The sequence below is a fragment of the Heyndrickxia sp. NPDC080065 genome (genome assembly GCF_050281185.1).
Taxonomy (GTDB): Bacteria; Bacillota; Bacilli; order Bacillales; family Bacillaceae_C; genus Heyndrickxia.
The window spans coordinates 1-56,299 of the sequence record NZ_JBNNWS010000025.1 but is presented as its reverse complement, the minus strand read 5'-3'; the positions used below and the strand labels follow the sequence as shown (position 1 = coordinate 56,299).

The window sequence follows — 56,299 nt, the reverse complement described above, 5'->3', positions numbered from 1 at the left end:
GCCATCTTCTATTATAACGATTGGAGTTTTTTTCTTATACAACTCTACAAGTTTTGTTTGCACACAGGCAGAGCCTGTGGTTTAAAATGACTAATAAAACCCTCTCAAAATGATGATTTTTGAGAGGGTTCTTTAATTAGGCTCTTTTCTAATACTTTGTTGCTATTTGGTAACGAAAAAGATATTGACTGGACATTATCTAAAAAAATTTTTCATGGCCTCAATTTTTATTTTATGACTACAATCGTCACAGCAATACTTCCCGTTCCGATTTTTCTTGAATTTATTATATTTTTCAGTTCCTTCATAAACTCGAAAAACTTGTTTACAACATAAACAAATAACCTCATAAAATATCACGCACATCCCACTCCTTGGATGATAAGTTACTTACGAGTAGACCGATCAAAGATCGTGATAATTTCTTTAATGTAATCTTTTACGTTAAGTTCCGGATTTCTCATCAACTCAAGGCTGAATCCGTCGATGGCATGCCTGATTGTTAACGCCATCACCCTTGAGGATAGTGGAGAAAACTCCCGAAAAACTCCCTCTTGCATGCCCAAACCAAGAATATTTTCTATAGGAAGAAAAATAGATTCATCGTGGTCTGCGGCAAACCGAAGTTTTCCATCATCTGTTCTTACATTCGAAACAATTTCTATAACAGCAAATACATGCTTTCGATTTGTATCCACAAATTTCAGATTGGCTTCAATATATGTTTGAAGCATTCCTTTTGGGGATGTTTGTGCTTCAATTTGTGGACAAACAAAGGACTGACAAGCTATATAGTAATCGATTACAACTTGCTCGAGAAGTTCCTCTTTGTTTGAAAAGTGATAAGAAATAACCCCCTTACTTATTTTTGCACGTTTAGCGATTTGTCCTAAAGAGGATTGTGCAAAACCCACTTCAGCAATTGTCTCAATCGCACATTCCACAATTTGAGCTCTACGGGCTTTTTCAATAAATGACATCTCTTTTTGGTTGTTTGGATTATTTTTAGTGCTCATGATTATATTTTAGTACAATTGGTCAAAAAATAGAAACAAAAAAACTTGATTTTTAAATATTAGGCATAAAAATTTTATTTTTTAGCAACGACTATATTTATCTTGTCTTGAAGGCTTGTTCAGCTAAATGCTGCTTTAGTAAAAAATTCCCGGCATATTATAGAAAACTCCTGTGAATTGTTATTGAAGTAGATGGAAAAATATTAATAGAATGGAGGTGAATATGGTGAAGAATCTTATTACTTTAATTATTTCATCTAGTCTATTGTTCATTTTAACAATCCCAGCATTAGCTGAACAATTAGAATATCCAGCTAACCAAGGTAAGTCATTTACTAGTGAAGATAAGTTTTATAAGCAATTGAAAAAAGAATATAGAGAATTCGAAGATGCTACTTACAGTATTAGACGAAAAATATCTTATAAAGAAACACCTGATGCCCTTATGACTTTTGAAGAGAAAACAGGAAGATATTTTGGTCAACCAAAACAGAAACTTGCTCCAAATATACATCCAGAGCGACAAGTATATTTCTTAGCTTCTTTTATTCAGAGCAGAGATAAAGAGTATTTGAAATTTGAAATTATTGACGCAGAAACCAAACAATCACTTGCAAGGGGAAATTCTTCTCACAGTTATATTAATCCTTATAAATAACCCTTTTAAATAACGCTGCCAATAATAATATTCGTAGCGTTATTTAAACTAATTTTCCATCCCCATAATAACATCTTTAATTTTTATATATCCTTTAGTGTAAGTCAGTGAGTCCCTTATTTCCTCCCACATGTAGTGGTATTGTTTTAGGTCTTCCGTTTCACAGATGAAAGAATCCGTATAATCTTATCAGGCAGCGCTTCTGCATCAAAGAAACGTACCTTCACGTGCTGATCGTATTTTTTTATAATCTGATGTAATGAATCCGCGTGATTTCTCCTTTCCTCCCGAGGCAATGCAAGCCAGGAAGGATAAAACTCCAACAAAACAATAATTGTGTTCTGCATATCTTTATCACCTTTCCCTGTTTTAAAGCTATTTTAGCGAAGAACGAATAACAGTGCATTAACATAGGTTAATCATTTTCCGAATGGAGTAAACGGCTAAGGGAAACAGGGGAAATGCCTAAATAGGAAGCGATGTGGTACTGTGGAACTCGCTTTTCCAAACCTGGATATTTTACCAGAAATGCTTCATATCTTTCTTTTGCAGTAAGATAGAGCAATTTGCGCTCTCTTTCTTCCTTCTGAATATACAGCCTTTCTACACTCTTACGTACAAACCGTTCCCAAGGATGGCTTATATCCATAAGCTCAAGTAGTGTATCGTATGAAGTTTCAATAACCACGGAATCCTCTATAGCTTCGATTGAAAAGGTGGAAGGTACTCCCATTACCATAGCACCGTAAGAGGTAGCAAAGTCGTTTTCCAACGTAAAAGCCACATTATATTCCCTACCGTCGGTAAGCAAATATAACAGGCGAAATAACCTCTACCAGAAAACCCCGGAAAGAAGTAGATCAAGACGGAAACCACAACAAGATCTACCAGAAAACTGCGAAAAAAAGTAGATCAAGAGGGAAAACACAACATGATCTACCAGAAAACCGGAGAAAGAAGTAGATCAAGACGGAAATCGCAACATGATCTACCAGAAAACCCCGGAAAGAAGTAGATCAAGAGGGAAAACACAACATGATCTACCAGAAAAACGCGGTAAGATGTAGATCAAAAGGGAAAACACAACATGATCTACCAGAAAACCGCGGAAAGAAGTATATCTAGAGGGAAAACGCAACAAGATCTACCAGTAAAACGTGGAATGAAGTAGATCAAGGTGGGAAGCCCTTAAATTAGAGTCATTTAATAAAAATAACTACGTCAATGTCCCCTTAGAGTATTAGATAAACGAATTAATACCATTAAAATTGGAATAATAATTAATAAAGACTATAGGACTGAAATGTTATATGGATAAGTTTGAAAATCTACAAAAAGTAAATAAGCTTGAACGACAAGCGCATCAATTAGATTTTGAAGGTTGGCTCAACAACGAACTATTTACTTGGAATTGGTGGGTTCTTGCAACATTTTTTATTATTCCCTGGATCCTATACATTAAATTTGCCGTTCGCTCTAAGATGATCGAAACTGTACTGTTTGGAGCGTTAATAGTAATTACAACTGTCCTTTTAGATGAAATTGGAGTAGAGTTGGAATTCTGGAGATATCCAACGCAATTTTTGCCATATACACCAAGAGCGATCGCATTTGATATGTCAATGGTGCCAGTTGCTTATATGTTTTTGTACCAGTATTTTAATACTTGGAAGTCATTTAGTATAGCATTGCTTGTTATGGGTATTTTGTTTGCTTTTATCGGTGAACCTTTTTCCGTTTGGGCAGAGCTTGTGAAATATATGAAATGGAAATATATCTATTCATTTGTTTATTATATAATAGCTGGTCTTTCCATTAGATGGATAATAATAAAGTTAAAAAATATCACACAGAATGCAAAATGATGATGTTAATTTTCAAATATGACAAAAAGTGAGTTAATCCTTTTTGGATCAACACACCCCTCAATTCAAGATGGAAAATATTCCATAGGTTCTGTACAATGGATGTACCCATTTTTCTTGTAATAATTAATGCTATCATCACTTGGCCATACAATGATAAATTCATATTTATTTTCATTAGCCCACTCATTTATTGTGGTAAGGAGCTTACTCCCAATCCCCTTATTTCTATATTCTTTTATAGTGTAAACATTTGTCATATAAGCAAATGGATAGGTTATTCTGCCAGGGCGCGGCACTTTTTGTATTAATTCAATGTATATATGTGATACAATTTTTCCGTTTTCCTCTGCAACCCAAATGAACCATTGATCACTATTAAGTGCATTCTCTAAAAAAGATTGGCACTCTTTTTCAAAATCATGGATTGGAGTTTGTTCAATTTTTTTAGTTTCATCATGTTCAATTGTAAAATCCCATCTCATTCTTATTAATTGCTTAATGTCTTTTGCTTCAGCAAGTCTTATATTCAACTTTTTCCTCTCCTTAATTTTTTCTATAAACTCCCCGTTGAACATTAAGTTCAAAGTTTTATAACCTCTTTCAAAAGTGGTATTGCTTGTTCATACTCATTTTTATATTGTGCAAAACTTCCTTCTTCAACTATGTTGAAACCTACTTTTAAATAAAGCCCTATTGCTTTATAACTCCATGTCTGCGTATGTAAAAATATAGCCTTGTCTCCTTCAAGCTGTAATAATCTATTTATGCACTCTGAAACCAATGCCTTTCCAAGACCTAAACATTGATACTCTTTTTTCACTGCGAACAAATGTATTGCAGCGTCTCGTTTAGCACCCGTTATATCCCACCAACATGTTATTGTACCAACTTCATTTCCCTCTCGATCTTGAACGAAAAGTAATCTCTTTTTTAATTCATCCAAAAAAGGAATATATGTTTTTTGAAAATAACTAAGTGCATCCTCTGTATTTGAAAACTCACCAACAGATGCTTCAATTTCTGCCCACTTTTGTTCTTTACCCTCAGTAAACCAAACAAAAGAAAATCCTTCTGGCAATAAAAAATCAGGGGGTGGGTTACCAGCAGGTCTCTTCATAATCACATTAAAATAAGGAATGGATTTATCCAGCAAAAAAGCTTCACCTCTCAAAGCAATGCTATTTATTCTATAATTCGAGGTTATATCTACTCAATCCTTTTTCTTTAATCAATTAATCTTATCTATTCCCGCTTATTTCTGAAACACCCCCATTCCTAAAATAACTCATTTATATTTCTCTTTATTAAGTTCTTCTTTTAGATGAAAACACTTCTCTAAATCGATATCATATACATTTGCTAATCCTATAACATAATACAGAACATCATAAAGTTCCTCTTCGATTGTTCCTTTAATCGTACCTTGTTGTTCCAATCTTTTGTCTTTTCTTATGACTTCAGCAAGTTCTCCAACTTCTTCAATTAACTTTTGAAAATAAGCATTTTTCAGTTCAGGCTTATAGTCCTTGTTCTTAATATATTTTTGTAACTCTTTGACAGTAATGTTCTTTTCCATTCTTTCACCATCTTCTAAATCTAGTTTTAAAAAACTTCTCTATTAATTCACAAATATCCTTTTAAAACTCCACGTTACAATAAGGATAATGGACAGTTGACACAAAATGTGCACTATGAAATGTAATAACTTTGAAATAAAAAAATCCCTCCATATGAAGAGATTAATTGTTTTTATCTTTTTCAAGCAACTCAATAATTTTATCAAGTTTTTTTTCAATATCTTTGGATTGCTGAGGTGCTTTTTTATTTGAAATGGTTTTAATAACTACTACAATTGCCCATATTACAGCAATTAAGAAAATAAACATTAACAATTGAAAAATGAAATCACCATAGTTGACCATTTATAGTAAACTCCCTTTTTTGAATAATTATAACAGATATTAACCGATATATATGTTTTTTTCTTATTACAGCGAAGACGATGAAGTAAGAGTTTTTGTATGTATTGGGCTTGAAAAGTTAATTCACAGTTCGTAGAAATTGTTCAGTACTATTCAACAATAAATCACTGGATCTTTATGATGGTCCTCTTCTATTTAATTGGTCCGCTCTTCTAATAAAATGGGCCCTATCCGCTAATCATTGGTCCCAATATCAAATTCCATAAATATACAGGAATAGTTCTTATAAATATTTAAAAAAATATATGAGAATATATTAATCGGAGTGAGTCTTCCATGAAGCATTTAAAACCTATGGTTATTAAATTTATCGCTACATTCATTATGCTTTTTGTTATTCTAAATTTATTTTTTGGAATGTCTTTTGCAAAAGTAGTATTTATTTCACTTTCTCTAACCATTATTTCCTATTCATTTGGAGATGTAGAAATTCTACCAAGAACAAATAATACAATTGCTTCACTTGCAGATTTTGGCCTTTCCCTCGTAACAATATGGTTTTTATCTGCTGCGGTAACCTATTTTAATCGCTCACCTTTATTTATTAGTTCACTCATTTCTGCAGCAGCAATTACCATCTTTGAGTATTTTTTTCACAAGTATATGTTGTCCTTTTTCCAAAAACAGACTGACCGAGTACTGCCGAGACCAAGGCCTCTTCCAGCTAATTTTCAAACAGAAACATCTGAAGAAATTAGGCCTAAAATCGAAAAAAATCATGAAAACAAATAGGTTTAGGAAACTATTTCCTAAACCTGATTTTTTGGTGATTTAATTTTTAACTACCCATTTAATTGAAAGGTACCTATCTTCTGTCGGAATATTAAGTAATCTAGTCATTTTCGGAATAGATCAATTTTATGACTACTTTTCCTTTTTTATCAACGAAACCTACTTTTCCATTCTTCTTCACATAAACAAGTCCTTCTTTGAAATCCCCTACTTGATCATACTTAGGAGAGATGACTATTTGCCCCTTATCATTAATAAATCCATATTTACCTTTATAGTAAATAGAGGCTAAATAATCGTTAGTCTTATAAAAGAAGCCGATATCTTCATATTTTGGTTTGACTAATACTGATCCCGATGAAGTGGCTATTCCATATTTAGAACCTTGCATGATTCTAATTAGACCTTTATGATCAAAAGGATCGATTCGGTCATATTTAGGTTGAAGGATGACTTTTCCTTTGCTGTTTATGGCACCTTCTTTGTTATTTTCTTTAAAAATAACAAAATCACCCGTAAACTCACCATCGCCATAGGTTGCAAATCTTAAAAAGTCATAGGTTGGCTTTACAATAACCTCGCCTTTATCATTAACAAAACCATATTTATTATTTTGCTTAATAATTGCTAAACCGTATTTGTTAAAATAACTTATGGAATCATAATTAAAATCAAGAATCACTTTGCCTTTATTGTTAATGAGACCGCACTTCCCATCTTTCATAACCACTGCCGCATTGTGCCAAAATTCATAAGATCCGCTGTCATCATTTTCGGGAGCTTCCTCATACTGTGGTTTAACAATCATTTTTCCATTTGTATCGATATACCCTATCTTCTCATCTACTACAACTGGAGCAATACCATTTCTAAATACATTGACGGAATCATAGATTGGCTTAGCGATAACGTTTCCCTCCGCACTAATGAACCCATATTTATCTTTTATTTTTGTTTGGGCAAAACCATTAAAAAACGATGATATCTGATCATATTTAGGGTTGGCTATGATCTTCCCATTTTTGTCAATAACCCCGGATTTTCCATCTTTTTTTATTTTAAATAGCCCATTTCCAAAATAGCCTATGGAATCATACACTGGTGTTACGATAACTTTCCCTTGCTTATTGATTAAACCGATCTTTTTATTTTTGGAAAAAGTAAACACTCCGTTATAGTTTGCGGTGATTTTATCATTTGTTGGCTTCCTTACAATCTTTCCATTTTTGTCGATGATTCCATACTTTCCATTGCATTTATATACTGCTACACCATTTTGAAACCTTTCAATACTTTCATACTTAGGCTTAACTATCGTTTTCCCTTTTGCATTGATAAATCCATATTTTTTATTCTTTTCAACTACTATCTGATTTTCAAAAAAGATTGAATCATATTGTATTGGGACAATGACTTTTCCCTTTTTATTAATGAACCCGTATTTACTTTTCTTTTTTACGAGTAATAAATCGGTTTTTCCATATTGATCAATCTCATCATATAGTGGTTTAATGGCTACATTTCCTTTTTTATCGAGCATTCCGTATTTACCATTTTGCTTAAATAAAACTAGACCATTGTTAAATTCATAACTTACAATTTTCTTAGTACTCGTGGCAAATGTGGTAGATTGGGATGTGCCTATTATCAAACCAAATAGAATAACACCAATAAACAAAAATTTTAATATATTTTTCATACGTTCCTTCCCCTCCTATTTACCGAAATAATAGCATTTTATTTTTGCTAAAATCAACAAATATTTTCCGAATTTACAGATAATTTTTTTCTATTTTTTTCTAAACAGTGCTTACAAATTATGAATGAATCTGTAGTTTATTCAGGTATATGTTGTTGGTTTTGTTTCGGTTCATCTTACTTCGTAAAAACCCTAGTATTATTTTATGAAATATAAGATAAAGGTTATGAGGTACATCATTAGCATTTTTATTGCAATATCTAAAATAATCATCTCAGAAAAAGCATTCCTGCTTTTCACAGAAACGCCTCCTTTATAACCACAAATTTATTGCCGCGCATCTAAAAGTAATTTTATCTCTTTTATTTGTTCGATGTGTCGTTGCTCATGCAAATATATTTGTTCAATCCATTGATCAAGTGGTAATTCACCTAAAGCAGGGTGCTTTACGGATTTTTCCGCCAATACGGATTTATCTTCTATGGTGCTAAGAAAAGTCATCAGTTTTTTTCTTGATTCGTTTAACAAATCAATTATTTGCTGAACCTCAAATGGTTTTACATCTGGTTCAACGATTTTGGGAGCTTTAATCTTTTTCGTCCTATCCAATAATATAAGGTCAACTTTTTTACGTTCATTTTGAGTACTTTCAATCTCTTTTAATCCCCATGCAATAGCCTTTATAGATGACTCCTCCACTAAAACTAAGTGATGACAAACTTGTGCTATAGTCCACGAATTTATATCAAGCTTACTATTAAACTGATCATCACTTAATAAAGCAATCTCCTTTATTAGGTCATTTCTCGTTTTATACAGATTGTCATTAATTAAATTATTCATGAGATTTCTCCCTTCACCAGAAAGTGCATACTTGGATTCCTATTTAGTATATAGACTCTTCGATGAAAGTATTCTCCAGAGCTTTTATTACAAATTTAAGTTTAGTAGCCTATTGATTTTCTTCACTTAAAATTAATCCGATCTTAAGCCTTCCTTTGTTGATTGCTTAATTACTTAAATTATAATCAATGGGATTAGGATGTAAATAGGTTTGTTGAACTAGACTGCTCTTTATTCCTGCTAATTGTAGAAACGCCCCCAATAGTTCAAGAAGAGGGAACTACAATTCAGCTTATGTTTGTTAGATTTTTTAATAAGAATAAAGATTGATCTTTGCTCCACCTAATTTACTTCTAGCCACTTAGATATTATTTCTCTAAGTTTTTCTTCTTTGGATTTGACGTCATTTTTATCAGTAAATTTCATTATAGCTCTGTCAGCTGATTTCCATTCTAATATGCCACTAGTATCAACAATCAGAGGATTATTGTTCTTTCTGTCTTTTATCTTAGCACCACAATGAAATACGAGTCGAAAAAATCCTTTACCATAAAGATTAAATGTAATTCGGTCTTCACCTTCATAACAGTAACTAGGTGCATTCCATTTAATATGTTCCGTAATTTTATCATTAGTACTTAAAATGATATTTCGAACCTCTTCAATTTCTTCTTTAAGTGGATGTTCGAGGTTGTTCATAAATTCTTCCATCTGTTCAGGAACAGACAACTGCTTACTTTTATCTGATTTTTTATTTGTTGTCATTAAATAGTCACCCCTTAAAAAATTTTCAATGTTCACATCCCCACTTCCTATATATTACCAAATGATAGAGTTTTATTAAACAATCCAAAAAGAAAAAAACTGAAAATCATTATTGATTTCAGCTCTAAACTCCGTTCAATAAGTATATTTTTACAAAAGCAAGAATCATAACAAAGTAGCATCTTAAGCAAAATCATATTTACAAATATTTTTTGAATCCTTTACTTACTGAACCATCATATCCTTCCTTTTCGAAGAACTGATGGGCTCTTTGACGTTTTGAGTTACTTAATAACATGATTCTATGGCAATCTATTGATTTACAATATTCCTCAACATATCGTATAAGTTTTTGTCCTATTCCCTTACTTCGGTGGTTTTCTTGAACTATGATGTTTTCGACTATTCCATAAGGTCTTATTCCATGCAAAGCCTGTAGACATATATTAAGTGTTAGTGTCCCTAATATTTCACCTTCTTCATCATATACAAGCAAAAAATTGTTAGGGTCCTTTCTAATGATCTCAATTTGCTCTTCCTGAACGTTCATTTTCTTACTATTTGGTACTAACATTTTATAAAGTTTATATATTTGAACTGTATCCGTTCCTACAGCTTCACGAATCATTTAAAATAGAACTCCATTCTAATGTTTATTAGGTTGATTTTCATAGCAATTATTTTTTAATAAGATATTCTACAAAGCCCTATGCTTATCCTTTTTTTAAAACTAAACTCCCCAGTTAGTAGAAAAAGAGACTGCCTTAATCGGCAGCCATTTAATAAATAATCTTAGTTCCAAACCTCTTCTAACGTATTTCTGAAAAGCAAATCAAGATTAGGTGTAAAATCCGGTATATCGATATTTAGTGATTCTGTATATTTTCTAAGTCGAGAAATTTCCTCGTTTAAAAAATAGTTTATGACCTCAATTTTTGGTTCAAAATCAAGTTCTTCCCCATTTATTTTTCTTATTAATAAGGTTTGAATTTGTTTCTTTAATTCTCCATCTGGTAATATATTCTCTAATAATTTCGGAAATTCTAATGGTGGAAACTCATTATATTTTTCTATCCATCTAGCAGCTAATACTGGTCTAAGTACATAAAAATATTTTTTTATTCTTACTTCATCCCCCTGTAAGTACTCTCGAAAATTATTACTTGCCATATTTAAATAGTGATGTAAGCAGGAGTTTGGAGCAAAGATATCTTCGCTAAGCCTTTTCATCTGCTCAATGGTCGAAAATGCTTGATAATAAACGATACCAGATCGTAACCATTCCATTAATGGGGGATTAGATTTTCTAAATAGCCTTAATGTCTTAGTAAGTTCCCATCCTGATATATCTAACAAATCGTTTATAGGCAATTCAATAACATCCCGTTTCTTCCCAATTCCCATTTGGTCAATTGTTAGATAATCTTCCTTTTTATGAACATATATAAAGCGAACATCATAATCACTATCTTTTGAAGGAAATTCCCAAGCCCTACTTCCTGATTCAACTGCATAAAGAATCATTACATTAAAATCTTCTTCTATTTTTAATAAGGAATTTAAAATGGTTTCTTTCAAAGCTATTACCTCTCTTACTCTATATTGATTAAAATAATTTGTACAAAATGATTTCTATATACTGAATCAAAAAATGAATCAATTATTGATATATTTTATATTTATTTACTTAAAGAAAACTGTTTTCTTAAATCCACTCTTTTCCATGTTCTCGAATGAATTTAATTTCGTTTTGATAATGTTCAAGTTGTCCTTGATTCATCATCTTTTGAAAGGCAATGTCACCTTCACTGGCTTTTCTTATCATATATTTACATAATCCTTCTAATCTCAACAATACCATCTCTAAAAAATCTTCTATCAATCCCTCAATACCGTAAGATTCAAAAAACAATTTAACTCTTTGTTTTATTCGGTCGGCATCCTTTAATGAATCATAATAAACTGCCTCACCTGTTTCAGTATGATAAAGTCTACTTAAAGGAACACAAGTGTATAGAGTATAAGCTATATCCCAAAGTCTTGGACCAGGGGCAGCAACATCAAAATCAATAATACCTACTGGTTTTTCGTGATTAAAAATGATGTTGTATATGGCAAAATCATTGTGACATATAACCTCCATTTTGTTTGGAGCATTATCCATTGGTTTCCACTCATCTGATAATGGAAAGTCACATACAGCATCATGATAATGTCGAAGCATTTTTGCTATATCTTTTAAGACCTCATTTGACCACATATATTCTTTCAAAGGATAATTACCAGCTTCTCCTTCAATAAATGATAATATCTCCCTTCCTTTTTCATCAATACCTAAGAACTTTGGTGCATAACTAAAACCTTTGTTTTCTAAATGATTTAATAGCTTATGAATTTTGGTACTGTCTGGCTTTAATTCTCGTCGCACAGTATCTCCGGAACGATAAACGCTTGAGACATTCCCTCCAGTTAGCATTTCTTCATTTTCGTACTGACTTGTCATTAAAATTCCCCCGATATAGGGACGCTATGATTGTGCCAATAGAGATGTATTTTTACCCATAAATAAAAGCAGATATACAAAGGTATCTGCTTGGTAATGGGTATTTAATTGTCCACACCATGAATCCCTTGAATGATTCCAGATAGACAAATAAACGCATCCTTAACAATCAAGAATCGCCATTGTCTCCCTATCCAATTAACTAATCATTTCAAAATATTCAACATGTGTAATATAGATTCCCCTTTTTTACATCTCTAATTTTAAATTTTACCAAATATTGCTGATTAAACAAAGAGGATTTTTGTATTTGCTGAACTGTTCTATCTATTACAACGATTCAAAAGAATATATCATTCCCTCTGAGATCAATACCACTAAAAATATCTTGTTCAATTAAACCAACATTACATATCTCCCCTGAATCCCTATTAACAAAATAGCAGTTACCAAGGAAAATGTTCGCATCCATTGGGTTTTCAAGCTAGTGAAAGCTACTTTTTACCTAGAGAGAAAATAGCTTTCACTAATTTCAATGAAGATAAAGAATGACCAAATTGCGCTTTTGCTACTTTAATATTCTCCTTTAATCACAAAGTACGAGCCCCGAATTGTTCCAGCTAGTTTAGACTTCTGCCTAGCAAACTTAAACTTCCCTTCTAACTCCTTCGGTACCTCCATACCCTCAGAAAGCTTAAAACCAACGGCCCGCTTCTTTGGGTCATCAACTGTATACATAACGTTCACCGAAAGACCATCCTCATAAAAGACGTAGGCAATTTTGATATTTTCCACTTGAAAACGCGACGTTTCTAAAGGTTTAGCCGCAAACTCAATATGACGTTCTTCTTTCAAAATTCGGTTCACATAATCAAGGGTCTCGCTGGACTCGCTAGCTGGTACAACCGTAAATTCATGCTTGTATTTATTCATAAAGTAACGGGCTTCATTAGCACGCAAACCAGCAAGCGTTTCTGCTACAGGTGAAGACTCTAAACCAACTGTAGACACATTTTTAAAATCAACGATATATGACATTTCATTCCCTCCTAAAAGTTTTGTGAGCATTACTTCTTAGAACCTACTTCCAGCAAAACTCGCATTCGGAAGCATTCACTGATCTTTTTATTTCCTAACAACAGGAATCCACATTTCACCAAAAACTAAACCGTTTCGCTGCCCCATTTCAACCGTTGTATTCGGCCCACCAACATAGGCAAAATCCTTTGCTTCCGGCAAGACTTGACCAAAGGCAACACCAGCAAGCTTATTATTCAACTCATCAGCCGTCTTCCCTTCCCCTTTAACAACTAAGTATTCACCCTTAGGAAATTGGATAACTCTAGATGCTTCTGGTAATGATTCCTCTGTCATAACGCCAGCATAGTGCATCATCTTATTATTCACCGCTTCGTTCACGGCAAAAATGTAGTCATTTATGGCTATAGCTTTTAAAGTGTCAAGCATTCCATCTTGTTTTACAGCTTCCCAAAAGTCTGCCTTTTCCTTGTTTATGCCTGCATAATCTGTGTAATCGCTCTTAAGCTCCGTTCCAATACCTAAAACGGTAAAGCTGTCTTTTTCTTCTAGGGTATAATTTGTCATATTCAAAACCTTCCTCTTTTTTAAATTTATCAAATGACTTTTCTTCTTCACTTGATGGTTATATAATAACCTTAAATCATGTCAAATAATGATACTGTTTAGGAGTCCCAATGAAAAAAGTTGAACGGATTAATATCATTATGCGGTATATCAACAACCGCTCCCACTTTACCATTTCTGAAATCATGCGAGAATTTAACATCTCTCGTTCGACAGCTATTAGAGATATCAGAGAAATTGAAGCCATAGGGATGCCACTTGTCGCTGAAGTTGGAAGGGATGGGGGTTATTTTGTCATGCACAACTCTGTCCTGCCCGAAGTTCGCTTTACCGATAATGAGGTCAAAGCTCTTTTTATTGCCTTTATGGCCACAAGAAATCAACAACTTCCCTATCTAAAGAGTCGTCATTCTTTAGCTGAAAAATTACTAGGACTCATCTCAGAAAACCAGCAAGATGACCTTGTTCTTTTAAATCAAATCTTGCTTTTTGAAGGAACCAACCCGTATAATCCTGACCTACTTGATCTGTCAGATCTCCCTCATCCCATGTTAGAAAAACTCATCCAAATCCTTCTTTTGGATCGCTATTTATTGATTACCATCAAAGAAGAGGGGGTAATAAAGTCTTATCCAATTTATCTCTTGCATCTATATCAAGAAAAAAGCGTTTGGCTTATTGAAGGCTTTGACTTAAAGGAAGAAAAGAAGCAAATTTTTCCTGTCGATCATCTCACCGATGTCGAACCCTACCCGACGAAAAAAAGATTAAGTAAGAAAAAGATTTTAGAAAAAATAAGTAAGCAGGAAGAAGTAATCAACCTTGTCCTTGAACTTGGTCCAAAAGCGATTGCCCAGTTCAAAAAATACCATCCTTTAAAAGTTTCAATTTCCTATACGAATCCTTACCAAACCACAGCCATTCTAAAGACTTTTATCAATATTAATAAGCCCGAAGAATTGACAGAAATGACCAATTGGCTACTTTTCCTAGGTGGGGATATCAAGGTCAGGGAGGTACCAGAAGAAGTATTAGAAGGTTTACAAGAGAGATTACGCTTATACTTCCCATAAGCATAAGCTTTTCCTGTTAAAACAAAAAACCGGCTAACTTTAAAGTCCCTCAAAAACGACGAAAACTCAGAAATAATTGGTTTAAATTAACATTCTGTATATACTCTCTTTTTTACTTTTTCCAGATGGTGTAAGTTTAATCTGTTTATTGATATAAACCCCCAAAACACACCTTAGATAAGGGGAATTATACGAATTCTAAATGAGCTAGACTGCCTGTTATATTAATAAATTCTACAAAAAAAGGCGTTAATCCTTCGATTAACGCACCCCGCTTGTTGAAAAAGGAAAAGGAAACTTTAAATAAATTTTTGCACCATTACATAAAAACTTGTATCAGTCTAGTAAATTTTGTAGCTTCTCAAATGTCTTCTTCGTTTTCGCCAAATGCACAGTAACCAACAAATCAGGCGAGTCACTCACCTGAAAAGAAATATGATCGAGAATCAATTCTCCAACTTGAGGATGGTGGAGAATCTTTTTCCCTTCAGGAGCACTCATAACCTCATACCGCGGCCACCATTCTCTAAATTTCTCACTCTTCTTTGATAGTTTTTCAATCATCTCATTCCACCACGGATCATCTATATATTTACCGTAAGAAGCTCGAAATTGAGCCAACCTCCTTTGTGCATGCTCCTCCCACCGATCCAAGAGTTTCATCATATAAGATGATGTAAAAATACGCCAGACAGAGTTACGTTCTAATTCTGACATTTTATTATAATCTCCAAAAACTTTGCATGCAGCTTCGTTCCAAGCAACAAAGTCCCATCTTGAATTTGTCACATAAGCAGGACTTGGATTCTGATAGTCAAGAAAATATTGCAGCGATGGACTTATTTGATATTTGTTTTCTATATTTTCAAGTGGAATGGCTTGTTCAGCTAACAAAAACATATGCCTTTTTTCACTAGAACTTAATTGCAAAACTCTAGCAATATCCTCTAATACCTGAGTTGATACATGAATGTTCCGACCTTGTTCTAACCAAGTGTACCAATCCACGCTTATACCAGCTAATTGTGCCACTTCTTCACGCCGCAACCCTGCTGTACGCCTTCTCGCCCCCGAGGGTAATCCTACCATTTCAGGATTGATCCTTGCTCGCCTTGTTTTTAGAAATTCTCCTAGTTGTTTGTTGCGTGTCATATCCATATATTTCCTAGCATCCTCCGTTTTAGCTTCATGAACTAGTTTATTACATTTCGTTGTTAAGGTAGGAGAGTTAATCCTATGATAGATTATTCTCTAGCTGCTATTTCGTTTCTATTATACATTATAAAAGTCCTTCTCCGTTGAGCTTACCGCATCAGGTAATGAATGATGTTGCTGACTTCTATCACCCAAATTTTAAGATAAAACAGAGGAGGTAAATTCATGAAAAGAATGTTGTGGGCATTTTTTATTATGGCGATTGGGGCTACGTTCCCTTCACCACTTTTCCCTTTATTTCAGGAACAATTTCTCTTAAGTAATCTGGAAATCACCTTGTTGTTTGCCATTTATGCTGTATTTCTATTGCCAACGTTATTAGTGGCGGGACAAATAGGGATTATATACGGATTAAAAAAATTAACCATGATTGGTATTGTTGCCTCTATTATCTCAGCAATCTTGTTTATTACAAGCAATCATTCTTGGCAGCTTTATCTCTCTAGAATATTAGAAGGTATTGGGTTTGGTATTTTTATGGGTACGGCAACAACTTTATTGCTAAAGCAATGTTCTAAAGAAATGACGACTAAAGCGTTAACTTTATCTAGCATGGGTATCATGGTTGGATTTGGTGTTGGACCCACCATAAGTGGATTGATTATTCAATATTTTCATTTCCAGCAGCTTCGGTTCCCGTTTGTAATTCTTACAGTGTTGTTAATAAGCGCAGCTATTTCCTTATGGTCCATTCCCGACAAACATTTACTAGAAAATAAAAAAGAAGCCATACAAATAAAAATAAGTGTCCCTATAAATATTCGTTTTGTTTTCTGGTCGTTTATCGCACTAACAGGATTTATTGTTTTTTCCCTTAACGGAATCGTTTTATCGCTAATTCCCTCATATGTTAAAAGCGTTCTTCACACTTCCAACCTTTCCGTTTCAGGGTTGTTAATTTTACTGCTTCTCGGCGGGGGCGGAATAGCGCAACGAATATCATGGCCCAAGCTACCAGTCATCCGGGTACGAATTGGTATTGTCCTTCTTTTGATTGGGGCGTGGTTTATGATTTTTGCAGGGGAAACGACAAATATTGTATTACTTTGGATGGGAATCCTTATTCAAGCTATCGGTGGCGGGTGGGCATTTCAAGCAAGCCTACAACTAGCTGGGATTACGCCAAAACCTGAAGATCGCTCTAGAGTCATTTCAACTTATTATTCTGCATCTTACTCAGGATTTATATTCCCGATTGTTGGGGTCGGCTTGCTGAATTTGTTTTTCGACTTATATTATTCGCTGATGATTTTAAATATGGTTGCCACAGTTATTGTAATTATGCTTTTCGGTCTTTCATTTAAAAACAGCATATTGAAACTAGACTATTTAAATATGAAGGAAAAAGGAAGGAGAATATCATGAATAAATTAAAATTCAATCGTCATCGGAGATTGCGTAACTCAGTCGGTTTGCGGTCTTTATACTAATGAACTGACTTTTTTATATTTGTTTGTTTAACTAAAGTACCCTTTCGTATTTTTAGGTTAGCCAGATATTTAAACTGTACCCTTTAGAGTAGACATTAAAAAGGTCTGCCCTTTAGGGTACTTTTATGTATAATGAACAAAATGCGAGAACCGGAGAGAAAAATTAAATATCAAAAAAAAACACTTTACTGTGAAAGAACTCATTTCTACTTGATGGAGTTACTGCTAATTTAATGATTATGCACTGTTGGTTTGAAAGACCACCTCAAGCGATTGACCGTAAATATCTGGTTAAAGAGTTTTTATCTTTCCAACCGCACCACTGGAATTGCCAAAGTGAACTAATCTTCCATAAGGAGCAAGACAGTTTAAACTTTTTTCGGTGACCGAACCAGAAACAGAATCTAATATAATATCTACACCCTTTCCTTCTATTCTCTCTATTAATGGTACAATATGTAATTTACAGAAAATAGTTTAAATTTATATGAAAAGTTATAAGAAATTCTTATTCTTTACTGTCTTCTTCAGTTTATTTTGAAACATGGAAAGAGAGTTGTATGGTCTTTACACCTGTGTTCCGTATCTATCAGTGACACTTTTTTTATATGCTTGACTTAGAGTTAACTCTAAGTTGTAAACTAACTTTAATCAAAAGAGAGGGATGATGTTTTTGTATTCCATTAGTAAAGCTGCGGCGATGTCTGGTATTAGTCCGTATACATTAAGGTATTACGAAAAAATTGGGTTACTTCCACCACCAAAAAGACAAAACGGAGGAAGGCGTTTTTATACGGAAACTGATATTCAGTTCTTGACATTCCTGAAAAGTTTAAAAGAAACAGGTATGTCTTTAGAGGATGTTAATGAGTTTGTTAAAGACGGTTGTATTTTGGAAAAAATTAATTCGGGTGTGAAACCATCACAACTTAATCCGTCAATAAATAAACGTATTGAGATTTTAACCAAACACTTAGAGAAAATGGAAATTAAGAAGAAGGAACTAGAAAAAGTGATGTCAGCAGCAAAGGAAAAGCTAGAGTACTATGATTCAATTCTGAAAGAGGAAGTGGAAAACAAATGAAACATTTGCAGATATACCTGATGTTACTCGGCTTTTCCATTTTTACAGGAGCTACCTTTAATCTTGCGAAATATACAGTTGGATATTTTTCTCCATCCTCTGCCGCAGCATGGCGTTTTGGCTTAGCTGCGGTGGCGATGCTAATTATTTTGATTTTTACTGAAGGTATAAAGAAAAGCCAATTGCAGAATAACACTGGCTCATATGTTGTACTTGGGATTGTAGGGATCTTTGGATTTAATGCTTTGTTTTTTGTGGGTTTAAAATATACAGCTCCTGTTAACGGGGCATTAATCATGGGGCTAAATCCTTTATTAACTACAATTTTCGCTCGAATTATATTAGGGAATAACATTACAAAAAATCAAGTAATCGGAATATTATTTTCTTTTGTCGGTGTATTATTAGTGATAACACAAGGTTCTATTGAAACCATTAGAACTCTATCCATTTCAGGTGGCGATTTAATTATCTTTGCAGGTAACGTTTGTTGGGCACTTTATGGTGTACTTGGACGTCGACTTGTAAAAGACGGAACGCCTCTATCAACAACTACTTATACAATGATTGTCGGTGCTGTTTGTTTAACAGTGTTTTCCTTATTTACGTCAAACCCTGTTTTCTTAACGAACATTCCCATTGGAGTTTGGGGTGCAATTGCTTTTATGGCTTTCTTTACAAGTGTGTTGGGTTACCTTTGGTGGAATCAAGGGATGAAGGAGATTGGGGCAAATAAAACATCTTTATTTTTTAATCTTGTTCCCGTTGTTACAATGATTATTTCATTTGCCATCGGAACACCGATAAGGATATTTCAATTTATTGGGGCTGTGTTAGTTATATTAGGCGTTTTAACTGCTTCAGGTTTAATAAGTATTCCTAAGCACAATATAGATCAACAATCAGCAGTATAATAGTATTAAAAACAAACAATTATTCTTTGAAATAGCCGCATTTTTCAATGAAAAAGAGCGCTTTATACTTATCCCCTAAACTACTTCGTTAGTAAAAAAGGGATTTTTTCTTATTGAACTATCAGCACCCCTCTAGATACACAGAATATGATATTAGTGAATCGTTATTAACTGGAAGTTATCAAGAACTCTATGAATAAATGTAATTTATATATGTCCACAAATATTCTGTGAAATGGGTGATTCATCATAAAATCACTCCTATAAAATGATGAAAAAATTTTTGGAGGAGAGAATCAGATGAAGGGAGATCCCTCAATCGAACATTCTAGTATGGAAATTGGAATCTATTCATTAGCGGATTTACGCCCCAATCTACAAACTGGGATCACTATTAGTTCAAAGCAGCGCTTACAAGAAATTATTGAAGCTGCAAAGCTTGCTGATGAAGCAGACTTGGATATTTTTGGTGTTGGAGAGCATCATCGATTAGATTATACAATATCAGCCCCACCTATTGTTTTATCTGCTATTTCACAGGTGACAAAACGAATTAGATTAACCAGTGCTACAACAGTACTAAACACTGTTGATCCTGTCCGTCTATTTGAAGAATTTGCAACACTTGATCTTTTATCAAATGGCCGTGCAGAAATCATTGCAGGGAGAGGAGCATTTTTAGAGTCTTTTCCTTTATTTGGATACGATTTAGCTCACTATGATGAATTGTTTGAAGAGAATATTGAGTTGTTTATGAAGCTCAATGGTCAAGAAAGAATTTCTTGGAGGGGACGCTTTCGTCCTGAATTATTGGATGCCGAAATATCACCAAGACCTATTCAAAAAAATATTCCCCTATGGATTGGAGTAGGAGGAAGTTCAGAAAGTGCCGCACGAGCAGGTAGATTAGGCACTGGTTTAGTACTTGTGATACTTGATGGAAATGCTAACCAATTTAAGCCATTTATTGATAGATATAGGCAATCAGCTATTCAAGCTGGTCACTCACCAGAAGACTTAAAGGTTGGAGTAACAGGGCATGTCTATATATCTGAAACAACTCAGCAAGCAAGGGAAGAGTTTGTTCCTTATCATTTAAGTTATTGGGGGTATAATCCTTTCGATAAAATATGTAAAGACGATATAGCTAAAAAAGCTTTATTTGTAGGAAGTTCGCAGCAAATAATCGAAAACATTTTGCAGCAATATGAGCTATTTGGTCATCAGCGTTTTATTGCTCAAATGGACATAGGTGGAATGCCATTTAAAAAAGTGGCGGATAACATTGAGCGATTAGCAACCGATGTAGCACCCATAGTTCGAAGAGAAACAAAAAATAGTAAAAATTGATAAAAATATTAGATTCAATTATGATGGCTTACAAAGTGGAGCATACTTAAATGCTCTTCTTTCTTTGATTTTGGCTGTTTTCGCATAGATTGTTGCTTTTCGTATATTGCTCCAATCCTTAAATAAATAGGCTTCGTGCTCTTTTCATCATCCCATACTCATTATGAAAGTAGTAAATAACCCTAAAAATCCTACTAGATATTTACTGCGTAAAATCTCTGCCGATTTTTACTTTGTTGCAGAAAGCAACAATGTTTCAGAAAAGAGCCTTGATTTTTAATGTTTTTTTGGAAGGAGAAAAAAATGTAAGCAAATAACTTTTACCTCAATAGGGTGAACTTCGTCATTTACTTTATAATTACCAAGAACTTCAACCACTTACTACACCCCAATCCAAATTAAAAAATATCTCTATTAATCAGATACTTTAATAAATTCGATACATGAATTAATGATACCTTCTTCAGCTAACCTGCCATATGGATTTACTTATTATAAAATATCAGCCAAATATGCCTGTATGGATGTTGGTAAGAGTTGAAAGAATAATCCTTCATATTTAATATCAAGTAGACCAGCAATGAAAAAAATAATGATGATTAAAAACAATATAGTTTTCTTATTTTTATTAACTATCCGCTTCAAAATGTCTCCTCCAGTGTTGTTCAAACTTGACCCTTTAGTTGAAAAAGATTTTTAGGTCAGATTTTCGAAAGTTGTAAATAACTACCTAAAATGACTCTCTGTTTTTCATCACTTCTGCCATTTGATGAGAATTTAAATCTTCTTCCTCACTTAGCTTATCAATAATGTTGTGGTAGTCCTCTTCATTTCGATTTTGACTTAATTTATATGCCGCTTGAACCTCTTGTATTTTAATCTTAAACCCAACAATACCTTTTATTTGTTTTTTAGTTTGTGGAGAGAGATTTTCCCATAAAGCTGCATTCTTACGATGACGTTCGTATTTTTGTAATAATAATATAAGGTCTTCTTCCAACTCTTGTTCACTCATAATACTAGCTGTTCCATATACATGGACAGATTGGTAATTCCATGTTGGTACATTTTCTTGTTTATACCAAGATGATGAAATGTAAGCATGTGGACCTTGATACATAACAAGGACATTTTCATTCTCAACCTCGAATGTTTTCCATTGAGGGTTCGCATAAGCCATATGACCAGTAATATAGTAATCATCACCTTTTTTATTTAACCCCAAAGGCAAATGTGTGGCAATTGGTTTCCCTTGTTCTGTTGTGACAATCGTGCCAAAAGAGTTTTTTTGAACAAAATCCCATATTTCATCAACATTTGTGACCTTAAAATATTTTGGAATATACACAATAACCCACCTTTCTAATAAAGTGATATGAGTGTTTTGGTCATTATAAAGTCCGTTTGTTCTTCATCACCCATATAAAAAGAGTGGGCTCCAGTTTGAACAAACCCCATTTTCTTATAAAACGCGATAGCATTTTCATTTTTTTCCCATACGCCTAGCCAGATTATCTTTTTATTACATTCTATTGCAATTTCCATCGCTTTATTTAGCAGATATTTACCAAGGCCATGTTTTTGAAATTTGCTCTTTATATAAATCCTCTCGATTTCAAGTGATTCATCACCCATTTCTTCAGATTGAGCATCATTGGTATTGACCTTTAAATATCCAGCTACTTCATTATTTAAATAAACAAAAAAGAATTGCGAAGAATTATTGGATAATTCTTTTTCTAATTGTTTTAAGTTATATGCCCTTTCCAAATAGGCATTCATATTTTCCGGTGAATTCTGATGCTTAAATGTCTCATTAAATGTTTCATAACTAATTTCTTGAAGTTTGCGTGAATCTTCAAGGGTACACTTTTTTATATTTATCGTCATTTAAATATGTCGCTCCTTTATATAATCAATAATTTCTCTTGTTTCCCTTTTTTACAAATTCCCAGTCAATTTCTATATTTTTTCTAACTCTTTGAAGAAGATGAAAAATGGTTTCAACATCTCTTTCGGAAAATCCCTCTAATGCAACGCTATTGGAATAATCATTTTCTTTTTTTATAAAAGGATAAACATTTTTCCCTTTCTCTGTTGGAAAGAGTTTTTTTATTTTTTTGTTATGTTTATCTTCTTTCTTTTCAATAAAGCCATTAATTTCAAGTTTTTTTATAGCACGAGCGGCTGTTGTTCGATCTACTTTTATCATCTCAGCTAACTTTTCTTGAATGATTCCTGGGTTTTCACATATTCGCACAAGGTACAAATACTGCCCTTTTGTAAGGTCATATTCTTTAAATTCTATATTACTTATAGAATCTAATGCCCTAGCTATCATTCCAATTTCACGTAGGATTTCCTTCATAATTAACTCCTTAGCACATATTTTTGCTGTAAATGCAATAAAAATGAGTTAGATTAAATTTAACCTAGTATTGTTGTATTTGCAACAAAAAAATAATGATAAAGAGGTCGAATAAAGCTTGTTAAACTAACGCCCACGTTGAAAATCACATTAAAATTTTTTGTATAATCCCCACTAAAGTTGATGGTAAATAAACGAAATAGCAATTGCAATAAATGGGAAAACCAAACTTAATTTAATGCTATTCCAGAAAATTTTATGGAGCTTATTATTCTTGTCTGTGTAATCCGCATATGCTTCTTTAACCATTTTATAAGCTTCTGCTTCATTTTCATGATAGCTTTTCTTTTCGCTTTCATTTATAAGCTCTTCAAGTTTAGGGAATAGCACTTTGTTTAGCCTTCGAGAATCCAAAAATTCCCAAGCCCCTAGATAAAGCACAAATCCCATATTCCATGCTAAGAACAAACTGATTAAAGCACTAATAAAATCTGAAATCAGTTCTCTTCCGAAATTGTTAACCGCACCAATAATTGTCATGATGGCGAAAGCAGTTGCAATTAAAACTATAACCACAGTAATCGGCTTCATTCGATAAGTTTTTTTTATTTCCTCCAAAATTTCCATTTTACTCTTCGTAGTTTCTGAGATATGTTGTTTCATCAAAATCATTCCCTGTATATTTATATACATAATAATTCTCTGCTTGTTATTAAATATCCTTTTACAACTAAGTAGCCCGTTGAAGAAGAAAAATGCATTACTCCCTTATTTAGCTACCCAGTCTACTTTAATTACACTTTTTAACAATCTATTCTCAGTTTAGTAATTTCTTAAGCAGATGGATAATACAGAATTAGTGTTCTTTGCTATAATAAATCACAAATAATTGTACTTAGATTGGACTAGAGGTGAATCAAAATGTATTGGACTCCATTATTTGAAAATGATGTACCAGTAGTACTCTTCTGCTCTTAATGGCGTGAAGGTGACTACATCTCTCCGTTAGGGGCATTCTCGACCTAAACTTAAGACGGAGGGTACAAAAAAATGAAAAACACCTTATTAGGTTCTTTATATTTAATTTTAGCTTCAAGTATTTGGGGCGGTATGTATGTTGTTGTTAAAGTTGTAGTTTCGGTTATACCACCACTAGAACTGGTGTGGTTGCGATATTTAGTGGCTATTGTCGCACTTCTCATAATTGGCTTCATAACAAGGCAAAAATGGCGAATCGAAAGACGTTATTTCTTAATAATCATAGCCATTGGGATCATTGGTAATGCCATTTCAATTGTTGCTCAGGAAACTGGTACTATGCTATCCACAGCACAAATGGGCGCCATTATAACTTCAACAACACCAGCATTTATGGTTATTTTTGGTTGCTTAATCCTTAAGGAACGGTTGACAATAAAAAAGGGAATCTCCGTTTGTTTAGCAACCATTGGAGTACTTCTCATTGTTGGAATTGGTGATGTGAATACGTCCAGTACACTTGGAGGGATCGCACTACTTATTGCAGCTTTAACATGGGCACTTATGTCTGTACTTGTAAAACGTTTGCCAAGTCATTATTCACAAATTGTGGTAACCACCTATTCCATCTTGGTAGCCCTAATCGTGTTAACTCCTTTTGTTTTGCCAAGGTTTCACGAAATTAATATCTCCCAACTGACTCACCCGACCATTTGGGGAGGACTCTTGTATTTGGGTATTGTCTCAACAGCAGGTGGATTTCTACTTTGGAATCGTGGATTACAAATGCTTAACGCTTCGAGTGGAGGAATATTTTTCTTCTTTCAACCCGTGGTTGGAACATTACTTGGATGGCTTATTCTAGGGGAGAACATAGGTGTAACGTTTTTGTTAGGATCAATCCTAATTCTTGCAGGTGTTTTATTAATAATCATCGAGAAAAAATAGTATTTAACAGCCCCTTCAACCGTATCTGAAGGGGTTGTTCCTGTATAGATCATCCATTATGCATAAAAAAATCGCCTTTCTTTAACGTACCCGTATTTAAACATTTCATATCAAATACTAGATTGGAAATGCTATATATTGAGGTAAAAACAATGGTGATAAAATTTCTAGCCTTAATATCTTATTTCAACCGAATATTGGTAAAGAAACATCTTCTCAACCATCCCGACCAGAAATTAAAAATATTAGCACTAAATTTCCTAGAGTTGGAAATTGGATAAACATACCTATAGAAACAAGAGAAATAACATTTCATGTGGAAGCAGTAAATACAGAAACCGCCTACTACAAAGGGAATCTTTGGTATACATACCTAGCTCTCTTCACTATTTATCAATATCAAACAGCTCTTTGGTATACATATTTAGCCTTTTTCTCCATTTATCTATATCAAAACAGCTCTTTGATATACATATTTGGCTTTCTTCTCTATTTATCTATATCAAAACAGCTCTTTGGTATACATATTCAGCTTGCTTCCCCTATTATCTACTATAAACGGGCTTTATTTATGTGAACAGTTATCCACAAGTCTAGAAATTTTATAGTTTCCAAACAAAAAAAAGATGTTGCAGCAGCACCACCTTATATAACTCTTACCCTCTTTAGTTTAAATACATTATTTTACATTCTTTCAGAACTTATATATTTTTAAGTTTCTTTGTATTCATAAATAAGTAAATACGAATTAACGAATTCTTGCCTTGCGGAAGCCATCAAATACACTGATTGCTGCAGATATCATATAGATGAAAATTCCACAACCAACTATCCAGGTTTTAAATTGATTAGCGGTAATAGTAAATAGATCCGTCATAAACGCAATGAAATCTTTGTTTAGTAGATTTGGATTTACTATTATTAAAATGAATGTAATCGTTCCAATTAGCTGGAGGACAGTATTGCATATGGCCATCTTTTTAGTCCATTGACCCTTTATTAATTTATAAAGGGATAATGCTATTTCTAAACCGATTACAATAACAACGATTGGCCAATACTGAAGCAAAACATCTTGATTAAAAGTTGGAGCCACAAATTCGATTCCGTTTCGACCTTCTTTATATACACCAAGAAGATAATTCGCATAAAAATAAAGCGTTGCCCAGATCGCTGTCCACATTAAATTTCCAAATACTTCGAACTTTGAAATCGCTTTTTTCTTAGGGATATATGAGATATTTTTCAAATCATCAGGCGTCCATTTTTTAAGGCTTGCTGTTAATGGCTGCTTATCTTTTCCTTTATCTGTTCTTTCTAAAATAGCAAATACAAGTGTTAGCCAAAAAAATACTTGGATACCAACTTCAAAGAATACTTGAATACCATCTGAAATAATTCTCGATATTCCTTCACCAATATGACTCAAAACGAAATTTAAATCTAATTGTTCTTCACTAAATCCAATGACATATTTGGCAATCATCGTGATTAACGATATGACAGCTGCAATCGGCAAAATCATTTTTAACAGCGTCACATATACATCAAAATATCGTGGACCAATTAAGTACATGGGCCGTTCTCGATAACCACTAGCCAATGTAACTGGGTTCCCTAATTTTTCAAGAACCGCCTTTACATCTTCTTCACTGTAATTCTCAGGCAGCATATCCTCTATAGTTGACCGTAACTCAAGGGCAATATCTCCACGATTTTTCTCAGGCAGCCTTCGAGAAACTTCCTGAATATAAATCTCAATTATATTCATCATCTTCCTCCCCCTTTAATAAGTTATAAAGCTCTTTCGAATTCTTAATCCATTCCTCTTTTAACTGTAAATATATTTCTAAGCCATACTCACTTAAAACATAGTACTTACGGGGTCTACTCTCAGATGTATCCCAACTACTCGACACCAACTCCTGTTTCTCTAATCGACGCAGCAATGGATATAAAGTACTTTGATCAATGGCAATACCTGATCCCTCCAATAACTGAACAAGTGAATATCCATACTGTGGGGATCGCAATTGACTTAAAACCGCTAATGTTAACGTTCCTCTTCTAAGCTCGGTCGTTAATGAACTCAATAAATTACTCATTCACCCACCTCATTTTTTATTACTATATGTCATACAGTATTTGTTTTATACTATGTATCATACACTATTGTTGTGACGAAAATAATTGAAAATGATATAAAATTTAAAATTGATAAAAAATTATTAATAATGCACATAAAAAGTGAACTTTACCTACAATTGTTGAAGCTCACGATCGATTTTTGATTTTTCCCCAAACAAAAACACCCCGAAATTGACCGACTTTGGCCGAATTCGGGGTGTTGAATGGTTTCGGAATTTCCCTGAATTGGATGTTATGTTAACTAAAAAGATTATTTCTTTTTGAATAGCAAGGCTATTATTAATGATGTGTGTATTAAAGAGATTACAAGAAAAATAATAATATAAGTTGAATCTAAAGTTGCTTTAAAACTTATTCCCCAAATTAAAAGAATTGACACAATAAATATATATTGCATTAATAATAACTTGCTTCATTAAAAACCCTCCTATAATAACTAAAGTCTACATTAATACTCCCAAAATTGCCCTTTTAATAAGAGATGTGTATACTTTTGCACCCGTGGGGTTAGGATGGGTTCCATCATTATAAAAATACTCATTATGTCCGGCACTCTCACTATACCAATCAATAAGTGTTACATTAGAGTGATTCGATGCTGTTGTTCGTAGTAAGTCATTCACATTACCTTCCCATGGATCCGGGAAACGGGTGTTAATTAAAAAGACCTTTCTATTCTTTCCAATTGATGAAAGAACAGCCTCCATTTGTTTCTTTGAAAAAGCACCGTTTGTACCAAGCTCAACTATTACAATTTCTCCTAATTTCCCTTGGGCTTTTAAGTTCTCAATCACATCTTCTGAACCATACAATTGACGACCGATTTTTCCATCAATCACAATATGCGGGAAGTGCTCTTGTATATACGGAGCCACATCTACAAGAATTGAATCCCCGATAGCTGTAATACTTGGAATGGCAGTGACAGGCTTTGAGTGATCTTTTGTTTTATCTCTTTGACTCTTTGACTTAGTAACATGATCGTTTTCAATTATTTTATCAAATTTCTTACTTATTTTTGTTTTTTCCTGTTTTTGGGCATATTCTTTTTGTTTCACTTCTTTTGTATGTGTAATCATATACTCAATCTCATTTGTTGTTTTTGAACTAGAAGAGGGATAGAAAAGACCTACTCCAGCCACACATAATAGCAGAATTCCGAATGCTAATCCCCATCTCTGGAACAAAGTTTTATTTCCAAACCAAAAGTCTTTTAAATGTCTAATTTTTAATGCACCGTGGCGGACAGGATTTTCTACAAAATACCAAGAAAGTGCCGAAAGTACAATGATTAAGGCAATCTGAAAAATGAGTAAAGTTGGATTTACTTCTCCAGTATGAATTCTCGGACTAGATAAGATAATTACAGGAAATTGCCATAGGTACATACCATAAGATCGAACACCTATCCAGATCAATGGTCGAAAACTAAGTGCTTTACCTATAAAGCTGACAGGATGAACAATCCCTACAATCAAGCATGCAGTTACAATGGACAATAGAGCCATTCCCCCACGATAAATAAATCCGTTAAATTCATCTATTTGTACAATCGAACAGATCAATACTATAAAACTAGCAGTCCCAATGAGATTGATTCTTCTACGGATTTTCTTCGAAATATTGGGAATCATTTTTCTACTAGGAAATAACATTGCAAGGCTTGCCCCTATTAATAAAGAGAATGCTCTTGTATCTGTGCCATAATATACTCTGCTTGGATCTGTACCAGGTTGATAGAATATCGCCATAGCTATAGCAGACAATAATGCGATTAAAATGGTTATGATTGCAAGTGTTCTACGTTTATGGATAAATCGAAGACCTACGATCAATAATAACGGAAAAATAATGTAAAATTGCTCCTCAACAGCGAGCGACCAAAGATGATTTAATGGTGATGGAGGTGCAAATCGTTCAAAATAGGAAACCTCATGAAAAATAAACCACCAATTACTCACATAGAATAACGATGCAAAAACATTATTACGTAAATTTACTAAGAATGACCGATCAAATAGCGTAATCCATGCAACAACAAAAATGAGCATGACAAAAAAAGCAGGGAGTAATCTTCTAGCTCTTCGCAACCAGAAATCTTTCATATTTATTTTTCCATGCTTATCCCATTCCGCAATAAGAATGTCTGTGATTAGGTAACCTGATAATACAAAGAAGATGGTAACACCTAAAAACCCCCCAGGTGCCCATTGGCTATTTAGATGATAAATAATCACGGCAATGACAGCCAACCCTCTTAAACCATCTATCCCTGCTATATAACGACTATTACTTTTGGTTGGCTTCGGCATGTTGTTTACCTCTGTTGTTAAAGAAATATTCTAAATGCATTAGTGAACTTAAACATATGTTTATGCTTTCTTTCATTCTTCTAAACTCCCATTCTCATTTTTTTAATTTTTGCGATTTATGATCGTAGTAACAAAAGCTATACTAACTTTTCTCTCACCTCCGTTACATTTGTAATTAAAATGTAATAATCTGATAATTTATCATAACATAATTGTAACATTAGTAATAATTTTGTTGCAAGATTGAATAAATATGGAAATAGTAAAAATGATTCTTGTCCAGTCCTTATAGATCATACTACTGCTTGGAGCAGGTGCCCCCTCTTATGAATCCGTTTCCGGGAAAAGCAGCTATCCCATTCAATTACTTTCCGCTCACAATCTTATAGTATGAATGAAATGTAAATAAGTCAGGGGATATTTATTTTAAAAAACTTTAAAATAATAACCCCATTCATTTTTAGAACGGGGTTAAAATAAAATTGTTTAATTTTCGACGTAAAATACTTCAATGCACTAAAAAATATATCCATAAAATCTTTAAATCTAAGAGTTATTACATAATAGTGCAATTTAATGAAAAATCCCAACTCAATAAGATTGTAATTTTTCTTTACTTCGCAAACCCAATATACTTCTTCTGTTCATCAATATTCAATTCAGGGAAATGTTTCTCAACCAGAACCAGTACCTCTTCAATTAATACTTCAAATTCCTTTACACTGTTTTCTGGGTCTCCTATTAGAATATTAGCCATTCGATCATGGAGATTAATAGGTTTAATTCTCATTTGTTCAATATTAAATTGCAACCACTTAAATGCAGGGTGATGCACATACATTTGATTAATGCCGAACAAAGCTCCAAGCAGCTGCTTTTGTACCCCACAGATGACATCATAAAGCATCAGCCAATCTTTTCGTTTTAAAAGAGCTTTTCGGTTATTCCAACGGTTACCAAACCAAAGATTTTCGGAGATCATATGTTTAGAAAGTTCTAAAGGATATTCTCTAACTCTATTTTTCAACTCTATTATTTTTTCTTTTCCATATAAACCTACTCCATCATAAATGGAGGATACAATACATTGTTTATCATAGTCCGTTTCGTATTTGTCCACCACATCGGAGATAAAACGTTCTACTGTTGAGGATAAAAAGTTACTTATTTCCAATTTAATCCCATCTTCTGTTAGATAGGATTCAGACCACTCTTCCTCTTCATAAGGATGATACGCCAAAATGGTTCCACCCACCTTTTTAATAGGGGCCATTCGATCTTCATCTTCTGGCGGTGTTGACCACAAAATATGCAATTCAATATCTGAATTTTCATCCTGCAAGTTTCTTGAAACCGATCCTGCCAGAATAATCGCTTCAATTTTCGGGTTTTGCTTATAAACTTCTGCTATCTCTTTTGATTTCTGTATTAAATTCATTTGGGACCTCCAATAAAATTATTAAGCCTAAATAAAACAAGAGCTGCAACCCGCAACTCTTGTCTTTCCGACTCAATTCTTAATAGGAGAATGTAATGCTTCCCATTCTTCTCTTAAGACACCCATACGAATTGAATCATAATAATTACCTTCATAGAAGCGTACTTTACGAATACGTGCCTCCATTTGCATGCCTAATTTTTCCCCGACACGAATCATACGTTCATTTCCCGACCAAGTGGTTAAACCGACCCTTACCAGGGGTAGTGTGTTAAAAATATGATTAATCCAAAGCTCCAGAGCACGAGTTCCAATTCCTCTGCCCCAATTATGACCTTCATGGATAACAATACCTATTTCCAACCATCTTTTTTGTTCATCTTCATAATAATAGGAGACTATACCACATACGACTTCATTAACTGTAATGACCCAAAAATTCTCCTTACCAACCCATGTTTCCGCACTTTCCATGAATTGGTCAAAAGGCATAGATTTATGAGGAAAGTAAGGTGCATCCCATTTTTTCCACTCTGGTGCATCATCTTTATAGATTAACTCCCATAGTCTTAATAAATCTCCCTCATGAACCGGACGAATAACTAATTCCTTATCTTTATACATTTAAATCCTCTTTTCAAATTTAATTTTTATAAGATTCATAGATTGAAAAGAAGATTAGAACGATCTCTACTTTTCAATCACCTGGCTGAATAGTACGTTTTTCATTTTTATCACACCTTTCCTATTTATGGACTTATTGTAACATTATTCTTGATTATTTTTCATTATTTTTTCTATTCTGATTCGTATAAGTTCAAAAACTTTATTCAGATGCTTATAAAAATCTTTATTGGTTACATTTTACAAATGGAGGAGTAAAGGGTATAATCAACAATCATATTAACAATGTTAATATGATTGTTGATTATATTTATTGTGTGAGGTGCTTATTTTGAAAGGAAGAGATGTTGTTTTAGGGTTACTCATGGAAAAAGAATTATCTGGATATGATATAAAAATTGTTTTTGAAGAAGTATTCACTCATTTTTTTGATGGAAGTTTTGGGATGATTTATCCAACTTTAAAACAGTTAGAAAAAGAAGGGAAAATAAAAAAAGAGGTTGTAATGCAAGAAGGGAAGCCAAATAAAAAAATGTATTTCATAACAGAGGAAGGAAGAGAAGAATTTTATCAATATATGAAGACAGATGTAGAGAAGGATGTTCTACGTTCTGACTTTTTAATGCGTATGTATTTTGGGGATTATAGTGATACCAATACGTTAAAAAAGTGGATTGAAGAAGAAATTGAGAGAAAAGAAGCGTATATTACAGATCTCCGTTTGAAATATGAAAAGTGGAAGGATGGCATCACTTTTGCGGAAGAAATATCATTAGATCTCGGGATCGCGTCTTATACTGCGCAAGTTGAAACATTAAAAAATAAATTAGCACAACTTATAATGCGAGAAAAAAAAGATGAAAAGTAATGTTGCTTGTTAGAAAGGGGGATAGTTATGGAACAATCGAAAGGAATCAAAATTGTTTTCTTAATGTGTTTAGGTATTTTCCTGTGTATGATTGATACGACAATTATGAATATTGCTTTGCCAGCAATACAGGCTGATGTGAACACATCATTGGAGAAAATGTCTTGGATATTGAATGTATATACGATGTCTATTGCAGTATTAGCGATACCACTAGGGAGAATCGCTGATATCTTTGGTAAGGCAAAATTATATATTATGGGATTAATAATATTTGGAGTTGGTTCTGCGTTATGTGCGTTTGCACATACGGGAGATTTTCTTATTTTTTCTCGTTTCATACAAAGTGCAGGAGCAGCCATTTTATTTCCAACCAGTATGGTAATTGGGGTATCCGCAGTTCCAATGGCAAAAAGGCATATTGCGCTCGGTATTTTAGGGGTGACACAAGGGCTATCGGCAGCCATAGGACCTGTAATAGGAGGTGTTATTACACAAAATTTAGGATGGAGATGGGTTTTCTTTGTGAATATACCCTTTTGTATCATTGGTATTATACTATGTTTCATTATGTTAGAAATAAGAAATGAAGAACGAGTAACAGCTAAAATTGACTGGACTGGATTAGTACTTTCCAGTATCGCCATTTTCTTTTCCACACTTGTTCTAGTTAAAGGGAATACCTGGGGATGGCAGAGTAACTTTGCATGGATTTGCTATATCATTAGTGTTGTTTCTTTCATTCTATTTATTTTAGTGGAAAGAAAAGTTAAATCTCCGATGATAAATTTACAGCTATTTAAAGATCGAACTTTTGTTGGAGCTTCTATTGTAGTTATACTAAGTAATTTGTTTTTAATTGGTGTAACTGTCTTACTTCCGACCTTTCTTACAAAGATACAACACCGAACAGAAATCGAAGCAGCTTTTTTAGTGACCCCTATTTCTGCGATGATATTTTTAGTTTCTCCATTTGCTTCACTAGTTATGAAGAAGCTTGGCAAGGTTCCGGTTATATTAGTAGGATTTATGGTTATGAGTTTTGCATATTATTGTTTACAAATGATAGGCGTTCATTCAACTAGTAAAGAAATTATCGTTCCGTGCATGATTTTGGGTGTTGGCTATGGTTTAGTTATTGGGCCAATTACTATATTAACAGCCTCCTCGTTTGAAGGAGAATTGTTAACCGCCTCCCAAAGTGTTGTGTCTATGTTAAGACAGATAGGTATTGTATTAGCAGTGGCTATTTTTGTCTCAGGCTTAACTCATAATTTAGCTGAAAATAAAGAAAATGTATATCTCTATGCGGAAAAAAAAGTGCATGAGCTTCATGTTGATAAAGCGGAGCAAGTTCAAATATTAAAAGGAATAAAGAAAAGAATACAAAATAAAGACTTAGAATCAAATATAGAAAAGAATCAAGGAACTGATCAAATTGGCTTAAGTCAGAAACAAAAAGAAAGCATGATTCGAGAGAAAGTAAATAATGCCCTAAATGAAGTTCCATTAGAATATAGAGAAATGAAACGGTTAGAAATTACGAAGCAAGTAACGGAAGCGGTTGAAGAAAAGATTGAGAACATAAAGAGAGAAGTTGGTGCATTCTCAGATGATATCACTCATTACGCTGAAAAAGAGATGGCAGTAAGTTTTACCGATTTATATAAAGCGAGTGTACCAATTATTTTGCTCTGTAGTTTAGTCGCTTTTATTTTTCGTAATAGACAACTTAAAGTCGATAAGAGTAACAAACTAAATGTATAGAAATATTAACTTCAAAATTTAGTAAAGAAGTTAAGTTATGAACGATTTATAAAGTAGTTTAAATGATTTTATCAAAACTAAATCGTAAAAAATCATAAAAAATAAGGGATGATATATATTATACACGACTAATATGCATCATCCTTTTTACTTGCTTCACAATCGCGCCCGATGTGGAAAAAACTTTTGAAAATAAGCAAAAAACACCTTCCTCTTAATTATCTTGCACATTTACCTTCAGTGGCTCTAAATCTATATATTTCAGGTACCCTCTATGTTGAGGATAGATCACTAAATATTTAGTATCTCCTATTCCGGTTTCAAATATAGCCGAGTCAGAACCCAATGATCGTAGTGCTTCCGATAAGTCATTTCCTTTATCATCGATAATTTTAAAGTTTAAAAAATCCATTGGAATACTTGTTTTATAATCTAATCGTATATTCGATTTACCAATTATCATTGATTTCATCGTAAAGGAATAGTTTTCGTCTTGAGATGTACTATTTTCGAATGTTAGTGTTTTTAACGGAAGCTGCTTAACCGGTATTTCAAAATGCCAATTACCTTTTACTCCCCCCATATTCTCGAAAGTAATCGGAAGGGTAAAATCTTTTGGAAGTTGTTCATAGATAAATTGCATCTCCATTGCACCTTTGTAATAATCTCCAACCTTTTGCAGATGCGAATCTCGCCCGCCACCGCTCCACTTCATTCCGTCCATTTTATATAGATAGTAGTCAAACTCCGAAATTCCTTTTTCCCACAGCGAAAAACCTTGGTCTAAAACCAACCTACATTTTTCTTCAAACTTGGCCAAGGGTTCTCCTTCAGCTTTAAATGTAATTCCAATATAAATTCCATCATAATAAACACTCGTTAGCGTAATAGTAATACCTTTGTCCGAAGCTGTTTGACTTATTTTTGTTACTAAATTTTTCGCTTCTAGCTCTTTTCCCATTTTCATATCAAAGGACTTATAAATTGATCCTATTACTGGAACACTCGCCAAAACTTTTGTCATTGGAGAAAATACAAATCCTGAAACCAATAGTAGAGAAGCTGCTATGGAAGTAATGGAGACTGCTAACTTTGTTTTCTTTTTATTCTTTTTCTTCCGTCTTCCTTTTTCGATACCTTTATCGATTGCTGTAAATAATTCATCCACAGGTACTTCAATATTTTCCGTTTTTACATTAAACCATTCTTTGTTCATAATAGCTCTCTCCCCCCAATATCTTTTTCAATTCAATTTTGGCACGCCTCAGGTAGGATTTTACTGTTCCTTCAGGTTTATCCATCATTGTTGCGATCATATGTATAGGTAAGCCGTGATAATAGAATAAAATGATGGCTGTTCTATCATTTTCATTTAAACTATTTAGTGCATCAGCAAGGTCGATGTTCTGATGAATTTCGATGACTTTGTGGTCCTGCAAATTGGCTAAAGATTCATAATCAATCGTGGTTAACTTCTTATTTCTTTCCAGTATCCGATAAGCGGTTCGAATCAATATTCTAATAATCCAGGTACTAAAATATTCCGGGTTTTTCAATTTGCCAATAGATTCATATGCTTTACAAACTGTATCTTGGACAACGTCCAAAGCGTCTTCTTTATTCCCTACATATAAAAATGCAGTTCTATACAGTTTACTGCTCTCTTGTTTTAGTAATAATTCAAATGCTTGCTCATCACCTTTTATGGCTTTTTTAACAACATTGATATTTTCCATATTATTGATAACTCCTTTCATAATATTAGAGCAGTATTATTCAGAAAAAGTTTAAACGAAATACGAAAGTAAAATCTAGATCTCTAATACAAAAAAGAACTCCGACCTTTTCAAGAATCTGGACGATTGTTGAACAACAAGAGACTTTTTATTCCACTAAATTAGATTTCCTTGTCAAACTAGAACTTTTTATAAGCCTCTACGTATGTAATTTTCTTTTGCTCAAAAAAAATTATTTTGTGATTACGGTTAATAACTTAAAATTATTTTGATTTTATACCATAATCCAAAAATATCCATAAAAATTTTGTTGATAAGGGAATAAAAATCATGTAATCTTTTATTTGCTGTGACAAAAAAATATAATATTTTTCTTCTTATCAAGAGAGATGGAGGGACTGGCCCGATGAGATCTCGGCAGCGGAACTTAGTGATTAAGTTGCTGTGCCAAATCCAGCAAGCAAAGGCTTGATAGATAAGATGAGTGTTTTATAGATATAAGGCCTCTTCTTGTTGTTTCAAGATGAGGCCTTTTTTTCGGGGCAAAATATGGATAAAAGACGTGTCCTATTTTATTTTTTGGAGGTAGAACAATGAATAAAGGGAATCCATGGGCGCTGATCCCATTTGTTGTTTTTTTGATTTTATTTATTGGTTCAGGAGTTATTACAGGTGATTTTTATGCCTTTCCTGTCATTGTAGCCATTGCCATTTCGGGCGCTGTGGCTCTAGCGATGAATCGAAAAGAACCGTTTGCGCGAAAGGTTGATATTTTTTGCCGAGGCGCAGGAAATTTAAATGTCATGCTGATGGTTGTTATTTTTCTCTTAGCTGGGGCCTTTTCAGAGGCAGCAAAAGGCATGGGGGCAGTGGACTCCACTGTTAACTTTGCTTTATCGGTTGTTCCGGAAAACCTGCTTGTCGTAGGCTTGTTCATCATTGCCGGCTTTATCTCCCTGTCAATGGGTACATCGATGGGAACGATTGTTGCACTGGCGCCAATTGGAGTTGGGATAAGCGAGCATACCGATTTTCCCATGGCTTTAGTAATGGCGGCGATTATTGGCGGTTCGATGTTTGGCGATAATTTATCCTTTATTTCAGATACAACTATTACTTCCGTACGTTCACAAGGTGCACAAATGAAGGATAAATTTAAGGTGAATTTTTGGATTGCGTTGCCAGCAGCTATTATAACGGGCATTATTTTAGGGGTTATCACAATGGGTGACACGGCACAAGTAGAGCATTTGAGCTATAGTTGGGTAAAAATTATTCCCTATGTTTTGGTTATTATTTTTGCGTTAGCTGGAATGAATGTTTTCCTTGTTCTGGCATTAGGGATTGTTCTCGCCGGGGCTGTTGGCTTAGCGGATGGCAGCTATCATTTAATGAGCCTTTTGCAAAAGATTGGCGAAGGAATGGCAGGCATGTATGAAATCGCCTTTCTTGCGATATTAATAGCTGGAATGGTGGAGGTTATTAAATTTAATGGCGGAGTTGACTTTCTGCTTCACCTTGCGACACGAAGGATTAAATCGAAAAAGGGTGCTGAATTTGGTATTGCCGGTCTTGTGGGCCTAACTGATTTATCGACGGCCAATAATACGATTGCTATTTTAATTGCCGGCCCGCTTGCAAAAAATATTGCTGATCAGTATGGGATTGAGCCGCGAAAGTCCGCAAGTATATTAGATATTTTCTCCTGTGCGATCCAAGGCCTTCTGCCATACGGGGCCCAATTCCTGGCAGCCGCAAGCGTAGCCGGAATATCGCCAGTGAGCATCCTGCAATACTCTTTCTATCCAATCCTCATAGGAATATGCGGAATCATCGCTATCCTCATCGGATACCCGACAAAAAATAAAGCCTGAACTTCACTACTTTAAAAGTGTAATCACCTGTTATTCTCTATAGGGAAAGCAGTTGTATTTTTTATAGCTCGTAAAGACAAATTTGTTTGAATCCTGGATATTCCTAACTTGGTTAATTTTCTCACAAACTGACTCAATACAGTCTTTTTATTAAAGGCTGTTTTCGTAAAGGTTGTTGCTTTTTTAGTGATATTTTATTAACAATCTAAGTTGATTGTAGCGGAGGACACTTGACTCCTGCGGGAAAAAGAGGGAAGTGGGAGACCCCACAGGCGGTAACGCCGAGGAGGCTCCCATCCCTCCCCGCGGAAAGCAAGTGTCTGGAGCGGAAATCAACGGACTAAGTTTATAGTCTAAAAACAACAATTTATACGAAAAGAGCCTTATTAAAAAAGCCGTTTTCCCATTAAGAAAACGGCTTCTCCATGTTATAAATTCAATCATTTTTCTTTATCAGACTTGTGTTATCTTAAATTAAATGACCCATGCTATAGTTAGCCCTCTAAACTCTGGTTCTGCGTTTTCTCTTTTACTGAATTTAATTTTAATGCAGAACCTAGTATGATTACCATGCCCACTACTCCAATCCAAACAAGGATAGAAATAGGTGTATTCCAGGACAATCCTTTACCGAAGAAGAACAATTCTCGTAGACCTGCTACCATAAATCGCATTGGCAACCAAGAATAAACCCAATCTTGGTAAAATGTAGACATCATTTCAGGAGCCATTGAAAGTAATGGTGCACCAAAGAAAAGTAATATGACAAAGACAGGTATTCCCTTAATTCCTACCAAAGAAAATACAGCTGATATCATTAGGAAAAAGCTAAATGAAGTAATCGAAAGGAACAAGGCTGTATCTGTAAATTTCGGAATATTTAATCCTACCAACCCATCTGCTATCCAAGTTAATCCAAATCCAACTACTAGAGCAACAATCGCACCCATTAATATTTGAATCATCTTTGCTGCAAGGTTCTCTTTTCGGCTAGTAATCGATAATTTGCTAAAAGCGATATAGATAATAGCGGAACTTGCCATAATTGCCATCCATAGTGGCTGGAATAAGGAAACAGGAGCATTACCGTTTGCACTATTCGTTCCAGTTTCATTAACATTTGTTACTTTTTTTGCAATAGGTTCTACTAATTTAGAAGCCTGTTTTGCTGTTAAAGTTACTCCTTGCTTTTCAAATCCATCAAGTAGTTGGGTACGGACATTGTTGTTCATATTGTCAACAACACCATTCAATATCTGACCTGCCATCGTAGAAGCCATCGTATTCATGCCTTGATTTATAAATATTTGAACTTCAGGCGAAGATGGTGTGGGCGTACGGAGCGATGCTTGCTTAGCACTAAAATCTTTTGGAATGACCAATGCTGCATAATACTTTTGGTTATCTAATCCCTTTCGTACTTCCTCTTTGCTTTTTACTGCCACCCATTTCACAGCAGGATCTTCATCCTTTGTTGTATTCAAATTTTTTTGTATCATGTCCACAATCGTGTTCCCCATATTCATTTTTGGCTGATTAGGAATTTTCACTCCTTCATCTTCATTCACAATGGCAACGGGCAAATTTTTAGGTTGGGGTTGAACTGATGGAAAAAGTGTTAGTGAAAAAATAAATATGATTGCTAATGCAATGATGGGTGATAACATTACCAGTTTGTTCTTAAAAATATTCATTTCCTTCCCTCCATGTTTTTAGATATAATAATCAACAACGTGTTGTTTTATTACACTTCAAATTATAATTTTTGATAAAACACTTATCAATGATCAGAAATAATGGATGTGTCGTATATCCGACACTTCTTCTGAATGTGTTGAAAAAAATTTAGGAGGATTACGGCTTGCGAGATATAAATACGGATTTACGAGTCATTCGTACAAAAGAATCCATCCGAGATGCATTGGTAGAATTGATGGAGGAAAAAGGTTTTGAGGCAATTACGGTTAAGGACATCACAACTAGGGCAAAAATCAATCGTGGAACTTTTTATACCCATTATCAAGATAAATATGATTTAATGGCCAAATGTCAGGAAGAAATTATGAATGGAATGGCTGACATTGTAAAAAACAAATTTCCGGATCTGATTACCGATCTAGACACAAATCCTATGACTACAGCACCCTTTACCATTGCAGTTTCAATTTTTGAATATCTAGATCGAAATAGAGGGTTTATGAAAGCTGTATTGGGTCCAAAAGGAGATTTATCGTTCCAAACAAAATTGAAAAAATTTATGTGGAACACACTTTTTGAAAATAACAAAAATCCAATTGCCAAGCAGACAAATTTGTTAGTTCCAGGTGAATACTTAGTATCCTATATTGCTTCGGCACATATAGGTGTTATTCAACAATGGCTGAATGGTGATAGGCAGGAAGCTCCCCAAGAGATGGCTCGTATTTTATCCATGATAACAATAAATGGTCCTTTCTTTGCGGCGGGCCTGAAAAAGTAAATAGAAGGAAAAAGGGACAGTACCTAGCAAAGTTGTACTGTCCCTTTTTTATTCATATGCTTATTAAACCTGCTTCATTAATGGAAGAAGCAAAAGTTGAAATCTATATTGATCTTCAGCTCTAGCCCCTCTGAAAACAGCGTTACGTTAACTCTACTTCAGCGACTCCACTAGCTCGTTCAAACGGTCCCAAGTTTCGGTGATTCCCTGCAGCATTCCCATGTCCATGACGGTCTTAAGGGCCTCTTCGGAAACATATTCAGCGCGGTTTATCAGCTTTGTCTTTCCACCCAAATCGATGAATTCCAATGTCATCTCGGTCGACGGCATGGAGTCATTCAAATTGCCTTCGGCATCCGAAAAGTAATCGGTGTAGGCGATCTTCTCCGGCTCGATAATCTCCTTATAAACCCCTTTCCCCCAGGCTTCCATACCATAAAATTTACCTAGATTCTGATCGACACACTTCATACAGTAGTGCCAAACGCCTCCCGGACGGAAATCGACGGTACAGACCGGAATCTCCCAGCCCCTCGGCCCCCACCAGCGTTTCAGATGCTCCGGATCTTTAAACATCCTGAATATGAGATCGCGTGGGGCATCGAAAACGCGCTCCAGTACCAATATCCGATCATTCTCTACTCTCGATACCATTGCATTGTTTGACATCTTAATTCCTCCTTGTAAATGAAATGATTTTATAATTTTTCCTTGTTCTGCAATTCCTTCAAATAATCATCTAGATTGTCGAATCTTTCTTGCATTACGTGCTGGAAGGACTGTATCCAAGAATCCAGCGCTTGGAAAGGCTCGGGTCGGAGCTTGTAGATGCGGCGGTTAGCTTCGGCCTGCACTTCCACAATCCCGTTTTCGCTTAGCACTTTTAGATGCTTCGAAGTTTGGGGCTGCTTCAATCCCAGTTGGTCGGCGATTTCCCCAACGGTCAGGGGACCGTCACGCAAGAGTTCGACGATATTCATACGATTTGGTTCAGACAAAGCGCTAAGCGTCGTCATGTTCACGTACGAAATCTTCCCTGACATGTTGCTCACCTCGTCAAGTGATGGTCTCCGGTTAAAGCACATTTACATCATCACTATTATTATCGTTCTATTGAATTGATTATACCTAATAAGGAATATTCCTGTAAAGGAATATTAAAATCTAAAGTGATACCGAGTCAGTACCGAATTCACGGAATCCAATTCTTCATAGGTTGAGTGAAAGAATGATCTATTCAAAAAAAGAGCATTAATCCTTCTTGAATTAATGCTCCCTCTAGTTTAATAACCTGATTTACTGATTATATCTTCAATTCTTTATATTAAACTACATAGATATAGTTTTTGTTGCAACTGTTTGTTGAAATGCCTGATCATGCTCAACAATAACCATCGTGGGATTAAATCTTTGTATAAGCTCTTCAATCTGTATGCGTGAATAAATATCAATAAAATTTAACGGTTCATCCCAAATGTATAAATGAGCTTTTTCACATAAACTTTTGGCTATAAGCAGCTTTTTCTTTTGTCCACCAGAATAATGAGATATATCTTTCTCAAATTGAATTCGGTCAAAATCCATCTTACGCAGGATGGATTTAAATAACGTTTCATCAATCTCATGCTCTTCAATAAAGTCCGATAATAGTCCCTTCAAATGAGAAGTATCTTGTTGGACATAGGAAATAATGATACCTGAATCTAAATTCATTGAGCCTGTATGCTGTATTGGATCTCCTAGAATTAGTTTTAGGATACTACTTTTTCCGCTTCCATTCTTTCCATCAAGTACAATTCGGTCACCTTGTTCAACTTTAAAGCTAATTGGCTTATTCACTATTTGGTTATCGTACTGAACAGACACATCAGCCAAAACAATCAATTCATTTGAATGAAACTCCAATGATTCTAATTTTAATGACTCAGTTTTTTCCACATTTTTTAGCAGTTTTGACTTTTCCTTAATAGCTTTTTGTTGCCTTGATTCAAGGTTCTTTGCTCTCTTCATCATCTTTGCCGCTTTATGTCCTACAAAACCCTTGTCTAACTTAGAACCTGAATTCGTTGTCCCATTTTTGGAAGCTTCCACTTGATTAGACCAACCTGATGAACGCTTTGAAGACTGTTTTAATCTCCCTATGTCTTTCTGTAGACGCTGATTTGTTGCCTCTTCGTGTTCCTGCTGCCTATCAAAATTTAACTTCCATGAAGAATAGTTGCCACTTTGAACTTCGATATTTGCTCTATTTATAGATAAGATATGGTCAACGCATCCATCTAAAAAGATTCTGTCATGTGAAATTAAAATAAACCCTTTTTTCTTCCTTAGATAATCAGAGACCATCTTTCGTGCATCAGTGTCTAGATGATTGGTTGGCTCATCAATTAATAAAAATTGACCCTCAGTCAAAAAAAGTGCAGCAAGCAACACCTTTGTTTGTTCTCCATTTGATAATGTTTTAAAAGGTCGATACATGACCTCGGCATCAACATTTAGATAGGATATTTCACGAAGAAATTCCCAATCTTCTGCTTGGGGGCAAATTTCTTCAATGATTTCATGAGTATACTTGTTTTTATCCGAAACTGGATAAGGGAAATAATTAAATTCTACCGAAGAATTGATTTTCCCACTATACTCATAATTTCCTAATAATAAATTAAAGAATGTTGTTTTACCTCGTCCATTTCTACCGATAAATCCAAGTTTCCAATCCGTATCTATTTGAAAGTTCACACCTTCAAAAATATTGTCAAAGCTACCTGGATATGAAAAAGTTAAGTCTTGAACTTGTATCATTGACATGATAATTCCTCCTTTGTATTTCAATACTTTTTACTATTTATACAAAGTCGGTACATCCATCTACTCTCAATTTCTCCGTATAAATTTGATGGATATTAACGACTTATACGGAGTATTACATGCGTAACAATAGTGTCTGAACTGCTCATTTCTCTCCCTCCTTTATTTATTAAAAATTTCAATCTTATCTATGGGAGAATAAAAAATCCTCCCAATTTGTAATTGGAAGGATTAGTCTTTCACTTATATTAAATAAGTTCTTTTTTGCCATTGGAATCATGACAAATAAAGTGTAAACTGATTTATAAAAATGGATAGACTAACCCTATATTTTGTAGTTTGAAGTTATTCATTTCAAATAAAAATATAGATTAGTTAATCATTGTCCATCCATCAGTCCTCTCATTATTGTATTTTTATATTAACAATTTTTTTTATAGAATACAATATCAACATCATCTTCATCTCAAATTACTGCTTGTTGCTCTTTTGATAATTTCCATACAATTGACCACAAGCAGCATCTATATCAATTCCAAATTGACTTCTAATGGTCACATTAATATCTGATGATTTTAATTTTTTGTAAAAATTAACAACATGACCTTCATCAACTTCACCGAACCTTAAAGGAGAACTGACGGTTGGGTTATATCTGATTATATTTACATGATATAAACGTCCTTCTTTATATCGACCTTTTAATAGACTTACTACTTCTTCAGCATGGTCAATAGAATCATTCACACCAGGTAACATAATATAAGCAATATATACTTTTCTTGATGTTATTCGTACATGCTCATCTAATATGTCCAATACATCTAATAATGGATACCTATCATTAATCGGCATCAACTTACTTCGTTGTTCATTAAAAGGAGAATGTAACGAAAACGTCAAATTGACTTGCGGATAATTCAGAGTCATTTTTTTTATACTTGGTATAATACCAATAGTTGAAATAGATAACCTACGAGGGCTTAAAGCAAACAGCGTAGGATCAGTGAGTACATCTAAAGCATCAAAAACTTGTACATTGGCTAACGCTTCTCCCATCCCCATAAAAGAAATACTATCAATTGAATGACCTTTTAAATAAAAGTGGAGGATTTGGTCAGTTATTTCATCTGAAGTCAAGTTTCTTTTTAATCCAATGTCACCTGTTGCACAAAATTTACACCCAAAATTACATCCGCACTGAGAAGATATACAAAATGATTCCCACCCAGCTTTATATTTCATATTTACCGTTTCTATTTTTTCATTTCCTGAAATTTCAAATAAGACTTTAGTGACTTGCTCAGAATGTTGTTCCTTTAAAGGAACAACATTTAAAATAGACTCTCCAAATTCCTTAACTAAAATTTCCCTTAACGATTTTGGAAGTACATTCATTTCGTTGAATTTATTTATTCTTTCTTTAAAAATAGCATTCAATATTTGTTTCATTCTAAAATTAGGGTGATTATGTTCCCTTAAAAATTCTTTTATTCTTCTATACTTATTGCTTTGTTTTAATTGCATCTTTCTCATCCTTCCATAAGACCCTCTAGTTTTATAGGAGTAAATAGAAAGGAGTTGTCTATCCCTTGCGTTAAAAATATATGCAAAAAAAGCACCGATTGAATTATCGGTGCCGAACTTAAAATCAAAATATGCACAAATAAATAAGGACTCTAGGTCATTGCCTTGTAATTTATTTGCCATAGAGGCAAAGCTCCGATAACTGTTTTTGTATGGTTGTATAGCATAAAAAAGGACAGACTACTCCCTTTGTCTGCTAAACCATCACCAATTTTTACATTTTTACCAAACAGAATTCTAAAAACAGTTAACATTGCTTGCACCTCCTTTTGTCAAATTTATTATTGAATAATCTAACATATAAGTGAGTATACGTAAAGTGTAATTCGAGAATTATTGTAAAACTAAACCGCACCGTTCGACCGCAATTACTGACAGATGACTACATCATATTTCAAAGCCAAAATAAAATCTTCCTAATACAGGTAGACGCTATACAACATTTCTTATGAATATCTATTGTTTTAACCTATCTATTTATTAGTTTTTGATAATATGATATTATTTTTTAAAAAAAGAGGTCATCATATGAATTCAACATTCCTACCGACAACTAAAACAAAAGCCATAGTCATCAATGCACTTTTCATAGCCTTAACCCTAGTAGCCACGATGTTCATTAACATAAGGCTCCCAATAATGGGTAACGGGGGGCTAATCCATCTGGGTAACGTGCCTCTTTTTATAGCAGCCTTGGTTTACGGCAAAAAAACAGGAGCTGTAGTAGGTGCCTTCGGAATGGGTCTCTTCGATCTGTTATCTGGCTGGGCAATATGGGCACCATTTACATTTATCATCGTTGGTGCAATGGGCTTCGTAGTCGGACTTATTTCCGAAAAAGTACCCGGCAATAGAATCCTTGTTAACACTCTGGCGGTTGCATTTGCACTGATAATAAAAGTTGTTGGCTACTATTTTGCAGAAGTAATCCTTTATGGTAACTGGATACAGCCATTTGGATCTATTCCAGGAAATATTATGCAGGTCGTATTAGCAGGTATAATTGTAGTACCTCTTGCAGCACGCATAAAGAAACAGATAACAATATAAAAAGTGATAATTGTTTATTATAAAAGTAACCTGTCACACAAAAAAGAGGAGTTTCTTTCTTCAAGATAAATCACTTGGAGAGGAAATTTCTTTTTTTTTATTTGTAGATAAAAGATTTATCTCTTCTTGAACTCCCTCAGTTTGATACAAATATCTCTCGAATGCTACCCTGCCCTTAGGTGATGAACAACGTCACTTGTTTCGTGTAGCTTTGAAATAAAGTTTGATTAAAAACACCTCGCAAACCCGTATTGTACGATAAATAAATAAGAATCCATTTTGAAAGACAAAATGGATTCTTATTTAACAGATTTACGTTTCATTTTTATAAAGGAAAATATTAGACAACCTGGCGCAACTCTTCCTCTTGCAAAATTTGCTGATTCGTGTTTTCTTCTCTACGCTGATATATGTTATTCAGAATGAGCGCTGTAATAACAAGTAGAGTGCCTGCTACATCAAAGATTGTTATTCTATATCCTTGTATCATCATAATGATTAATGTAGTAATTGGAACGAAGTTAATAAATAAAATCCCATTAATGGATGATAGGATTTTCACGCCATAATTCCAACTAAGCAATGCTACAATACCTGGCAATATCATCATAAACAATAAATCATATTTAATAGTAGAAATTGCTCCCATACTTGGGACTGATACATACCCTTGCATTGTTATTACCATCGTTATGATAAATGTTACAAGCGTACCAAATACACATGTCAATGTTGAATAGCGAAGAGTAGACCAATCACTAAATGTTTGACCGCCCATTGTATAGATGACCCATCCTACAACACCAATTAAAATAAATGCGAGCGAAACTAGATTCTGTTTTAGTGTAAGAAAGAAACTTATATCACCTTTTGTAATAACAAAAATAGCTCCAACAAAAGCAATGATCATACTGCTAATCATATACTTCTTCGGATTCACATGTTTATACCCCCATAGAATAGCAATCGAAATCATTGGCATGAGTGCCTCCATAATCGACGCTACCATAACACCGGATTTCCCCATTAACGTCTGGCCTAAGAAAACAAGCAAGTTGTAAACAGTAAACGCCATCGTCCCAAAGAAGACGAGCAGCTTACCTTTCCCTTCTAAACGAAAGGCTTTCCTACCTTCTTTCATCCATAATAAAATGATTAATACAATCGATACAGCCCCATAACGAATTGTTGAAAAATAGAATGGGTTTATATATTCAAGTGCATGATCTGCAACCGGAAACATGGCTCCCCATGACATACTTGCAATTAAACATGCAATTGCACCTACTATCATTTGACTTTTTTTCACTGATTCTTCCTCGTTTCTATATAACCTCTATGAATTTCACAAAGAGAATTATAAAAAAGAAAATACATCACGTAAAATGATTGAAAGTGATATCAAACATCATTTATAATGATGTTTTTGAGGGAGGATGTTCTATGGAACTACGAGACTTACAAATTTTCAAGAGCGTGGCAAATCACGGAAGTATCAGCCATGCCGCAAAGGAATTAAACTATGTCCAATCCAATGTAACAGCACGCATTAAACTATTAGAAAAAGAGCTCAAAACGCCTCTTTTTGATCGCCATAAAAAAGGGATGACATTAAATGCAGAAGGGCGAAAATTGCTTACTTACGTTAATAAAATTTTGCAGGATGTTAAAGAAATGAAAGAAGTATTTTTAGATAGTAATACGCCGGTTGGTACATTAAAAATCGGTACAGTTGAAACTGTAAGTATATTACCAACCATTCTAGCCTCTTACTATAAAGGGTATCCAAATGTCGATTTATCACTGCAAGCTGGTGTAACTGAGGAACTTATTAAAGAAGTAACTGATCGCCAATTAGACGGAGCTTTTATAACTGGACCAATTAATCATCCACTTTTAGAACAATATGATGTTTGTACCGAAAACCTTGTTCTTATTTCACAAAACAACTCCTTTCATATAGAAGAATTTTTAACTACACCAATCCTTGTTTCTAATCAAGGATGCGGATATCGTTCCAAGCTAGAACTCTGGCTCAAAGATGAAGGCTTACTCCCAAAAAGAATCATGGAATTCAACATATTAGAGACCATTTTAAACAGTGTTGCAATTGGTCTTGGAGTTACGCTTGTACCGCAATCGGCTGCTAAACATTTCTCTACTACAGGCAAGATTTATTGTCATCCGATTCCAAAAAAATACGGTATGATTTCAACCGTCTTTATACGACGAAAGGATGCATATATGACAAATTCGATGGAATGTTTTTTAAAAACAATTGATGAGCATAAGTATATATAAGGTCATTTCTGTCGTTATCGCACCTTTAATCCTTCTTGGTTTAATAATCTTTTAACTCATGGTGGAAGTTATTTATTTCCAATGAATGAAACGTATCGGTCGTTTAGAACGTCTAATTATGTATAAATTCTCACTATACAAAGGGAGAGGATTTCCATGAATATAAAAGGGATGTTTAAATTTAGAAACTTGTTTATCATTACATTGTTTGCATCTTTCTTTCTACCTTGGTCAAACCGATTGCAAGGTATTTCAGATATAGCACTTACAGGATTTGAGTATACACTTGCAATGATTTTATTGTTATCTCCGTTATTTGGTCTTGTACTCTCTGTAATTCCAATACTATGTATGATCGTTTTAATTCAAGAACTTAGATCAAAAAACACCTCAAGAATTCGTTTAGTATCGTCAATATTGACAATTATTATATTTTTGATTGCCATGACTTATCACACCATGTCTGGTGTGCATATTGGAAAAACATTAACCAATTCACTTATTTATCAGATGTCTCAGATTCGTTATGGAGTATATATTGCACTATTTTCTTCAATTTTAATTATCTTTGGAAGTAAGAAGAATAAGATTAAGTAAATATTTCTTAAAAGGAAGAAATCAATGTTTCTTCCTTTTGTTATTGCATGTTTAACTTATGTAATGGTAATTGGTGTTAATAAATAGGTGATCCATCCCGCAAAGAATTAGTTAGCGAAATTATTACTCCACTCTTTTTATCCCCCCTTCTCTTGATACTAAAGCTTGAGCAGATTCTAGCGAGAATATTTTCAGTTTTAATCATATTAGCAATTTTTTTCAACAGGAATTAGTCCAGTCTTTCTTGAATATATGTAGGTAAAAAGTGTAAATGGGGAGATAATTATGGCTTTTGTTGCAATCTATACTATTGGTAGGCTAAAACATCCGTGTGAACATCCTGCCTCTCATGATTTTTTTAGAGTAGGATACAAAGTAATGCGACAGGCTGATATATCAGGGCATCTTATCGAAGAGTTTTCACCTATTGGAGTACCATTCCCTGAGGAAGCAATCAAAGGGGAGGGCTGTCCTATTCTTACACTAACGGTATGGAAAAGCCTTCAATCTTTATATCGCTTTACCTATTCAGGTCAACATAAGCAAGCTTTACAAGACAGATCCAAGTGGATTGAACGTCATCAAGAGAAACAACCAACATATGTGGTGTGGTGGACGGAGAAGATAAAGGATGTATCTTGGGATGAGGGTTTGAAGAGATACAAATATTATATTCAGCATGGACCAACTCCATTTGCGTTTGACTTTAAGCACGCATTTGATGAAGTAGGGGAGACGTTCTTATTAAAATAGCAGGGGGCGGTTCTCTTAATTTTCGAAAATCTGATTTTAAAGGGAAGATAAATGAAGAACCTTCCCCTTTATACGAATCTAAAGTGCAATTACATCTCTGTTATTGCTAAATCAATTCACGACTATTTACTTCAGACACAAGTAACAATAACAGAGTTAAAGTCTCTTGATTAATACTATTATTATTTGATGCTGTATATCTAAGAATACTTCTATACATGTTAAGAACTACTATATCTGAAAATCCTTTGATATGCTCAATAGTATCCAACTTCAACTTCCAAATACCCCCTTTCCTACGGGGAAGATTCTTCGAAATTTATTATAATGTAGTGAATCTATTTAATTTTGAAAGTAGAAAGGGAAGACATCTATGAAGTATCTATTTTAAATGAATAGTTGACACAAAATGTGTATTAAGATAGTGAGTGTAAAAAGAAAGTCGTCGGTGTATGTAATCACTTCTTTTGGGACCAACCTTAAAGAAAGATAGGCAAGCTGTTTGATAGAAAAAGCTGTTTGAATCGCAAAAAAACATTGTACTCAAACAGCTCATTTAACCTTAATACGGAGTAGTAGGCATTGAAGTCCCCGGCGGTCTCCACCAAGTTTCAACAGTTCGCCAAGCAGTATTAAAATCATAACCTCTTCCCATTAAATATCCTATAGCAACTGCTTCTCTTAATGCATGCTGATAGCCCAAGTGTTGGGCTTCTCTTAATCCATGTTGAACAACTGGCCTTATCGTCGAAAGAGTTTGTTGTTGAAGATTTGTTTGTGGGTATAAAGCTTGTTGACGAATTTGATAATAATCATCTTGATAAGAAGATTGTTGGTAATTGGTGTTCATACTAGCTTTCACATCCTTTGATTTAAGTAATAGAAAAAGGCTTTAATACTAAATACTTTATGTAGATATGGGAGTTTGCGGAATAGGCTATAAGCATGTTTTGTTAGATAAGAAGCTCTTTATCTTAAAAAATAGGTATTAGACTATTCAATCCTTCCATACAAAAGGCCAGTCAAAACACGAAAAAAAAGTGTTAGATTGGCTTGATTTTTGGGCTATCGTTTTCCGTTACTCAATCATTTTTTTCGTTAAATTAGCCTCAATGATTCCAACTCCCGATAAACTTCCTCTGTAACAAAATCGGGGTTTAGCATTTGAATCCTCTCCGCAGTAATTGGGACACCCTCATAAACTTTTTCAACAACTTCTATAGGCAGTGTTAATTCAAAATAATCTTCCGCGAATTGCACGAAATCTTCTGGTGTCTGATAAATCGCACCTATTAAAAAATTTGAACCATCATCTGCCCCTTTTGGCATTTTAACTTTCCCCTTCTGCCAGCTTGAATCACTATTTTTACGCCATATACAAAAAGTTACATCTTCTTTTCCAATTCCTTCATGTTCAAGTAGAGATAATAATTCGCTCGGAGCGTTATCGTAGATGCCTGGCCATACCTTATGTTTGTTTTGTGCATATGGGCTTAATTGAGATTCATGATCAAAACCCTTTATAATGGAACCTTCAGCAGAAAACAACATGATAAGATGATCCCCTGCCCCATTATCAATTTTTGCCATACAAACTCCTTCATCCCATTCTTGAACAAAGCTATGATAACGAAGCCATTCAGTCTCACAAAGAATTGTATTTAGAGCTGCTTGAACGATCATTAGCGTTTTTAAGCTTTCCGGTTCTGGTAATTGTTCTAACGTATTCATAAATACCCCGCCTTTTATTCTATCCTATATTTAAGGCAACCCTCACGTTGCTACAATTTTCCGGCATTTGAATAAATGCCTACAGTAAATATTCTTATAAAAAGAAAATAATCCTTCTAAATTTGATTCTACAATTTAAAGGATTATTTCCAATGAATTAAGAATATAAGTAATCAAAGTCAGAAAAATTGGAGAGTGGGAACATGATTCATGATATACAGGAATATGTAAAATATTTAGACGGTATTCATAAACGAACAATGCAATATGCGAAAGCAATACCTAATGAACTTTTAGATTGGAAGCCTTCTGAAGATAAATTTTCTATAGGTGATTTATTGCGACATATCGCATCATCACGTTTGATGTTTCTTGGTATATTTGAACATGGTTCGTGGACATACACAGGACATGATACAGGTAAAGGGGCTTCTATTGAGGATATTTCAAATTATTTAGAGTCATGTCAAAAAAAACTAACGGAGGGTCTATTAAAAGTTGGTAACGATGTGTTGACTAAAAAGGTTTTAGGCCTTCATGGTCATGAAGTTAGTGCATGGAGAATACTAATGGCGATTCCAGAACACGAAATCCATCATCGTGGACAAATCTCTGCATATTTACAAATGAACAAAATTGAGCCACCTCAAATTTTCGGATTAAAAATAGAACAGGTTAAAACATTATAATTTTATATACGAGCTTCGGACATCTTCGTATATCCAAAGCGAAAAGAAAACTGGATATATTTTTTGTTCAAATAAATAACCTCCTAAGACATGGAGGTCAATCAAAAACAACTATTTATCTTCCTTATTTATATCGAGCCAGCCCATGAAAAAATCTCTATTTTTTAAATGATAATATGTTTCTGCGAAATGAACAAATTCATTCGTGTTTACTTCCTTAAATTTATAAGTATTAAAATAAGCTGCTAAAAATTTAAACCCATTTTTTAAACCACCATGCTCTTCAAATAATTCCTTAAGCATAATTACAGGCTGACCGTATAAATACGAATAGGTATGGTACTCTGGGAATTGATCTAATGGTAAATTAGATGGACCTGGCTGTGTGATGGCATTTGATAGATTTGTAGCTAGTTCAAAACTTTTTTCGGCTGATTCACCACCAGCTAAATAACAGTATAAAGCAGCCGTAAGTTCGGCAAGACCCTCATCCAACCATCCATCTGTATAAGGGTCCTCACTTACCATTCCATAAAACCATTGGTGAGCTATTTCATGTGCTATAGTGTGATTTAATCCCCTTTGATCATCTGTTATTCCAACAGTTACAATTTCTGGATACTCCATAGAATCGCTATCTTCTTCTAGTAATACATCAAGTTGTGGATAAGGGTATTTTCCAATCTTTTGATTATAATAATGAACAACTTCCTTCACTGTCTGGAAAGATTTTTGTAATACTTGTTTGTGACCCGCTGGAGCAAACACTCTTATTTGGATACCATCTATCGTTTCTTGCTGCATCTCTTGATTTTTTAGGATTCCGACAAACATCTCTTTTACGTTATTTGCTTTTACTTCACCACTAGTGGCGTCTGAATTTTCATTTGGTGCAGTGGAGGTAAAAATATAACCTTTTGGAATCTGATAGCTTAATGTAAAATCAGTATGTGCTGTATGATAAGTTTCGCTATTCGGCATGTACGGATGCTTTAACCATCCATGCGTATAGTATGCTAGCATTGGATACCATTGTGCTAGATGATAGTTTCCATTTTTTGTTTTCGTGAATCTAAAACCATCATCTGGGACTGTAAATTGATATTGGATGGAGACTTGATGGGATTCTCCTTTTACCATCTTGTTTGTCAATTTTATTAAAAGTGTATCTTTATCTAAAGTATAGGATATGTCTGAACCATCAAGTGTTACCTTTTGCATATGAACCGTTCCCGCACTTTTCATTTTTTCCGGTTTATTTTCCTTCGTAAATACATTTGGTATAAAATAAAAAACAAGATTATCCCAGGACTCTTCTCCTTTATTTTTCACCTCTATATTCGCTTTCACACTAAATTTTCCGTTTTTGTCCATTTTCAAATTTAGATCATAAATACCTTGACTAGCATTTTTAATCGTATAATCATTGGTATTTCCTTCTCCAGAAGTATTCCCATCGCTGTTCGAATCAACTTTTTTTCCTTTGGCTATTTTCACCTCATTATCAGTAGTTACTGTTTTATGTGGGGTATTTTTCAATATAAAACCACCAAGTAATAACAGCAAAATGCAGATACCTGAAACTTTAATCCTCCACTTATTATTTTTCATCAGGACTATCTTCCTCTATAAAATGATAATCTTCTATACTATCTTTACACACTAATACCACTTCCTTTAATAAAATATAAGCCTTTTCTTTTCCCATAAATTGATAGAAACTGAGGTATGAAGGGTTCTATTCTATTAAATATACGGTAATACATGGGGCTTTTCCTCCTTGATATGAGGAGCATTTTACTCCTACATTCAAAACAGTGATTATACAATGGCGAGAAAAATAATCTTAAAAAAAGCAGATTACAAAAATTGTAAAGCAGGATTATATTGCCCTTCATCCTTTAGGTGCACATTATCAGCTACAATTTAACAAAATCCAATCTCTTAATTGGTACAAAAAGACGCTTTCTTTTAAAAGAAAAGCGCCTAATTGCTGAATATTTAATCCTTTTTTCAATCTCATCATGATTTTTTAACTAAGAAACCTTTATATATATGAAATCTTTCTCCCTAAATGAAAAGCTGTACTCTGTTCAATGACTATAGGTAACCTATTTGAATTATTTACTGGTTTATTTCTTTTAAATGTGATGATTTTTGTTTAGAATTTGAATGGGAAGCCATCAAGGAAGCAACTATAGCTATTGCAACCCCCAATGCCCCAAACCACGTAATAGAAGCCAGTGATACCTTCTCAACAAAAATACCCCCTATTCCTGCACCTGCAGCCATAGATAATTGCATCATTGACTGATTGATGCCAAGCAATACACCCGATAATTCTGGTTCTATTGTAGCTAAGTGATATTGTTGTGTCGGCCCAGTAGACCATGCCGCAAACGACCATAAAATTAGAATCACCAACACTCCAAAATATGAGTGGGTTACGAGTGACAGCAAAATCAGTGTGATGATGTGTAATGACATTCCGCCAATCAATGTAACGGGTACTCCCCATCGATCGGTGCTAAATCCCCCGAACTTCGATCCAACCAAGCTTGCTATTCCAAATATAAGCAAAACTCCGCTAAGCAACTTGTCGCTTATCCCTGAAACGGTAAGGAGGTATGGTGAAAGATAGGTATAAGCAATGGAATATCCCCCGAGCCAAAAAAAAGTGATAGATAATCCAATTAAAACTTTTCGTTTCTTCAAAAGAGAGAACTGTTGAGATAAAGGTACGGGCTTATCTCCTTCGATTTGTGGAAGAGTAAAGTATATAATAAACATTGCTATTAATCCTAGTAGAGCAATTCCACCAAATACAGATTTCCAACCAAATGCTTCAGCTGACATTCTTCCAAGTGGAACACCAATAATTAGAGATGCAGTAAATCCCATGACTACTGTAGCGATTGCACTACCCTGCTTACCTTCTGAAGCGATCTTGGCTGCAACTGTTAATGCGGTTACAACAACCATACCTGCTCCCAATGCCATAACTACTCGTGCTACAATAAACCATCCATAACCAGGGAGGGTAAACGCCATGATATTTCCTATAACAAACAGACCGAGAGAATAAATCATTAATTTGCGTCTATCTATACTTGCTGTCAACGCCATGAGGATTGGTGTGAAAATAGCATATACTAGTGAAAAGATCGTAATTAACTGGCCCGCAGCAGCTAAGGTTATCCCAAGTGTATGAGCAATATTATCCAAAATACCGGAAATTATGTACTCTGAGGTTCCTACTAAAAAGCTGATAATGGCTAAAATATATATTTTCCAAGTGTTAGACATGAAAGTTCACTCCTTAATTTTTCACATATTCACACATCGTAATATAACGATATATTAGTCGTAAAAATAAACACATCGTAATATGTCGATATGTTAGTTTAAAAAATAAACATATCATAATACGTCGATATGTTGGTGGTAAAAATAAACATCTAGAGATGTTTATTAGTTATGAAAATATGAAAATGAATTCTCTAAAATGATTCATTTCCATTATCATATTTCATTTTTTAAAAAGTCAGCAATTTTACTAATGGCCTCTTCGTCCCTCTTGTAATAAGTATACTTTCCTATTCGTTCTGCCTTAATAAGACCAGCTCTTAAAAGTATGGTTAGATATTGGGAAGCAGTTGATTGCGTCATTTTCAATTTCTCTGTTATTTGACAAACACAAACCCCTGTTGTACTCATATCAATCCCTTCTTGGGGTATAAAATGACGATCAGGCTCCTTCAGCCATGACAAAATTTGCATCCTTGATTCATTTGATAAGGCTTTGAAGATTTCAATTGGTTTCATACGAATTATTATATCGTGATATTTTAATATGTCAATATGTTGGATTTTCTGAGGTAGAAACCAAAATATACAATTCACATGATCATAATACCCTGCTTTCGGAGGGATGGCTCTTTTCTTTAATTCATTTATTGTTTCTTCCCTTAATCCGAGCGTTTTTGCACCACAAGCAAAAGCACCATAAATTTTTGCCATTACTCTTACTTGTCCCACACCATTTCCTGAAGGGAATTCTATAGATAAAATAGGACGACGATTAAAATTATCATTTGCTACAAATTTTTTGGGGTCTACTAAACTTTGTGCAAAGAAAAAAACTGATAAACTTTTGTTAATCAGCTCTTAATCCTATTTTGGATCAACGCCCGTAATGAGCTAGATATTCTGCAAGATTTGGATATAATATTCTTAATATCAAAAAGAGGAAAGCAAATTATTGTATCACCCACCGCTGATGGACAAATATTAAATCTTGAGACTCCCACGGCTAAAGCCGCAAGCCCTACACCTTTCGTTGTGTCGGGTGGGATTCTTAAATGACTTTGCATTCGCAGTCCATTTCTGTTTTGAACAGCCTTCAAGATGAGGGTGTCTCATCACCCCTCATAGGGCAGAACATATAGTTCCCTATGCTGATTGACTGGTACCATCAATCACAGGTGCGTATCTGATATTCATAGC

57 protein-coding genes, 4 pseudogenes and 1 riboswitch are annotated in these 56,299 nt (G+C 34.2%); of the genes and pseudogenes, 18 read left to right on the top strand and 43 right to left on the bottom strand.

Annotation, left to right across the window (positions count from 1 at the left end; translation table 11 throughout):
• Window positions 1-195: 195 nt before the first annotated feature.
• Together ACQKP0_RS22900 and ACQKP0_RS22895 are read right to left on the bottom strand one after the other, a co-directional pair.
• On the bottom strand, window positions 196-366 hold the full coding sequence (locus ACQKP0_RS22900; RefSeq protein WP_427408129.1) for a DUF2197 domain-containing protein: 171 nt from the start codon (window positions 364-366) through the stop codon (window positions 196-198).
• A 20-nt stretch (window positions 367-386) separates the two neighbouring features.
• Window positions 387-1,016 (bottom strand): TetR/AcrR family transcriptional regulator, encoded by a 630-nt coding sequence (locus ACQKP0_RS22895; RefSeq protein ID WP_427408128.1) that lies wholly within the window; start codon window positions 1,014-1,016, stop codon window positions 387-389.
• Window positions 1,017-1,242: 226 nt separating this feature from the next.
• On the opposite strand from ACQKP0_RS22895, the gene ACQKP0_RS22890 reads away from it, so the two are divergent.
• A complete protein-coding gene (locus ACQKP0_RS22890) occupies window positions 1,243-1,674 on the top strand; it encodes a hypothetical protein (RefSeq protein ID WP_427408127.1) in 432 nt (143 codons plus the stop codon).
• Between the two features lie 48 nt (window positions 1,675-1,722).
• On the opposite strand, the pseudogene ACQKP0_RS22885 reads toward ACQKP0_RS22890, so the two are convergent.
• Both ACQKP0_RS22885 and ACQKP0_RS22880 read right to left on the bottom strand, forming a co-directional pair.
• A pseudogene (locus ACQKP0_RS22885) lies at window positions 1,723-2,021 on the bottom strand (darcynin family protein).
• A 68-nt stretch (window positions 2,022-2,089) separates the two neighbouring features.
• Window positions 2,090-2,503, bottom strand: a pseudogene (locus ACQKP0_RS22880) (Crp/Fnr family transcriptional regulator); the annotation flags it as partial.
• Window positions 2,504-2,984: 481 nt separating this feature from the next.
• Here ACQKP0_RS22880 and ACQKP0_RS22875 point away from each other — a divergent pair.
• Window positions 2,985-3,539, top strand: coding sequence for a CBO0543 family protein (locus ACQKP0_RS22875; RefSeq protein ID WP_427408126.1), 555 nt, complete (start codon window positions 2,985-2,987; stop codon window positions 3,537-3,539).
• 65 nt (window positions 3,540-3,604) lie between these two features.
• Here ACQKP0_RS22875 and ACQKP0_RS22870 read toward each other — a convergent pair whose 3' ends face one another.
• The 4 genes from ACQKP0_RS22870 to ACQKP0_RS22855 form a co-directional block, all read right to left on the bottom strand.
• On the bottom strand, window positions 3,605-4,072 hold the full coding sequence (locus ACQKP0_RS22870) for a GNAT family N-acetyltransferase (RefSeq protein WP_427408125.1): 468 nt from the start codon (window positions 4,070-4,072) through the stop codon (window positions 3,605-3,607).
• Window positions 4,073-4,122: 50 nt separating this feature from the next.
• Window positions 4,123-4,695: a GNAT family N-acetyltransferase gene (locus ACQKP0_RS22865; protein ID WP_427408124.1), complete on the bottom strand. Its 573-nt coding sequence runs from the start codon at window positions 4,693-4,695 to the stop codon at window positions 4,123-4,125.
• 132 nt (window positions 4,696-4,827) lie between these two features.
• Complete coding sequence (locus ACQKP0_RS22860; RefSeq protein WP_427408123.1) at window positions 4,828-5,118, bottom strand: MazG nucleotide pyrophosphohydrolase domain-containing protein; 291 nt, start codon at window positions 5,116-5,118, stop codon at window positions 4,828-4,830.
• Window positions 5,119-5,281: 163 nt separating this feature from the next.
• Window positions 5,282-5,464 carry a DUF4083 family protein gene (locus ACQKP0_RS22855; protein ID WP_427408122.1) on the bottom strand — a complete coding sequence of 61 codons (183 nt, stop codon included), beginning with the start codon at window positions 5,462-5,464 and terminating at the stop codon, window positions 5,282-5,284.
• Window positions 5,465-5,800: 336 nt separating this feature from the next.
• Here ACQKP0_RS22855 and ACQKP0_RS22850 point away from each other — a divergent pair, with 336 nt between their 5' ends.
• Window positions 5,801-6,256, top strand: coding sequence for a YndM family protein (locus tag ACQKP0_RS22850; protein WP_427408121.1), 456 nt, complete (start codon window positions 5,801-5,803; stop codon window positions 6,254-6,256).
• Window positions 6,257-6,356: 100 nt separating this feature from the next.
• Here ACQKP0_RS22850 and ACQKP0_RS22845 read toward each other — a convergent pair whose 3' ends face one another.
• The 8 genes from ACQKP0_RS22845 to ACQKP0_RS22810 all read right to left on the bottom strand — a co-directional run bounded on the left by ACQKP0_RS22845 (window position 6,357) and on the right by ACQKP0_RS22810 (window position 13,671).
• Window positions 6,357-7,955 carry a WG repeat-containing protein gene (locus ACQKP0_RS22845; RefSeq protein ID WP_427408120.1) on the bottom strand — a complete coding sequence of 533 codons (1,599 nt, stop codon included), beginning with the start codon at window positions 7,953-7,955 and terminating at the stop codon, window positions 6,357-6,359.
• A 327-nt stretch (window positions 7,956-8,282) separates the two neighbouring features.
• Entirely contained in the window at window positions 8,283-8,798 is a 516-nt protein-coding gene (locus ACQKP0_RS22840; protein ID WP_427408119.1) for a DinB family protein, read from the bottom strand.
• A gap of 342 nt (window positions 8,799-9,140) precedes the next feature.
• A complete protein-coding gene (locus tag ACQKP0_RS22835; protein WP_427408118.1) occupies window positions 9,141-9,563 on the bottom strand; it encodes a DUF1801 domain-containing protein in 423 nt (140 codons plus the stop codon).
• 199 nt (window positions 9,564-9,762) lie between these two features.
• A complete protein-coding gene (locus ACQKP0_RS22830) occupies window positions 9,763-10,191 on the bottom strand; it encodes a GNAT family N-acetyltransferase (RefSeq protein WP_427408117.1) in 429 nt (142 codons plus the stop codon).
• A 164-nt stretch (window positions 10,192-10,355) separates the two neighbouring features.
• Entirely contained in the window at window positions 10,356-11,141 is a 786-nt protein-coding gene (locus tag ACQKP0_RS22825; protein ID WP_427408116.1) for a nucleotidyltransferase domain-containing protein, read from the bottom strand.
• A 127-nt stretch (window positions 11,142-11,268) separates the two neighbouring features.
• Complete coding sequence (locus ACQKP0_RS22820) at window positions 11,269-12,066, bottom strand: phosphotransferase (protein ID WP_427408115.1); 798 nt, start codon at window positions 12,064-12,066, stop codon at window positions 11,269-11,271.
• Window positions 12,067-12,639: 573 nt separating this feature from the next.
• Window positions 12,640-13,104, bottom strand: coding sequence for a phage tail protein (locus ACQKP0_RS22815; protein WP_427408114.1), 465 nt, complete (start codon window positions 13,102-13,104; stop codon window positions 12,640-12,642).
• 87 nt (window positions 13,105-13,191) lie between these two features.
• Entirely contained in the window at window positions 13,192-13,671 is a 480-nt protein-coding gene (locus ACQKP0_RS22810) for a GyrI-like domain-containing protein (RefSeq protein ID WP_427408113.1), read from the bottom strand.
• A 110-nt stretch (window positions 13,672-13,781) separates the two neighbouring features.
• Between ACQKP0_RS22810 and ACQKP0_RS22805 the strand changes: the two genes are divergently transcribed.
• Complete coding sequence (locus ACQKP0_RS22805; RefSeq protein WP_427408112.1) at window positions 13,782-14,744, top strand: helix-turn-helix transcriptional regulator; 963 nt, start codon at window positions 13,782-13,784, stop codon at window positions 14,742-14,744.
• Between the two features lie 336 nt (window positions 14,745-15,080).
• Here the strand turns inward: ACQKP0_RS22805 and ACQKP0_RS22800 are convergent, their stop codons facing one another.
• A complete protein-coding gene (locus ACQKP0_RS22800; protein ID WP_427408111.1) occupies window positions 15,081-15,902 on the bottom strand; it encodes a helix-turn-helix transcriptional regulator in 822 nt (273 codons plus the stop codon).
• A 222-nt stretch (window positions 15,903-16,124) separates the two neighbouring features.
• On the opposite strand from ACQKP0_RS22800, the gene ACQKP0_RS22795 reads away from it, so the two are divergent.
• A complete protein-coding gene (locus tag ACQKP0_RS22795; RefSeq protein WP_427408110.1) occupies window positions 16,125-17,324 on the top strand; it encodes an MFS transporter in 1,200 nt (399 codons plus the stop codon).
• A gap of 362 nt (window positions 17,325-17,686) precedes the next feature.
• On the opposite strand, the pseudogene ACQKP0_RS22790 reads toward ACQKP0_RS22795, so the two are convergent.
• A pseudogene (locus ACQKP0_RS22790) lies at window positions 17,687-17,830 on the bottom strand (zinc-binding dehydrogenase); the annotation flags it as partial.
• A gap of 226 nt (window positions 17,831-18,056) precedes the next feature.
• On the opposite strand from ACQKP0_RS22790, the gene ACQKP0_RS22785 reads away from it, so the two are divergent.
• The 3 genes from ACQKP0_RS22785 (at window position 18,057) to ACQKP0_RS22775 (ending at window position 20,737) form a co-directional block, all read left to right on the top strand.
• On the top strand, window positions 18,057-18,473 hold the full coding sequence (locus ACQKP0_RS22785; RefSeq protein WP_427408109.1) for a MerR family transcriptional regulator: 417 nt from the start codon (window positions 18,057-18,059) through the stop codon (window positions 18,471-18,473).
• Complete coding sequence (locus ACQKP0_RS22780; protein ID WP_427408108.1) at window positions 18,470-19,387, top strand: DMT family transporter; 918 nt, start codon at window positions 18,470-18,472, stop codon at window positions 19,385-19,387. The genes ACQKP0_RS22785 and ACQKP0_RS22780 overlap by 4 nt, the downstream gene beginning before the upstream one ends.
• Window positions 19,388-19,687: 300 nt before the next feature.
• Complete coding sequence (locus ACQKP0_RS22775; protein WP_427408107.1) at window positions 19,688-20,737, top strand: LLM class flavin-dependent oxidoreductase; 1,050 nt, start codon at window positions 19,688-19,690, stop codon at window positions 20,735-20,737.
• Window positions 20,738-21,229: 492 nt separating this feature from the next.
• On the opposite strand, the gene ACQKP0_RS22770 is transcribed toward ACQKP0_RS22775, so the two are convergent.
• From ACQKP0_RS22770 to ACQKP0_RS22750, 5 genes are all read right to left on the bottom strand, one after another.
• Window positions 21,230-21,382, bottom strand: a complete 153-nt coding sequence (locus tag ACQKP0_RS22770) for a hypothetical protein (RefSeq protein WP_427408106.1) — start codon at window positions 21,380-21,382, stop codon at window positions 21,230-21,232.
• Between the two features lie 85 nt (window positions 21,383-21,467).
• Window positions 21,468-22,085, bottom strand: coding sequence for an FMN-binding negative transcriptional regulator (locus tag ACQKP0_RS22765; RefSeq protein ID WP_427408105.1), 618 nt, complete (start codon window positions 22,083-22,085; stop codon window positions 21,468-21,470).
• 14 nt (window positions 22,086-22,099) lie between these two features.
• Window positions 22,100-22,627: a GNAT family N-acetyltransferase gene (locus ACQKP0_RS22760; protein WP_427408104.1), complete on the bottom strand. Its 528-nt coding sequence runs from the start codon at window positions 22,625-22,627 to the stop codon at window positions 22,100-22,102.
• 25 nt (window positions 22,628-22,652) lie between these two features.
• Window positions 22,653-23,105 carry a MarR family winged helix-turn-helix transcriptional regulator gene (locus ACQKP0_RS22755; RefSeq protein ID WP_427408103.1) on the bottom strand — a complete coding sequence of 151 codons (453 nt, stop codon included), beginning with the start codon at window positions 23,103-23,105 and terminating at the stop codon, window positions 22,653-22,655.
• A gap of 174 nt (window positions 23,106-23,279) precedes the next feature.
• Window positions 23,280-23,768 carry a hypothetical protein gene (locus ACQKP0_RS22750; protein WP_427408102.1) on the bottom strand — a complete coding sequence of 163 codons (489 nt, stop codon included), beginning with the start codon at window positions 23,766-23,768 and terminating at the stop codon, window positions 23,280-23,282.
• A 387-nt stretch (window positions 23,769-24,155) separates the two neighbouring features.
• Here ACQKP0_RS22750 and ACQKP0_RS22745 point away from each other — a divergent pair, with 387 nt between their 5' ends.
• Entirely contained in the window at window positions 24,156-25,031 is an 876-nt protein-coding gene (locus ACQKP0_RS22745) for a DMT family transporter (RefSeq protein WP_427408101.1), read from the top strand.
• A gap of 748 nt (window positions 25,032-25,779) precedes the next feature.
• Here ACQKP0_RS22745 and ACQKP0_RS22740 read toward each other — a convergent pair.
• The 5 genes from ACQKP0_RS22740 to ACQKP0_RS22720 form a co-directional block, all read right to left on the bottom strand.
• On the bottom strand, window positions 25,780-26,802 hold the full coding sequence (locus ACQKP0_RS22740) for an HAAS signaling domain-containing protein (protein ID WP_427408100.1): 1,023 nt from the start codon (window positions 26,800-26,802) through the stop codon (window positions 25,780-25,782).
• Window positions 26,789-27,136: a PadR family transcriptional regulator gene (locus ACQKP0_RS22735; protein ID WP_427408099.1), complete on the bottom strand. Its 348-nt coding sequence runs from the start codon at window positions 27,134-27,136 to the stop codon at window positions 26,789-26,791. Before ACQKP0_RS22735 ends, ACQKP0_RS22740 begins: the two co-directional genes overlap by 14 nt.
• A gap of 486 nt (window positions 27,137-27,622) precedes the next feature.
• A complete protein-coding gene (locus ACQKP0_RS22730) occupies window positions 27,623-29,491 on the bottom strand; it encodes an acyltransferase family protein (RefSeq protein ID WP_427408098.1) in 1,869 nt (622 codons plus the stop codon).
• A gap of 613 nt (window positions 29,492-30,104) precedes the next feature.
• Window positions 30,105-30,929: a DUF4037 domain-containing protein gene (locus tag ACQKP0_RS22725; RefSeq protein ID WP_427408097.1), complete on the bottom strand. Its 825-nt coding sequence runs from the start codon at window positions 30,927-30,929 to the stop codon at window positions 30,105-30,107.
• Window positions 30,930-31,001: 72 nt separating this feature from the next.
• A complete protein-coding gene (locus tag ACQKP0_RS22720; RefSeq protein WP_427408096.1) occupies window positions 31,002-31,553 on the bottom strand; it encodes a GNAT family N-acetyltransferase in 552 nt (183 codons plus the stop codon).
• 364 nt (window positions 31,554-31,917) lie between these two features.
• Between ACQKP0_RS22720 and ACQKP0_RS22715 the strand changes: the two genes are divergently transcribed.
• Window positions 31,918-32,421, top strand: a complete 504-nt coding sequence (locus tag ACQKP0_RS22715; protein ID WP_427408133.1) for a helix-turn-helix transcriptional regulator — start codon at window positions 31,918-31,920, stop codon at window positions 32,419-32,421.
• Window positions 32,422-32,448: 27 nt separating this feature from the next.
• The gene (locus ACQKP0_RS22710) at window positions 32,449-34,188 is read left to right on the top strand and encodes an MFS transporter (RefSeq protein ID WP_427408095.1); all 1,740 of its coding nucleotides are present in this window, start codon (window positions 32,449-32,451) and stop codon (window positions 34,186-34,188) included.
• Window positions 34,189-34,402: 214 nt separating this feature from the next.
• On the opposite strand, the gene ACQKP0_RS22705 is transcribed toward ACQKP0_RS22710, so the two are convergent.
• Together ACQKP0_RS22705 and ACQKP0_RS22700 are read right to left on the bottom strand one after the other, a co-directional pair.
• A complete protein-coding gene (locus tag ACQKP0_RS22705; protein WP_427408094.1) occupies window positions 34,403-35,404 on the bottom strand; it encodes a DUF4179 domain-containing protein in 1,002 nt (333 codons plus the stop codon).
• The gene (locus ACQKP0_RS22700) at window positions 35,385-35,924 is read right to left on the bottom strand and encodes a sigma-70 family RNA polymerase sigma factor (RefSeq protein WP_427408093.1); all 540 of its coding nucleotides are present in this window, start codon (window positions 35,922-35,924) and stop codon (window positions 35,385-35,387) included. The genes ACQKP0_RS22705 and ACQKP0_RS22700 overlap by 20 nt, the downstream gene beginning before the upstream one ends.
• Window positions 35,925-36,298: 374 nt before the next feature.
• Window positions 36,299-36,406, top strand: a riboswitch (SAM riboswitch).
• A 111-nt stretch (window positions 36,407-36,517) separates the two neighbouring features.
• Between ACQKP0_RS22700 and ACQKP0_RS22695 the strand changes: the two genes are divergently transcribed.
• Window positions 36,518-37,798: a Na+/H+ antiporter NhaC family protein gene (locus ACQKP0_RS22695; RefSeq protein WP_427408092.1), complete on the top strand. Its 1,281-nt coding sequence runs from the start codon at window positions 36,518-36,520 to the stop codon at window positions 37,796-37,798.
• Between the two features lie 23 nt (window positions 37,799-37,821).
• Here ACQKP0_RS22695 and ACQKP0_RS22690 read toward each other — a convergent pair.
• Both ACQKP0_RS22690 and ACQKP0_RS22685 read right to left on the bottom strand, forming a co-directional pair.
• Window positions 37,822-37,935, bottom strand: a pseudogene (locus tag ACQKP0_RS22690) (Lrp/AsnC family transcriptional regulator); the annotation flags it as partial.
• A 357-nt stretch (window positions 37,936-38,292) separates the two neighbouring features.
• Window positions 38,293-39,486, bottom strand: a complete 1,194-nt coding sequence (locus ACQKP0_RS22685) for a YhgE/Pip domain-containing protein (protein WP_427408132.1) — start codon at window positions 39,484-39,486, stop codon at window positions 38,293-38,295.
• A 173-nt stretch (window positions 39,487-39,659) separates the two neighbouring features.
• Between ACQKP0_RS22685 and ACQKP0_RS22680 the strand changes: the two genes are divergently transcribed.
• Window positions 39,660-40,277, top strand: a complete 618-nt coding sequence (locus ACQKP0_RS22680) for a TetR/AcrR family transcriptional regulator (RefSeq protein WP_427408091.1) — start codon at window positions 39,660-39,662, stop codon at window positions 40,275-40,277.
• A 153-nt stretch (window positions 40,278-40,430) separates the two neighbouring features.
• On the opposite strand, the gene ACQKP0_RS22675 is transcribed toward ACQKP0_RS22680, so the two are convergent.
• From ACQKP0_RS22675 to ACQKP0_RS22655, 5 genes are all read right to left on the bottom strand, one after another.
• Window positions 40,431-40,946, bottom strand: coding sequence for an SRPBCC domain-containing protein (locus tag ACQKP0_RS22675; protein ID WP_427408090.1), 516 nt, complete (start codon window positions 40,944-40,946; stop codon window positions 40,431-40,433).
• Window positions 40,947-40,975: 29 nt separating this feature from the next.
• Entirely contained in the window at window positions 40,976-41,320 is a 345-nt protein-coding gene (locus ACQKP0_RS22670) for an ArsR/SmtB family transcription factor (RefSeq protein WP_427408089.1), read from the bottom strand.
• A gap of 286 nt (window positions 41,321-41,606) precedes the next feature.
• Window positions 41,607-43,085 (bottom strand): Lsa family ABC-F type ribosomal protection protein, encoded by a 1,479-nt coding sequence (locus tag ACQKP0_RS22665; protein ID WP_427408088.1) that lies wholly within the window; start codon window positions 43,083-43,085, stop codon window positions 41,607-41,609.
• A 471-nt stretch (window positions 43,086-43,556) separates the two neighbouring features.
• Window positions 43,557-44,612, bottom strand: a complete 1,056-nt coding sequence (locus tag ACQKP0_RS22660; protein ID WP_427408131.1) for a Cfr family 23S rRNA (adenine(2503)-C(8))-methyltransferase — start codon at window positions 44,610-44,612, stop codon at window positions 43,557-43,559.
• 152 nt (window positions 44,613-44,764) lie between these two features.
• Window positions 44,765-44,926, bottom strand: a complete 162-nt coding sequence (locus ACQKP0_RS22655) for a hypothetical protein (protein ID WP_213108886.1) — start codon at window positions 44,924-44,926, stop codon at window positions 44,765-44,767.
• 274 nt (window positions 44,927-45,200) lie between these two features.
• Between ACQKP0_RS22655 and ACQKP0_RS22650 the strand changes: the two genes are divergently transcribed.
• Window positions 45,201-45,722, top strand: coding sequence for an ECF transporter S component (locus tag ACQKP0_RS22650; RefSeq protein ID WP_427408087.1), 522 nt, complete (start codon window positions 45,201-45,203; stop codon window positions 45,720-45,722).
• Between the two features lie 340 nt (window positions 45,723-46,062).
• Here ACQKP0_RS22650 and ACQKP0_RS22645 read toward each other — a convergent pair whose 3' ends face one another.
• Window positions 46,063-47,031: a DMT family transporter gene (locus tag ACQKP0_RS22645; protein ID WP_427408086.1), complete on the bottom strand. Its 969-nt coding sequence runs from the start codon at window positions 47,029-47,031 to the stop codon at window positions 46,063-46,065.
• A gap of 134 nt (window positions 47,032-47,165) precedes the next feature.
• Between ACQKP0_RS22645 and ACQKP0_RS22640 the strand changes: the two genes are divergently transcribed.
• The 3 genes from ACQKP0_RS22640 to ACQKP0_RS22630 all read left to right on the top strand — a co-directional run bounded on the left by ACQKP0_RS22640 (window position 47,166) and on the right by ACQKP0_RS22630 (window position 49,373).
• Entirely contained in the window at window positions 47,166-48,023 is an 858-nt protein-coding gene (locus ACQKP0_RS22640; RefSeq protein ID WP_427408085.1) for a LysR family transcriptional regulator, read from the top strand.
• A 156-nt stretch (window positions 48,024-48,179) separates the two neighbouring features.
• Window positions 48,180-48,620 (top strand): hypothetical protein, encoded by a 441-nt coding sequence (locus tag ACQKP0_RS22635; protein WP_427408084.1) that lies wholly within the window; start codon window positions 48,180-48,182, stop codon window positions 48,618-48,620.
• A gap of 285 nt (window positions 48,621-48,905) precedes the next feature.
• Window positions 48,906-49,373, top strand: coding sequence for a DUF3291 domain-containing protein (locus ACQKP0_RS22630; protein WP_427408083.1), 468 nt, complete (start codon window positions 48,906-48,908; stop codon window positions 49,371-49,373).
• 562 nt (window positions 49,374-49,935) lie between these two features.
• On the opposite strand, the gene ACQKP0_RS22625 is transcribed toward ACQKP0_RS22630, so the two are convergent.
• Window positions 49,936-50,223 (bottom strand): hypothetical protein, encoded by a 288-nt coding sequence (locus tag ACQKP0_RS22625; RefSeq protein WP_427408082.1) that lies wholly within the window; start codon window positions 50,221-50,223, stop codon window positions 49,936-49,938.
• A gap of 248 nt (window positions 50,224-50,471) precedes the next feature.
• Window positions 50,472-51,104 (bottom strand): hypothetical protein, encoded by a 633-nt coding sequence (locus ACQKP0_RS22620; RefSeq protein ID WP_427408081.1) that lies wholly within the window; start codon window positions 51,102-51,104, stop codon window positions 50,472-50,474.
• A 203-nt stretch (window positions 51,105-51,307) separates the two neighbouring features.
• On the opposite strand from ACQKP0_RS22620, the gene ACQKP0_RS22615 reads away from it, so the two are divergent.
• On the top strand, window positions 51,308-51,793 hold the full coding sequence (locus ACQKP0_RS22615) for a DinB family protein (protein ID WP_427408080.1): 486 nt from the start codon (window positions 51,308-51,310) through the stop codon (window positions 51,791-51,793).
• A 111-nt stretch (window positions 51,794-51,904) separates the two neighbouring features.
• Here ACQKP0_RS22615 and ACQKP0_RS22610 read toward each other — a convergent pair whose 3' ends face one another.
• The 3 genes from ACQKP0_RS22610 to ACQKP0_RS22600 all read right to left on the bottom strand — a co-directional run bounded on the left by ACQKP0_RS22610 (window position 51,905) and on the right by ACQKP0_RS22600 (window position 55,618).
• Window positions 51,905-53,404 (bottom strand): M1 family metallopeptidase, encoded by a 1,500-nt coding sequence (locus ACQKP0_RS22610; protein WP_427408079.1) that lies wholly within the window; start codon window positions 53,402-53,404, stop codon window positions 51,905-51,907.
• Window positions 53,405-53,917: 513 nt separating this feature from the next.
• Window positions 53,918-55,099 (bottom strand): MFS transporter, encoded by a 1,182-nt coding sequence (locus ACQKP0_RS22605; protein ID WP_427408078.1) that lies wholly within the window; start codon window positions 55,097-55,099, stop codon window positions 53,918-53,920.
• Between the two features lie 216 nt (window positions 55,100-55,315).
• Entirely contained in the window at window positions 55,316-55,618 is a 303-nt protein-coding gene (locus ACQKP0_RS22600; RefSeq protein ID WP_427408130.1) for an ArsR/SmtB family transcription factor, read from the bottom strand.
• Window positions 55,619-56,299 lie beyond the last annotated feature (681 nt).

Coding starts and splice junctions, on each gene's coding strand:
- ACQKP0_RS22665 (WP_427408088.1), bottom strand. CDS start 43,085: ATGTCAATGATACAAGTTCAAGACTTAACTTTTTCATATCCAGGTAGC.
- ACQKP0_RS22860 (WP_427408123.1), bottom strand. CDS start 5,118: ATGGAAAAGAACATTACTGTCAAAGAGTTACAAAAATATATTAAGAAC.
- ACQKP0_RS22735 (WP_427408099.1), bottom strand. CDS start 27,136: ATGAGTAATTTATTGAGTTCATTAACGACCGAGCTTAGAAGAGGAACG.
- ACQKP0_RS22755 (WP_427408103.1), bottom strand. CDS start 23,105: ATGAAGGAAATCCTACGTGAAATTGGAATGATAGCTAGGGCATTAGAT.
- ACQKP0_RS22875 (WP_427408126.1), top strand. CDS start 2,985: ATGGATAAGTTTGAAAATCTACAAAAAGTAAATAAGCTTGAACGACAA.
- ACQKP0_RS22660 (WP_427408131.1), bottom strand. CDS start 44,612: ATGCAATTAAAACAAAGCAATAAGTATAGAAGAATAAAAGAATTTTTA.
- ACQKP0_RS22615 (WP_427408080.1), top strand. CDS start 51,308: ATGATTCATGATATACAGGAATATGTAAAATATTTAGACGGTATTCAT.
- ACQKP0_RS22650 (WP_427408087.1), top strand. CDS start 45,201: ATGAATTCAACATTCCTACCGACAACTAAAACAAAAGCCATAGTCATC.
- ACQKP0_RS22715 (WP_427408133.1), top strand. CDS start 31,918: ATGGAAAAAGAATTATCTGGATATGATATAAAAATTGTTTTTGAAGAA.
- ACQKP0_RS22605 (WP_427408078.1), bottom strand. CDS start 55,099: ATGTCTAACACTTGGAAAATATATATTTTAGCCATTATCAGCTTTTTA.
- ACQKP0_RS22670 (WP_427408089.1), bottom strand. CDS start 41,320: ATGTCAGGGAAGATTTCGTACGTGAACATGACGACGCTTAGCGCTTTG.
- ACQKP0_RS22775 (WP_427408107.1), top strand. CDS start 19,688: ATGAAGGGAGATCCCTCAATCGAACATTCTAGTATGGAAATTGGAATC.
- ACQKP0_RS22840 (WP_427408119.1), bottom strand. CDS start 8,798: ATGAATAATTTAATTAATGACAATCTGTATAAAACGAGAAATGACCTA.
- ACQKP0_RS22635 (WP_427408084.1), top strand. CDS start 48,180: ATGAATATAAAAGGGATGTTTAAATTTAGAAACTTGTTTATCATTACA.
- ACQKP0_RS22720 (WP_427408096.1), bottom strand. CDS start 31,553: ATGTATAAAGATAAGGAATTAGTTATTCGTCCGGTTCATGAGGGAGAT.
- ACQKP0_RS22630 (WP_427408083.1), top strand. CDS start 48,906: ATGGCTTTTGTTGCAATCTATACTATTGGTAGGCTAAAACATCCGTGT.
- ACQKP0_RS22895 (WP_427408128.1), bottom strand. CDS start 1,016: ATGAGCACTAAAAATAATCCAAACAACCAAAAAGAGATGTCATTTATT.
- ACQKP0_RS22855 (WP_427408122.1), bottom strand. CDS start 5,464: ATGGTCAACTATGGTGATTTCATTTTTCAATTGTTAATGTTTATTTTC.
- ACQKP0_RS22850 (WP_427408121.1), top strand. CDS start 5,801: ATGAAGCATTTAAAACCTATGGTTATTAAATTTATCGCTACATTCATT.
- ACQKP0_RS22805 (WP_427408112.1), top strand. CDS start 13,782: ATGAAAAAAGTTGAACGGATTAATATCATTATGCGGTATATCAACAAC.
- ACQKP0_RS22900 (WP_427408129.1), bottom strand. CDS start 366: ATGTGCGTGATATTTTATGAGGTTATTTGTTTATGTTGTAAACAAGTT.
- ACQKP0_RS22600 (WP_427408130.1), bottom strand. CDS start 55,618: ATGAAACCAATTGAAATCTTCAAAGCCTTATCAAATGAATCAAGGATG.
- ACQKP0_RS22695 (WP_427408092.1), top strand. CDS start 36,518: ATGAATAAAGGGAATCCATGGGCGCTGATCCCATTTGTTGTTTTTTTG.
- ACQKP0_RS22705 (WP_427408094.1), bottom strand. CDS start 35,404: ATGAACAAAGAATGGTTTAATGTAAAAACGGAAAATATTGAAGTACCT.
- ACQKP0_RS22785 (WP_427408109.1), top strand. CDS start 18,057: ATGTTTTTGTATTCCATTAGTAAAGCTGCGGCGATGTCTGGTATTAGT.
- ACQKP0_RS22610 (WP_427408079.1), bottom strand. CDS start 53,404: ATGAAAAATAATAAGTGGAGGATTAAAGTTTCAGGTATCTGCATTTTG.
- ACQKP0_RS22780 (WP_427408108.1), top strand. CDS start 18,470: ATGAAACATTTGCAGATATACCTGATGTTACTCGGCTTTTCCATTTTT.
- ACQKP0_RS22810 (WP_427408113.1), bottom strand. CDS start 13,671: ATGACAAATTATACCCTAGAAGAAAAAGACAGCTTTACCGTTTTAGGT.
- ACQKP0_RS22725 (WP_427408097.1), bottom strand. CDS start 30,929: ATGAATTTAATACAGAAATCAAAAGAGATAGCAGAAGTTTATAAGCAA.
- ACQKP0_RS22820 (WP_427408115.1), bottom strand. CDS start 12,066: ATGACAAGTCAGTACGAAAATGAAGAAATGCTAACTGGAGGGAATGTC.
- ACQKP0_RS22710 (WP_427408095.1), top strand. CDS start 32,449: ATGGAACAATCGAAAGGAATCAAAATTGTTTTCTTAATGTGTTTAGGT.
- ACQKP0_RS22700 (WP_427408093.1), bottom strand. CDS start 35,924: ATGGAAAATATCAATGTTGTTAAAAAAGCCATAAAAGGTGATGAGCAA.
- ACQKP0_RS22675 (WP_427408090.1), bottom strand. CDS start 40,946: ATGTCAAACAATGCAATGGTATCGAGAGTAGAGAATGATCGGATATTG.
- ACQKP0_RS22730 (WP_427408098.1), bottom strand. CDS start 29,491: ATGCCGAAGCCAACCAAAAGTAATAGTCGTTATATAGCAGGGATAGAT.
- ACQKP0_RS22835 (WP_427408118.1), bottom strand. CDS start 9,563: ATGACAACAAATAAAAAATCAGATAAAAGTAAGCAGTTGTCTGTTCCT.
- ACQKP0_RS22830 (WP_427408117.1), bottom strand. CDS start 10,191: ATGATTCGTGAAGCTGTAGGAACGGATACAGTTCAAATATATAAACTT.
- ACQKP0_RS22845 (WP_427408120.1), bottom strand. CDS start 7,955: ATGAAAAATATATTAAAATTTTTGTTTATTGGTGTTATTCTATTTGGT.
- ACQKP0_RS22640 (WP_427408085.1), top strand. CDS start 47,166: ATGGAACTACGAGACTTACAAATTTTCAAGAGCGTGGCAAATCACGGA.
- ACQKP0_RS22625 (WP_427408082.1), bottom strand. CDS start 50,223: ATGAACACCAATTACCAACAATCTTCTTATCAAGATGATTATTATCAA.
- ACQKP0_RS22800 (WP_427408111.1), bottom strand. CDS start 15,902: ATGGATATGACACGCAACAAACAACTAGGAGAATTTCTAAAAACAAGG.
- ACQKP0_RS22815 (WP_427408114.1), bottom strand. CDS start 13,104: ATGTCATATATCGTTGATTTTAAAAATGTGTCTACAGTTGGTTTAGAG.
- ACQKP0_RS22795 (WP_427408110.1), top strand. CDS start 16,125: ATGAAAAGAATGTTGTGGGCATTTTTTATTATGGCGATTGGGGCTACG.
- ACQKP0_RS22745 (WP_427408101.1), top strand. CDS start 24,156: ATGAAAAACACCTTATTAGGTTCTTTATATTTAATTTTAGCTTCAAGT.
- ACQKP0_RS22760 (WP_427408104.1), bottom strand. CDS start 22,627: ATGACGATAAATATAAAAAAGTGTACCCTTGAAGATTCACGCAAACTT.
- ACQKP0_RS22620 (WP_427408081.1), bottom strand. CDS start 51,104: ATGAATACGTTAGAACAATTACCAGAACCGGAAAGCTTAAAAACGCTA.
- ACQKP0_RS22750 (WP_427408102.1), bottom strand. CDS start 23,768: ATGAAACAACATATCTCAGAAACTACGAAGAGTAAAATGGAAATTTTG.
- ACQKP0_RS22655 (WP_213108886.1), bottom strand. CDS start 44,926: ATGTTAACTGTTTTTAGAATTCTGTTTGGTAAAAATGTAAAAATTGGT.
- ACQKP0_RS22740 (WP_427408100.1), bottom strand. CDS start 26,802: ATGAATATAATTGAGATTTATATTCAGGAAGTTTCTCGAAGGCTGCCT.